Origin of the sequence: Micrococcus sp. H39-S4 (genome assembly GCF_027158145.1) — a bacterium.
In the GTDB taxonomy this organism is placed as follows: Bacteria; Actinomycetota; Actinomycetes; order Actinomycetales; family Micrococcaceae; genus Micrococcus; species Micrococcus luteus.
In genome coordinates this window covers 1-57,671 of the sequence record NZ_JAPVLT010000007.1, presented here as the reverse complement: position 1 = coordinate 57,671, position 57,671 = coordinate 1, and the positions used below count along the sequence as shown (strand labels likewise).

Sequence of the window (57,671 nt, the reverse complement as noted above, 5' to 3'; positions counted from 1 at the left end):
CGCGCGGATGCCGTCCAGCAGCCGGGCGTTGCCCTGCATCGGGTGGGGGCGGCGGCCGGCCTCGAAGCGTTGCAGGAGGACGTGGTCCTCCGCATCGAGGAACACGGTGCGATACTCCACTCCGCTGTTGGCCAGGTGCTGCAGGGCGGCGTACAGCTCCTCGAAGTAGGAGCGCGAGCGCACGTCCACCACGATCGCCAGGCGCGGGAACGCCTCCGGCGAGCGGGCGATGAGCTCGGCCAGCGTGCCGAACAGGGCCGGCGGCATGTTCTCCACCACGTCCCAGCCGTGGTCCTCGAGCGCGTGCGCGGCGGTGGTCCGTCCGGCGCCGGACATCCCGGCGATCACGAGCACCTCGGATGTCGGCGGCTTCTCCGGCTGGAGGGTCTCCTCGGTCATGACTCCACTGTATCCGCGGGCGTGTCGGCCGTGAGCGCCGTGTGGACGGCCTCGGCCAGCCGCGGCCCGATGCCGGCGACCTCGGTCAGCCGGTCCACGCCGGCGGCCCGGATCTCGGCGACGGAGCCGAAGTGGTTCAGCAGCGCGGTGCGCTTGGCCGGGCCCAGGCCCGGGATCCCGTCCAGGGCGGAGACGGTCATCGCCTTGGACCGCCGGCTGCGGTGGCCCGCGATCGCGAACCGGTGCGACTCGTCACGGATGCGCTGGAGCAGGTACAGGCCCTCCGAGGTGCGCGGCAGGACCACCGGGAACTCGTCGCCCGGCAGCCACACCTCCTCGAGCCGCTTGGCCAGCCCGACCACGGGCAGGTCGTCCAGGCCCAGCTCCTCGAGGACCGCCGCGGCCGCGGCCACCTGGGGCGGGCCGCCGTCGACCACCACGAGCGAGGGCGGGTACGCGAAGCGGCGCCCCGCCTCCTGATCGTCCCCCTCGACCTGACCGGAGAGCGGGGCGCCCTCCGCGCGCTCCTTGGCCAGGCGGGCGAAACGACGCCGCAGGACGTCGCGCAGGGACGCCGTGTCGTCCCGGGCGGCCTCCCCCGTGACGTTGAAGCGGCGGTAGTCCTTCTTCTTCGGCAGCCCGTCCTCCATGACGACCATCGAGCCGACCACGTTGGTGCCCTGGGAGTGGGAGATGTCGTAGCACTCGATGCGCAGCAGGGGCTCGGTGATCTCCAGGGCCTCCTGCAGCTCCCGCAGGGCGGCGGAGCGGGTGGTGAGGTCCCCGGACCGCCGCGACTTGTGCAGCTTGAGGGCCATCTCCGCGTTCTCCCGGACGGTCTCCATGAGGTCCGCCTTCGAGCCCCGCCGGGGCACGCGCACGGCGACCCGGGACCCGCGCAGGCCCGAGAGCCACTCGGTGAGCTGTGCGGCGTCGTCGGGCTCGACCGGGACGAGGATCTCGTGCGGGATGCGCTCCGGCCCCTCGAGGTCGCCGTAGACCTGCTGGAGCAGGTGCGCGACCATCTCCGGCTCGGCGACGTCCTCCACGCGCTCCATGACCCAGCCGCGCTGGCCGCGGATGCGTCCCTGCCGGACGTGGAACACCTGCACCGCGACCTCCAGCTCGTCCGCGTGCAGGGCGAAGATGTCCGCCTCCGTGTTCTCCGGCAGCACCACGGCGTTGCGCTCGAACACGCGGCGCAGCGCGGCGATGTCGTCCCGCAGCCGGGCCGCGTCCTCGTAGCGCAGCTCCTCGACGGCACGGGCCATGGCCTTCTCCAGCTCGCGGATGAACCGGTTCGCGTCCCCGGCCATGAAGTCGCAGAAGTCCTGGGCCAGCGCGCGATGGTCCGCCGGGCTGATCCGGCCCACGCAGGGCGCCGAGCACTTGCCGATGTAGCCGAGCAGGCACGGCCGGTCCTGGGCGCGGGCCCGCTTGAACACGCCGGCCGAGCACGTGCGGACCGGGAAGACGCGCAGCATCAGGTCCACGGTCTCGCGGATCGCCTTGGCCGGGTGGAACGGGCCGAAGTACTTCACGCCGGGCTTCCGGTCGCCGCGCATCACCTGGACGCGCGGGAACTGCTCGTTCATGGTCACGGCCAGGTACGGGTACGACTTGTCGTCCCGGTACATGATGTTGAACCGGGGGCGGTACTCCTTGATCCACGTGTACTCGAGCTGGAGCGCCTCCAGCTCGGAGCCGACGACGGTCCACTCGACCGCGGCCGCCGTGAACACCATGGTCCGGGTCTTGGTGGCCAGCCGGGCGGGGTCCTGGAAATAGGAGCTCAGGCGGGCGCGCAGGTTCTTCGCCTTGCCGACGTAGACGACGCGTCCGTCCGCGTCGCGGAAGCGGTAGACGCCGGGCGACGTGGAGATCTCGCCCGGAGCCGGGCGGTAGGAGGCCGGATCAGCCACGGGCACCCGGGGCGGCGTTGTAGGCGTCCACCCGCTCCTGCCCCGAGAGCGCGCCGATGGCGTCCATGATCGCCGCCGTCGCGTCGCGGCGCTGCGGCAGGGTGTGTCGACGCCCGGGGTGGCCGAAGTCCAGGGGCGCGCCCACGCGCACGGAGAACCGGTGGGGACGGAAGCCGTTCGTGTCCGGCGGCTGGAGGTGCTGCGTGCCGACGAGGCCCACGGGCACCACGGGTGCGCCGGTGGCCAGGGCCAGCCAGGCCGCACCGGTGCGGCCGCGGTAGAGGCGGCCGTCGCGGCTGCGGGTGCCCTCCGGGTAGATGCCGACGCCCTGGCCGGACTCGAGCAGGCCCACGAGGGACTCGAGCGCGGCCACGGAGGCGGCCTGCTCGCCCCGGCGGACGGGGACGGAGCCCACGGACTCGAAGAACCGCCGCCGGACGCGGCCCCGCAGGCCCGTGCCCGTGAAGTACTCCTCCTTGGCGAAGAAGTGGACCGGGCGGGGGGCGAGGGCCTGGAGGATCACCGAGTCGACGAAGGACAGGTGGTTGGAGGCCATGACGAAGGGGCCCCGCGCAGGGACGTGCTCCATGCCGACGACCTCGGGGCGGCAGGTGAGCCGCAGGAGCGCGGCGGCGCTCCTGCGCACGGGCTCCGACGTCGCCATGGCTCTCCTTCGTCCGCGTCCTGCGTGGGCGGGGTCCATGCTACGCGAGCAGTTCCGCGAGGAACCGGCCCGTGTGGCTCTCCGCGACGTGTGCGACCTCCTCCGGCGTGCCCGCGGCCACGATCGTGCCGCCCCCGGAGCCGCCCTCGGGGCCGAGGTCGATCACGTGGTCGGCACTCTTGATCACGTCGAGGTTGTGCTCGATGGTGAGCACCGTGTTGCCCTTGTCCACGAGGGACTGGAGCACGTGCAGGAGCTTGCGGATGTCGTCGAAGTGCAGCCCCGTGGTCGGCTCGTCCAGCACGTAGATGGTGCGGCCGTTGGAGCGCTTCTGGAGCTCGGCCGCCAGCTTCACGCGCTGGGCCTCGCCGCCCGAGAGCGTGGTGGCGGGCTGGCCCAGGCGGACGTAGCCCAGACCGACGTCGACGAGCGTGTCCAGGTACCGCGAGATGCGGGTGTACGCGCTGAAGAAGTCCGCGGCCTCCTCGATCGGCATGTCGAGGACCTCGGCGATGTTCTTGCCCTTGTAGGTGACCTCGAGCGTCTCCCGGTTGTACCGGGCCCCGTGGCACACCTCGCACGGCACGTAGACGTCCGGCAGGAAGTTCATCTCGATCTTCAGCGTGCCGTCCCCCGCGCACGCCTCGCAGCGCCCGCCCTTGATGTTGAAGGAGAACCGGCCCTGCTGGTAGCCCCGGACCTTCGCCTCGGGGGTCTCTGCGAAGAGCTTGCGGATCGCGTCGAACACGCCGGTGTAGGTGGCGGGGTTGGAGCGCGGCGTGCGCCCGATGGGGCTCTGGTCCACGTGGACCACCTTGTCCAGGTGCTCGAGCCCCTCCACGGACCGGTGCCGGCCGGGCACGAGCTTGGCGCCGTTGAGCCGGTTGGCCAGGACCTTGTAGAGGATCTCGTTGATCAGCGTGGACTTGCCCGAGCCGGACACACCCGTCACGGCCGTGAGGACCCCGAGCGGGACCTCCACCGAGACGTCCTTCAGGTTGTTCTCCTGGGCGCCGCGGACCGTCAGCACGCGCCCCTTCTCCGGGACGCGACGCCGCTCCGGCACCGTGATGGAGCGGCGCCCGGAGAGGTAGTCGCCGGTGACGGACCGCGTGTTCGCCTTGAGATCCGCCAGGGAGCCCGAGTGCACGACCTCGCCCCCGTGCTCGCCCGCGCGAGGACCGATGTCCACGATCCAGTCCGCCTCGGCGATCGTGTCCTCGTCGTGCTCGACGACGATGAGGGTGTTGCCGAGGTCCCGCAGGCGCAGGAGGGTCTCGATGAGGCGGCGGTTGTCCCGCTGGTGCAGGCCGATGGACGGCTCGTCGAGCACGTAGAGGACGCCGACCAGCCCGGAGCCGATCTGCGTGGCCAGGCGGATGCGCTGGGCCTCGCCTCCAGAGAGGGTGCCGGCCGGCCGCTCCAGGTTGAGGTACTCCAGGCCGACGTCCAGCAGGAACGCCAGCCGGGCCAGGATCTCCTTGAGCACCTGGTCCGCGATCTGCCGCTCCCGGTCCGTCAGCCGCAGCCCCGAGAAGAACTCCATGGCCTCCCGCATGGGCAGGCGGGTGGCGTCCGCGATGGACAGGCCGCCCACGAGCACGTTCAGGACCGTGGGGTTGAGGCGGGCCCCGTGGCACGCCGGGCACGGGATCTCCCGCATGAACGACTCGTAGCGCTCGCGGGCGCCGTCCGACTCGGTCTCCCCGTGCTTGCGCATCACGTAGGGGATGACGCCCTCGAAGCCCGTGGTGTAGCGGCGCTCGCGGCCGAACCGGTTGCGGAACGTCACCTCCACCTTGAAGTCCTTGCCGTGCAGGACGGCGTCGCGCTCCGCCTCCGTCAGGTCCTTCCACGGGGTGTCCAGGGAGAAGCCCATCTCCTTGCCCAGCCCGCCGAGCACGCGCAGCCAGTAGTCCGAGGTGGACTTGCCGAGCGACCACGGCACGACGGCGCCCTCGCGCAGGGACAGCTCGTCGTTGGCGACGACGAGGTCCGGGTCCACCTGCAGACGGGAGCCGATGCCGGTGCACTCGGGGCACGCGCCGAACGGGTTGTTGAAGGAGAACGAGCGCGGCTCGATCTCGTCCACGGTCTGCTCGTGCCCGTTGGGGCAGGAGAGCTTCTCGGAGAACGAGCGGTACCGGGGGTTGCCCTCGGCGTCCCGCCCGCCGAACTCCGCGGTGTTCTTCCTGCCCTTCTCGGCGACCGGCTCCACGTCCACGAACTCGGCCACGACGAGGCCGTCCGCCAGCTTCAGGGCGGTCTCCACCGAGTCGGTGAGGCGCTGGCGGATGCCCTCCTTCATGGCGAGGCGGTCCACGACGACGGCGATGGTGTGCTTGACCTGCTTCTTCAGCACGGGCGGGTCCGAGAGCTGGACGGTCTCCCCGTCCACGACGGCGCGGGCGAAGCCCTGCGTGGACAGGTCCTTGAACAGGTCCACGAACTCGCCCTTGCGGCCGCGGACCACGGGCGCGAGCACCTGGAAGCGGGTGCGCTCGGGCAGCTCCTCGAGCTGGTCCACGATCTGCTGCGGGGTCTGCCGGCTCACCGGCTCGCCGCACTGCGGGCAGTGCGGCACCCCGACACGCGCCCAGAGCAGGCGCATGTAGTCGTAGATCTCGGTGATGGTCCCCACCGTGGAGCGCGGGTTGCGGTTGGTCGACTTCTGGTCGATGGACACGGCCGGGGACAGGCCCTCGATGAAGTCCACGTCCGGCTTGTCCACCCGGCCCAGGAACATGCGGGCGTAGGAGGAGAGCGACTCGACGTAGCGTCGCTGGCCCTCGGCGAAGATCGTGTCGAAGGCCAGGGAGGACTTGCCCGAGCCGGACAGACCCGTGAACACGACCATGGCGTCCCGCGGGAAGCTGACGTCCACGTCCTTCAGGTTGTGCTCGCGGGCGCCCTGGACGACGATGCGGTCCCGCTCGCCCGAGCGCGCGCCGCCGGGGCCGGAGGCGAGGCCGCCGGGGTGGGCCTCGACGGCGGAGGAGACGGTGGTGGAGGAGTTCTTGGGCACGCGGCCAGCATAGGGGCGGGTACGGACACGACACCGGGGTCTCGCCTGTGGGCGAACCCACCGCGGGCCGGGCCCGCCCTGGCGCCTCACCGCCCCGTCCGTACACTGTTGCGCATGCCCGAGACCGCCCGGAACCGCCTCCTGCACGATCTGCCCGCCGTCACGGTGCGCACCTGCTCCGTGTCGGAGATGGACAACAACGTGTACCTGCTCACCTCCAAGACCACGGGGGCGCAGGTGCTGATCGACGCCGCCGCCGAGGCCGAGGCCATCCGCGACCTCATCGCCTCGGCCGCGGACGACACCCCGTGCGAGCCGCGCCTCGAGATGATCGTCACCACGCATCGACACTGGGACCACGTGCGCGCGTTGCCGGCGCTGGCCTCCCTGACCGGGGCCCGCACGGCGGCCGGCGAGGACGACGCCGACGCGATCGCCGAGGCCACGGGGGTCGCCCCCGACGTGCGCCTGCGCCACGGGGACACCGTGGGGGCGGACGGGCTCCGGCTCGAGGTGGTGGCCCTGCGCGGCCACACGCCCGGGTCCATCGCGCTGGTGTGCCGCCCCGAGGCGGACGAGCCGGCCGTGCTCTTCACCGGCGACTCCCTCTTCCCGGGCGGGGTGGGCAACACCGAGGGCGACGACGGCCGGTTCCGTCAGCTGTTCACGGACGTGAGCGATCGGATCTTCGACGCGTTCGACGACGACGTGGTGGTCCACCCCGGCCACGGCGCCTCCACGACCCTGGGCGCCGAGCGCCCCCACCTGCCGGAGTGGGCCGAGCGCGGCTGGTGACGGTGCGCCCGGGCGGTCCCGGGCCCAGCGTCAGGCCGGCTTCTGCCCCGCCATGAACAGGCGCCGGGCCGGGAAGATCGTGACCGGGCCGCCGTCGTCGGCCGTGACACCGGGCACCGGCGGGTACGCCTCGCGCATGGCGGCGCGGTACCGGTCCACGAACGCCTCGAGCAGCCCGGCGCCCTCGGCGGCGCCCTCCTCGGCGTCCCAGCGGGCCAGGGCCTGCAGGCTCGGTCGCAGGGCCGCGCCGGAGGTCCACCGGAACACCGGGTCCTCGCCCGTCAGCACCTGCTGGTACTCCGTCTCCCAGACGACCGGGGACCACCCCGCCTCGAGGAATAGCCGCGTGTACTCCTCGGGCGGCGCCACGGTGCGGGTCGTCGCCACCCCGTGCAGCGGCTCGGAGAAGGCCGGGTCCTCCGCCAGCGCCACGATCGCCGCGTGGGAGGGCTGCTCGTAGGGCCGCGGGATCTGCGCCGCGAACCACGCCCCCGGCGTGAGGTCCCCGAGCCAGCGCCGGATCAGGCGACGGTGCGTCGGGATCCACTGGAGCATCGCGTTGGACACCACGACGTCCGTCGCCCCCGACGGGCGCCACTGCGAGGCGTCGACCGCCTCGAAGCGCAGGTTGGCGGGGGCGCCCGTGCGGGCCGCCTGCTCCCGGGCCCGCTCCAGCATGGCGGGCGAGTCGTCCAGACCGATCACCTCGGCGTCCGGCCAGCGCTCGGCCAGCGTCCGGGTCAGGGTCCCCGGGCCGCAGCCCAGGTCCACCACGACGCGCGGGGCCTCGGCGCGCACGCGCCCCACCAGGTCGTGGAAGGGGCGGGCGCGGTGTTCGGCGAAGCCCTCGTACTGCGCGGGATCCCAGGTGAACCCCCCGCCCTGTCGGCCGGTCACGTCCCCCACGACGGCGTCGGTGTCCGGGTGCGGGCTCTCGGGCGCGATCTGACTCATGGCGGCACCGTATCGCGCGGAGCGGCCGATACCCTGGGGGCGATGACTTCTGCCGCCACGAACCCGCCCTCGCTGACCGACCGCATCGACGCGCTCCCGCCGGCCCCGGACGCCGACGACGTCTTCGGGGCCTTCGCGGCCTGGACCGAGGACCGCGGGATCTCGCTCTACCCCGCCCAGGAGGAGGCCGCCCTCGAGCTGGTCCAGGGCCGGCACATGATCCTGGCGACGCCCACCGGCTCCGGCAAGTCCCTGGTGGCGCTGGCCGCGCACGCCGACGCGCTCGCCCACGACGCCGTCTCCTATTACACGGCGCCGATCAAGGCGCTCGTCTCGGAGAAGTTCTTCGCGCTGGTGGACGTGTTCGGCGCGGAGAACGTCGGCATGGTCACGGGCGACTCCACCGTCAACGGTGACGCGCCCATCATCTGCTGCACCGCCGAGATCCTCGCCAACCGCGCGCTGCGCGAGGGCTCGGGCATGGAGATCGGCACCGTGGTGATGGACGAGTTCCACTACTACGCAGACCCCTCCCGCGGCTGGGCCTGGCAGGTGCCCCTCCTCGAGCTGCCGCAGGCCCGGTTCCTGCTGATGTCGGCCACCCTCGGCGACACCGCCCGCCTCGAGGCGGACCTGACCGAGCGCACCGGGCGCGAGGTCGCCGTCGTCGCCCACGCGCAGCGCCCCATCCCGCTGACGTTCGAGTGGTCCGAGGTGCCGCTGCAGGAGAAGGTCGAGGAGCTCGTGAGCACCCACCAGGCACCGGTGTACATCGTGCACTTCTCGCAGCTGGACGCCGTGGAGACGGCCCAGGGTCTGTCCTCGATCTCGGTGACGTCCAGGGAGGAGAAGGAGGCGATCGCCGCGCGGATCGCCGGCTTCCGCTTCTCCGCGGGCTTCGGGCACACCCTGAACCGCCTTGTCCGGGCGGGCATCGGCGTGCACCACGCGGGCATGCTGCCCAAGTACCGCCGCCTCGTGGAGAAGCTGGCCCAGGACGGGCTGCTCAAGGTCATCTGCGGCACGGACACGCTCGGCGTCGGGATCAACGTGCCGATCCGCACCGTGCTGCTCACCGCGCTGTCCAAGTTCGACGGCGAGAAGACCCGTCTGCTCCAGGCCCGCGAGTTCCACCAGATCGCCGGCCGGGCGGGCCGGGCCGGCTTCGACACCTCCGGCACCGTGGTGGTCCAGGCCCCCGAGCACGTGATCGAGAACAAGGCGGCCGAGCGCAAGGCCGCGGCGAAGTTCGCGAACGTCAAGGACGAGGCCGAGCGGGCCAAGCGCATGAAGCAGTCCGTGAAGTCCGGCAAGCGCAAGACCCCGCCGGCCGGCTTCGTCTCGTGGGGGCCGGCGACGTTCGAGCGCCTCGTCTCCGCCGAGCCGGAGCCGCTGGTCTCCCGCATGCGGATCACGCACTCGATGCTGCTGAACATCCTCGACCGGCCCGGCGACCCGGTCATCGCGGTCCGGCGCCTGCTGCGCGGCACCCACGAGACCCCGGCCCGCCAGGCGGTGCTCATGCGCCGCGCGCTCGGGATCTTCCGGGAGCTGCTGGCCACGGGCGTCGTCGAGCGTCTGCCCGAGCCGGACGCCGAGGGCCGGACCGTGGACCTCACGGTGGACCTGCAGCCGGACTTCGCGCTCAACCAGCCGCTCTCCCCCTTCGCCCTCGCCGCGCTCGACCTGCTGGACCCGGCCGATCCCGACCACGCGCTCGACGTCGTCTCCGTGATCGAGGCGACCCTCGACCCGCCGCGCCAGGTGCTCTCCGCCCAGGTCAAGCACGCCAAGGGCGAGGCCGTGGCCGCCATGAAGGCCGAGGGCATGGACTACAACGACCGCATGCGGGCCCTCGACGAGGTCACCCACCCGCGGCCGCTGGCCGAGCTCCTCGAGCAGCAGTTCGAGCTCTACCGGCAGGACGCCCCGTGGCTCGCGGAGTTCGAGCTGACCCCCAAGTCCGTGGTGCGCGACATGTTCGAGCGGGCCATGGGCTTCGGCGACTACGTGCGGTTCTACGGGATCGCCCGGTCCGAGGGCGTGCTGCTGCGCTACCTCACGGACGCGGTCAAGGCGCTGCGCCACACGGTGCCCGAAGCGGCCCGCACCGAGGAGTTCCAGGTGCTGCTGGACTGGCTGGACGAGATGGTGAAGCAGACCGACTCGTCCCTCCTGGAGGAGTGGGAGGACCTGGTGGCCGGGGACATCGACGAGCTGCGCCGGGACATGGAGGCGCTCGAGCCGCCGGTGCCGCCTCGCCTGACGGACAACGAGCCCGTGTTCCGGGTGATGGTCCGCAACGCGATGTTCCAGCGGGTGCGCCTGTTCGGCGACGAGCGGGACGAGGCGCTCGCGCGCCTGTCCGGCGAGCTGTCCGCCGACGACTGGGCCGACGCCCTCGACGCCTACTTCGACGACCACGAGGACATCGACGACGGCCCCGCCGCGCGCGGCCCCGAGCTGTTCCGCGTGGCCGCGGCCCCCGACGTCGCCGCCCCGCTGGAGCTGGCCGGCCCGCGCTGGTGGGCGGTGCGGCAGGTCCTGAAGGACCCGGACGGGGACCTGGACCACGGGATCAACGCCGTGGTCGACCTGGACGCCTCCGACGAGGCGGGCCATCCCGTGATCCGGGTGGTCTCCGTGGGCGCGCCCGAGTCCGGGTGGGGCCTGTGAGCGCCGGGGACGCTCGGGCGGCAGGACGGCCCGTGGCGGGCGACCCGCGCGGCTTCGCTCCCCTCGAGCCGGCCCGCCACCGCGTGGGCGAGCGCACCGAGCTCTACGACGGCACCGTCACGGTGGACCACTGGTTCTCGGTGCCGATCGACCACGCGCTGGGCCTCGCCGAGGCCGAGGCGCAGGACGCGGCGGGCACCGGCGTCGGGCCGCACGGGCGCGGCACGCTGACCGTCTTCGCCCGCGAGATCCGGGCGAAGGACGACCCCGAGGGCGAGCGCCCCTGGGCCCTGTACCTCCAGGGTGGCCCCGGCAGTGCCGGGCCCCGCCCGGCGCGCCTGAGCGGCTGGCTCGGCGCGCTGGCCGAGAGCCACCGCGTGCTGCTGCTGGACCAGCGCGGCACGGGGCGTTCGACCCCGGCCACTGTGGCGACCCTGACCGCCCCGGGCGCCTTCGCCACGGACGAGGCGCGCGCCGAGCACCTGGTGCACCTGCGGGCGCCCTCGATCGTGCGGGACGCCGAGATGCTGCGCCTCGCCCTCGGCGCCGGGCCGTGGACCACACTGGGCCAGAGCTTCGGCGGGTTCTGCACGCTGAGCTATCTCTCCTTCCACCCGGAGGGCCTGCAGCGCAGCCTGGTGACCGGCGGCCTCGCCCCGCTCACCGGCCACGCCGACCGGGTCTACCGGGCCACCTACGCCCGGATGCGCGCCCGCACCGAGGAGTTCTTCGACCGGCACCCGGCCGACCGCGACGCGTGGTCGGAGGCCGTGGGGCTGATCCGCGCCGCCGAGGCCGCGGGCGCCCCGATCCCCCTGCCCGGCGGCGGGCCGCTCACCGTGGGACGGGCCCAGGGTCTGGGCATGCTGCTGGGCGGCAACACCCGCGTGGACCGCCTGCACTGGGTCCTCGCCGAGGCCGTGGACCGCACCGGACCCGCGCCGCGCCTGTCCGAGACGTTCCTGGCCGCCGTCGCCGACCAGGACGACCGCCTCGTCAACCCGCTCTACACCGTGCTGCACGAGGCGATCTACGCGCAGCCGGCGGACCTGGCCGGCGGCCGGGCGGACACCGGCTGGTCGGCGTCCCGGATGCTCGCCGAGCACCCGGACTTCGACCCGGAGGCGACCACGGTCCCGCTGCCCACGGGCGAACACGTCATGCCCTGGTCCGTCGAGGTCGACCCCCGGCTGCGGCCCCTGGCCGGCACGGCGCGGCTGCTCGCCGAGCGCACGCAGTGGGGCCCGCTCTACGACGTGGCTGCCCTGGCGCAGAACACCGTCCCCGTGGCCGCCGCGGTCTACGCCGACGACGTGTACGTGGACCGGGACCTCTCGCTCGAGACGGCGCGGCGCGTCCGCGGCCTGCAGGTGTGGGAGACCGACGCCTTCCACCACGACGGCATCGCCGACGACGGACCGGCGATCCTCGAGCGGCTCCTGGCGATGACCGCGCCGGACGGCGCCGGGACGACGACGGCCCCCGACCCGGTCGACTGACCGGCCCGGGGGCCCGGGCGCCGGCGGAGGGCTCCCCGGCGCCGTGATCGGCTCAGACGGTGGGCCCGTCCTGCCGCACGATCTGCTCGGAGACCCCGCGCGCGTCGTCGTCACGGGGATCGGCGAGCCGGGTCTCGTGGGCCGTGCGGATGATGGCCGACCACGCGTCCTTGTGCTCGAGCAGCTGGTCGCGCCAGCGCTGGTCCACGGCCTCGGCCCGGGCCGTCCAGCGATCCATCAGGGCGGCGGCGCGCTCGCGCTCGGCCGGGTCGGCGTCCTCGGGCAGCTTCGAGTACCGGTACGAGTACTTCTCGGCGTTCTGCAGCGCCCGCAGGGCCTGGCCCTTCGGCGAGGCCAGGGAGATCGCCACGGTGATCGCCAGGATCACGACGACGACCACGAGGGACAGCGTCGTGGGGATCTCGACGACGGGCACGTTCTCGCCGCCGTTGATGAACGGCAGGTTGTTCTCGTGCAGGGCGTGCAGGATCAGCTTCACGCCGATGAACGCCAGCAGCGCGGAGAGCCCGTAGGCCAGGTAGACGAGGCGGTCGAGCAGGCCGTCGATCAGGAAGTACAGCTGGCGCAGGCCCATGAGCGAGAACGCCGTGGCGGTGAAGACGATGTACGCCTCCTGGGTCACGCCGAAGATCGCGGGGATGGAGTCGAAGGCGAAGAGGATGTCCGTGGCGCCGATCGCGATCATCACGAGGAGCATCGGCGTCATGAGGCGCTTGCCGTCCACCGTCGTGAAGAGGCGGTCGCCGTCGAACTGCTCGGAGGCGGGCAGGAACCGCTTGACGAGGCGGACCATCACGTTGTCCGCCTCGTCCTGGGCGCCCTCGGCGTCGCCGGACATCTCGCCCTTGAGCTGGCCGCCGGCGATGATCAGCAGGAACAGGCCGAAGAGGTAGAACACGTCCGACCACGCGGCGATGACGGCGGCGCCCAGCAGGATGAACAGGGTGCGCGAGATCAGCGCGAACGTGATGCCGAACAGCAGCACCTTCTGCTGGTACTCGCGCGGCACCCGAAAGCTGGCCATGATGACCAGGAAGACGAACAGGTTGTCGACGCTGAGCGCCTTCTCCAGCAGGTAGCCGGTGTAGTACTCGACCGCGTGCTGGGTGTCGCCGAAGGCGAAGAACACGAGGCCGAAGACGAGCGCGAGGCCGACGTAGACGCCGGACCAGATCGCGGCCTCCCGGATCGACGGCGTGTGCGCCTTGCGGACATGGGCGAAGTAGTCGAACGCGAGGAGCCCGACGATCAGCGCGATCGTCAGGCCCCAGGTCAGGCCGTTGATTTCCACGGGTCACCTCTCGGCGTCAGGGGTCAGGACGGTGCCGCAAGTCTCTCCGCCCGCCGCGGCCGCGGCCCGGGCCCCTGTGTCCGGCCGGCGGCGCGCTCTCGGCGGCCGCGGCGTGCTGACGTCCACAGTGTTCGGGATACTCCCCTACGTCGCCGGTCAGTCTACCCGGTCGCACGACGACGCCCCGACCCGCGGCGGGCGGAGCGGGGCGTCGTCGGGCCCGCTGGCGCAGGCCCATGAGGGCGAAGATATTGGCGGTCAGGACGATGAACCAGTTCTGGGTGAGGCCGAAGATCGCCGGGATGGAGTCCACCGCGAACATCACGTCCGTCAGGCCGATCGTGATGAACACGACCACCATGGGGGTGAACATGCGCCGGCCGTCCACGGTGGTGCGCAGTCGGTTGCCGTCGTAGTCCGGCGCCACGTTGAGGCGGCGGGTCAGGCGGGCCACGACGCCCGGCTCGGACTCCTCGTCCCCGCCGTCGTCCTTGAGCTGCTGCCAGGCGGTCCAGAGCAGGAAGGCGCCGAAGATGTAGAACTCCCACGTCAGGTGCTCGATGGCGACGGCGCCGACCGCGATGAACACCGCGCGGGCGATCAGCGCGATGATGATGCCCACCATCAGCACCTCCTGCTGGTAGCGGCGGGGCACCTGGAACGTGGCCATGATGATGAGGAACACGAACAGGTCGTCCACGCTGAGGCTGTACTCGGTGACCCAGCCGGCGAGGAACTCGGTGCCGTGCTGCGCATCGCCCAGGGCGAAGAGCAGCCCCGCGAAGAGCAGCCCCGCGAAGACCAGCGCCAGCGCCACGTAGAACCCGATCCACAGGCCGGCCTCCTTCATGGAGGGCTCGTGGGGGCGGCGCGCGACGTACAGCAGGTCGAGCAGGAGGATGACGCCGAGGACCACAAGGGTCGTGGTCTCGAAGGCGGGACTGAGCACGTCCTTGGAGGGGTTCCTTTCGTGGGGGCCGCGCCAGTCTAGACGGGTGCGGTCCCGCGCGCGGACGCGGGGGGCCGGTCTCAGACTGCGCCGGGAGCGGTCAGGCCCAGGGCGAGCCAGACGACGACGGCACCGGCGGCGGCCAGGCCCCAACTGGCGAGGGAGCCGATGAGGAACTCCTCCGCGCGCGAGCCGGCGCCGCGGTCCGCCGAGATCTCCGGGAAGCGCACGATGCCCTTGGCCGCCATCAGGGCCGCGATCACCGGATAGGCCTGCGCGAGCCCCAGGACGACCATGAGCAGTCGCTCCATGGGCCCGATGTAGCGACCGCCGCGCAGGCCGTCGGCCGCGGGGTCCGTGGGCGCGGCGGACGGCACGGTCGTGGGCTCCGCCGCGGGGTCCTCCGCCTCCTCGTCGCCTCCGTCGGCGGGCCGGCCCGCCAGGGCGAGGACCGCGCGGGTGACCCGGTTGCCGGTCTCGGTCAGGGCCAGCGCCACCGCCAACAGCGTGAGGGCCGGGGGCGCGGAGCGCAGGCCCGCGGGCGCCAGGGTCGACTCGAGCACGGCCACCAGGCCGACCACGGCCACCACCGCGACCACCCCGAGCGGCCGGTCCGGGTGCAGCCACGTCCAGCCCATCAGCAGGCCGAGGGACACCAGGCCGCCGCCCACCGCGACGGCCACGCCGGTCGGCGCCAGCACGGCCACCAGCACCGCGGCGAGGACGGCGGCCACGGCCGCGCCGGCCCGGGCGAGCCACCGCCGCCGTGGGGCGGGCCAGGCGCCGGGCAGGACGGCGTCGAGCAGGTCGTGCAGCCCCAGGGCGAGCAGTGCGAGGGCGGTCACGGCGCGACCTCCGTCGCCGCGGCGGCGAGCTCGGCGTCCAGCTCGAGCAGCCGGCCGATCCCGGACCGCACGACGGTCTGCGACACCGCGGACTGCGTGATCCGCTCCGCCCGTGCGGCCTCCGCCTGGGTCGCCCCGCCCAGCAGGGCTGCGGCGATCCGGCGTTCGCGGGCCTTGAGCCGGCCGAGGACGTGGTCGCGCAGCAGGGCGAGCCCGTCCACGGCGGCGGTGAGGGACGGGTCCGCGGCACGGAAGGCGGTCGCGGCGCCGGCGGCCCGCTCGTGCGCGTGCTCGACGGCCTCGCGGGCCCGATACCAGGCCGTGCCGTCCTCGATGCCGTCTCCGCCGGCGTCCAGGGCCCGCCGCTGCCCCAGGCCGATCCCGAAGCGCAGGTCGAGGCCCGGGGGCAGGGCGAGCGTGACGCGGACGGTCAGCCGGAGCGCGTCCGGCCAGGTGCGGTGCAGCGCCTGGAACTCGTCGCCGACGCTGGCCCAGGCGGGGCGCAGCGGCGGGACGTCCTGTTCCGCGGCCGCGAAGGCGGCCAGGATCTGCTCCTGCGCGCGCTCCCGGTCCGGGAGGGCGCGGGAGCCGACGATGTCCGCGATCACGGCCGCGACCGGGGGTGCTGCGCTCATGGCGTCACACTATCACTGATATGACGACATTCATCAGTGTTTTCATAACACCCTGGGTCGGCATCATGCCGGGTGGTCACTGCTCCCGCTTCATCTGCCGCAGCTCCTTCTTGAGCTCGCCGACCTCGTCGCGCAGGCGGGCGGCGAGCTCGAACTGCAGGTCCGCCGCCGCCTGGTGCATCTGCTTCGACATCTGCTCGATCAGATCGGCCAGGTCCTTGGCGGGCAGCGACGCCGGGTCCACCGCCGGAGCCTCGGTGCCCTCCCCTGTGGTCGCGTCCCGGTCCAGCGAGCTGAGGCCTCGGTGGCCCATGCCGAAGTCGAACCCGGACTTCACGCCGCCCATGCCCTTGAGGAAGTCGGCGGTGTCCGCGTCCTCCCGGGCCAGCTGGTCCGTGATGTCCGCGATGCGCTTGCGCAGCGGCTGGGGGTCGATCCCGTGCTCCTCGTTGTACGCGATCTGCACGGCCCGGCGCCGCTCGGTCTCGTCGATCGCCCGCCGCATGGAGTCCGTGACGTTGTCGGCGTACATGTGGACCTCGCCGGAGACGTTGCGGGCGGCGCGGCCGATGGTCTGGATGAGGGAGGTGGTGGAGCGCAGGAACCCCTCCTTGTCCGCGTCCAGGATCGCCACGAGCGAGACCTCGGGCAGGTCCAGGCCCTCGCGCAGCAGGTTGATGCCCACCAGCACGTCGAAGGTGCCCTTGCGCAGCTCCCGCAGCAGCTCCACGCGGCGCAGCGTGTCCACATCCGAGTGGAGGTACTCGACCTTCACCCCCGCCTCGAGCAGGTAGTCCGTGAGGTCCTCGGCCATGCGCTTGGTCAGCGTGGTCACCAGGACGCGCTCGTCCTTGGCCGTGCGCACGCGGATCTGCTCGAGCAGGTCGTCGATCTGCCCCTCGGTCGGCTTGACCACCACCTGCGGGTCCACCAGCCCGGTGGGCCGGATGATCTGCTCGACGTAGCCGTCCGCCTGGCCGAGCTCGTAGGCGCCCGGCGTCGCGGAGAGGTACACGGTCTGCCCGATCCGCTCGAGGAACTCGTCCCACTTCAGCGGGCGGTTGTCCATGGCCGAGGGCAGGCGGAAGCCGTGCTCCACGAGGGTGCGCTTGCGGGACATGTCCCCCTCGTACATCGCGCCGATCTGCGGGATGGTCACGTGGGACTCGTCCACCACGAGCAGGAAGTCGTCCGGGAAGTAGTCCAGCAGGCAGTGCGGGGCGGAGCCGGCGGGACGGCCGTCGATGTGGCGCGAGTAGTTCTCGATGCCGTTGCAGTAGCCCATCTGCTGCATCATCTCGAGGTCGTACGTGGTGCGCATGCGCAGCCGCTGCGCCTCGAGCAGCTTGTCCTGGGACTCCAGCTCCTGCAGCCGCTCCCGCAGCTCGTCCTCGATGGTGGTGATCGCCCGGCCCATGCGCTCGTCGCCGGCCACGTAGTGCGAGGCCGGGAAGATGTACATCTCCTCCTCCTCGCGCACCACCTGGCCGGTGAGCGGGTGCAGGGTCTGGATGGACTCGATCTCGTCCCCGAAGAACTCGATGCGCACCGCGAGCTCCTCGTACATGGGGATGATCTCCACGGTGTCCCCCCGCACCCGGAAGGTGCCGCGGTGGAAGTCGACGTCGTTGCGCACGTACTGCATCTGCACGAACCGCCGCAGGAGCACGTCCCGGTCCATCTCCGCACCGCGGCGCAGGGTGACCATCTGCTCGATGTACTCCTCGGGCGTGCCGAGGCCGTAGATGCAGGAGACGGTGGCCACCACGATCACGTCCCGCCGGGTCAGCAGCGCGTTCGTGGCCGAGTGGCGCAGCCGCTCGACCTCCTCGTTGATGGAGGAGTCCTTCTCGATGAAGGTGTCCGTCTGCGGGACGTACGCCTCGGGCTGGTAGTAGTCGTAGTAGGAGACGAAGTACTCGACCGCGTTGTTGGGCAGCAGCTCCCGGAACTCGTTGGCCAGCTGCGCCGCGAGCGTCTTGTTCTGCACCATCACCAGCGTGGGCCGCTGGAGGCGCTCGACGAGCCACGCCGTCGTCGCCGACTTGCCCGTGCCGGTGGCGCCCATCAGGACGACGTCCTTCTCCCCCGCCTCCACGCGCTCGGCGAGCTCGGCGATGGCCTTCGGCTGGTCACCGGAGGGCTGGTAGGGGGAGATGACCTCGAACGGGGCGACGACGCGGTTGATCTTCTGGGCCAGGCTCATGGCAGAACCCTACGTCGCGCCCCGGACACCCCGGCGGTCAGTCCGCCGAGGGCTCAGCCGCGCCGGGGGCGAGGAACCGGTCCCACACCTGGTTCGCCACGGACGCGAGCCGCTCGAGGTCGGCGTCGTTGACGATGACCACGTCCGCGACGGCGCGCCGCTGCTCGTCCGTGGCCTGGGCCGCGATCCGCGCCTCGGCGTCCGCGCGGCTCATGCCGCGGTCCTCCACCATCCGGCGCAGGCGCTCCTCGAGCGGGGCCTCCACCACGATCACGAGGTCGAACGCGTCCGCCTGCCCGGTCTCCACCAGCAGCGGCACGTCCTGGACCACGACGGCGTCCGGCCCGGCCTCGGCGACGATGCGCCGGGCCGCAGCCCGGATCCGGGGGTGCACGATGCGGTTCAGGCGCTGTCGGGCGCCCTCGTCCCCGAAGACGATGCGGGCCATCTCGACGCGGTCGAGCTCACCGTCCGCGGTGATGACGCGGTCCCCGAACTCGTCCTGGACGGCGGCCAGCCCGTCGGTGCCCTTCTCGAGGACCAGCCGGGCGAGGGCGTCCGAGTCCACCAGGAGCGCGCCACGCTCCTGCAGGACACGGGCCACCGCGGACTTGCCGGCGGCGATCCCGCCGGTCAGGCCCACATGGACGCGCGGCCGTTCGGCCACCGGGTCGGTCTCGGTCATACGCGCTCTCCTCGGGCGGCCTCGAGCTGAGGCTGGATCTTGGCCTCCCAGTATGCCCGGACGGCCTCCTGCAGGTCCTCGAGCGAGCCGTCGTTCTCGATCACGGTGTCCGCGATCTCGGCCCGCTCCTCGTCCGCCGCCTCCTCGTCGATGAAGGCCCAGGCCCGCTCGCGGGTCATGTCGTGGGACTCCATGAGCCGGGCGACGCGCACCTCGGCGGGAGCGGAGACGGCCAGCACCTGGTCGAAGTCCTGTCCGGAGCCGGTCTCGGCCAGCAGGGCCAGGTCGACCACCAGCACGGAGTCCTCGCCGATCTCGCGGGCCCGGCGGTTCGCCTCGTCGCGCACCGCCGGGGAGACGATCTCGTACATGCGCGTCCGGGCGGTCGAGCTCTCGGTGGTGAGCCGGTTGAGGGTGCGCGCGTCCAGGGTGCCGTCCGCGCGGACGATGTCCTCGCCGAAGACCGAGCGGAGCTCCTCGAGCACGGGGTTGCCGGGCACGAGGATCTCCCCCATCAGGTCGTCGAACTCCACGACGACGGCGCCCAGCCGCTCGAGCTCCGCGCCGACCTCGGTGCGGCCCGCGGCGATGCCGCCGGTCAGGCCGACGGTGACGAGGGCCTTGGCCGCGTCGATGCGCTGCTGGTGCCACGTCTTCGGGGTGTGCGTGTCGTTCTCCGGCTCGGTGCCGACCTCGAACTCGGGGCGGATCACGAAGTCCGAGACGTCCACGCCGTCCTCGGTGGCGCGGCGGCGGTACTCCTCGACCGGCAGCACCTGCTTCCACTGGCGGGTCCGCATGGGCCGCGCGGCACCCGCGTCCTCGCGCAGGGCCTGCAGCAGCAGTGCGGCCTGCGTGACGGTGATGAGCAGGATGGGCAGGCCGATCACGATGATGACCTCCTGCAGCGCCGCCAGGCCGTTCTCGCCCGCGGTGAGGATGATGGCCGCGCAGACCGCGCCGATGGACACGGCCCAGAACACGGACTGGCGGCGGGGCGCGGCATCCTCGTGGCCATTGGCCATCGCGTCCATCACGAGCGCGCCCGAGTCGATCGAGGTGATGAAGAACAGCGTGATGACCACGAGCGCCACGACCGCGGCCACCGTGTAGAGCGGCGTGCCCTGCAGGTGCTGGAACAGGGCGGCCTGGACGTTGCCGTCGGTGACGATCGTCTGCGTGAGGTCACCGCCCTGGCCCGGCGCCGGCGCGGTGGCGCGGTCCGACTGGAACGCGGAGTAGCCGTAGATGCCCATCCAGATGATGACGAACGCCGTGGGCAGGCCGAGGCCGGCCATGATGAAGGAGCGGATGGTGCGGCCGCGTGAGATGCGGGCGAAGAACATCCCCACGAAGGGCGCCCACGTCACGGTCCAGGCCCAGTAGAAAACGGTCCAGTCACCGGACCACTGGCCCGAGTTGTACGTGTCGTTGTAGGTGGAGAGCACGGGCAGCATGGAGGCGTACTCGCCGATCGCCTGCACGGTGCCGCGGATGACGTCCATGCTGGAGACGGCCCACATCAGGACGTACACGAGCAGGGCGATCGCCAGCAGGATGTTGGCGTAGGACAGCCGCTTGACGCCCTTGTCCATGCCGACCAGCACGGAGGCCGTGCCCACGGCGGTGACGACGGCCAGGATGAGCGCCTGGACCCAGCCGGCCACGGGGGTGCCCAGCACGTAGTTCATGCCCGCGTTGATCTGCAGGGCGCCCAGGCCCACGGACACGCCGAGGCCGAACACGGTGGAGACCACGGCGATGATGTCGATCGTCTTGCCGATGGGGCCGTGGATGCGATCGCCGAGGAGGGGCTGGAAGGCGGAGGACACGCGCGGGGGCAGCTTGCGCTTGTACGTGAAGTAGCCGAAGCACAGGCCCGGGACGAGCAGGATCGCCCACATGTGGATGCCGAAGTGGAAGTTCGCGATCGCCATGGCCTCCGAGGCCGCGCGGTCGGAGAACGGCTCCGTCCCCGCCATGGGCGGGTTGGCGTAGTGGTTCATCGGCTCCGCGATGCCCCAGAACATCAGCACCGCGCCGACGCCGGCGGCGAACATCATGCCGAACCAGGTCAGGCCGGAGTACTCCGGCACCGCGTCGTCGTCGCCGAGCTTGACCCGGCCGTACCGGGTCACGGCGAGGATGAACAGGAACGCCACCAGCAGGGTCAGGCTGAGGGTGTAGATCCAGCCGACGTCGTAGCGCAGCCAGCTCGAGACCACGCCGAAGGCCGCCTGGACCGGGCCAGGGAACAGGCCCATCGCGGCGGTGAAGAGCACGACCGCGGCGGCCGAGCCGAAGAAGATCGCCGGACTCGTGCGGAGCCCCAACGTGTCGTGCAGGCGAGTGAGCGGGGAAGTCATGAGTCTCCCGGGACAGGGTCATGGGAGGCCCGCGGCGGCACGCGTGCTCGCTCACCGGTGGGCCGGTGCCGGGTGGCACGGTCTTCCACTGTACCGAAGCTCACGTCGGGGCTCGACGGCGTGCCCGTCCTCGGCCAGCCCCTAGGGTGGGGTCATGCCCGATCCCGCCCCCGCCCCGACCGCGCGCTGCACGGTCCTGCCGGCGTCCGCCCGCGACCCCGACGGCTGGCTGGAACGGGAGGTGGAGATCCGCCGCAGCCGCTTCCTCACCTACCTCGGGCGCGTCGAGGACGAGGCGCAGGCGCGCGAGATGGTCGCCGTCCTGCGGCGCCGGCACCACGACGCGCGGCACGTGTGCAGCGCGTTCGTCCTCGGCCCCGCCCGGGACCGGATGCGCTCCAGCGACGACGGCGAGCCCGCCGGCACGGCCGGCGTCCCCATGCTCGAGGCCGTCCTCCAGCGCGAGACCGCGCCGGGCCGGACCGACCTGACGGACGTGTGCGCCGTCGTCGTGCGCTGGTTCGGGGGGATCAAGCTGGGCGCCGGGGGCCTGGTGCGCGCCTACTCGGACTCGGTGTCCGGGGCACTCGACGCCGCCCCGCTGCGCACCCGCTCCCGGCTGGCCCTGCTCGCGGTGGAGGCGCCCCACACCGACGCCGGCCGGTGGGAGAACGAGCTGCGCGCGGCGGGCGTGTCCGTGCTGGAGGCGAGCTACGGCGCCGCGGGGGTCCGCCTGACGGTCGGCGTGCCGGACACCGAGGAGGCCCGCGCGGCGTTCGCGGCGCGGCTCGCGGACGTCACGGCCGGCGCGGGGCATGCGGAGCGGATCGGAGAGGACTGGGTGGACCATGAGTGAACCGCTGCCCCGGGGGGTCACCCCCGATGTCGCCCGTGGCGGGCTGCCGGACGACCTCACCGCGGGCGTGGACTTCGCGGCGCTGGATCGGTGGCCGCTGCCGACCGAGCCCGACCGCCAGGCCCACGACGCGGCGGACCTGCTCCTGCTCGACACCCTGGCCGGGTGGATCGCGAGCGGGCACGTCCCCGGCCCGGTGGCCGTCCTGGAGGACCGGCACGGCGCGCTGACCCTGCCCCTGCTCACGGCCGGCCACGACGTGCGGATCCACCAGGACGACGCCTCCGCCGAGCGCTCGCTGGACGCGAACCTCGCCGCGTGGCGCGCCGCCGGTCGCCTCGGCGGGGAGACGGGCGAGCTCGAGCGAACGGCCACGCCTGAGGAGGCGGCCCGGGGCGCCCGGACGGTCCTGCTGCCGCTGCCCCGCTCGCTCGACGAACTCGACCGGCTGTCCCGGATCGTGTCGGCCGCCGCCGACCCCGGCGTGGTCCTGCTGGCCGGCGGCCGCGACAAGCACATGAGTCCGCGCATGAACGCGGTGCTGGGCGCGGCGTTCGAGGACGTCGTCGCCGGACGGGGACGCCGCAAGGCGCGCGTGCTCACGGCCCGGGGCCCACGTCCCGGCGTGACCGCCCGGCCGCCGGAGGAGGCCGACCGCGACGTCCCCGGCGTGGGGCGCCTGCACCTGGTGGCCCACGCCGGCACCTTCGGCGGAGCCGCCGCCGACCCGGGCTCCCGTCTGCTGCTCGCCTCGCTCGCCGACGACCCGCGCCCGCCGGGGCGCGTCGTGGACCTGGGCTGCGGCAACGGGCTGCTCTCGGTCGGGGCAGCGCGGCTGTGGCCGCACGTCACCGTGGTGGCCACCGACCAGTCCGCCGTGGCGGTGGCCTCGACGCTGGCCACGGCCCGTGCGAACCGCGTGGCGGACCGCGTCCGGGCCGTGCGCGACGACGCGCTGGCCACGTGGCCGGACGGGGAGGAGGAGTGCGTGCTCCTGAATCCCCCGTTCCACGACGGCAACGCCGTGGACCCCTCCGTGGCGCACCGGCTGGTGGCGGCCGCGGCGCGGGTGCTGGAGCCGGGCGGCCGGCTGTGGTGCGTCTGGAACTCGCACCTGCGGTACCGGTCGGTGCTGGAGGACCTCGTCGGGCCGACTCGGCAGACGGCGCGCGACCGCACGTTCACCGTGACGGTCTCCGAGCGCCGCTGAGCGCGGCCGCCGGGTCCCGTCCGCTCCCCCGCGGCCAGTCCCCCGGGACACGACGACGCCCCGCCCCTCCGGAGGGAGGGACGGGGCGTCGGGTGCTCGGCGCGGGCCGTCAGGGACGGCCACGCACGGCGGCGATCAGTTGCCGGTGAGCTTCTCGCGCAGGGCGGCGAGGGCCTCGTCGGAGGCCAGGGTGCCTCCGTCCGAGGACGGGGCCTCGGAGGAGTAGGACGAGCCGCCCAGGCCCGCACCGGCGTCGGCGCCGGCGGTGGCCTCCTCCTGGAGGGAGCGGCGCACCTGCTCCTTGTGGGCCTCCCAGCGGGCCTGAGCGTCGGCGTACTGCTGCTCCCAGGCGGCGCGCTCGGTCTCGAAGCCCTCCATCCACTCGTTGGTCTCGACGTCGAAGCCCTCGGGGTACTTGTAGTTGCCCTCCTCGTCGTACTCCGCGGCCATGCCGTAGAGCGCCGGGTCGAACTCGGTGCCCTCGGGGTCCACGCCCTCGTTGGCCTGCTTGAGGGACAGGGAGATGCGGCGACGCTCGAGGTCGATGTCGATGACCTTGACGAACAGCTCGTCGTTGACCGACACGACCTGCTCGGCGGTGTCGATGTGGCGCGAGGCCAGCTCCGAGATGTGCACGAGGCCCTCGATGCCGTCCTCCACGCGGACGAACGCACCGAACGGCACGAGCTTGGTGACCTTGCCCGGCACGACCTGGCCGAGGGCGTGGGTGCGGGCGAAGAGCTGCCACGGGTCCTCCTGGGTCGCCTTCAGCGACAGGGAGACACGCTCGCGGTCCATGTCCACCTCGAGGACCTCGACGGTGACCTCCTGGCCCACCTCGACGACCTCGGACGGGTGGTCGATGTGCTTCCAGGACAGCTCGGAGACGTGCACGAGGCCGTCCACGCCGCCCAGGTCCACGAAGGCGCCGAAGTTGACGATGGAGGACACGGTGCCGTTGCGGACCTGGCCCTTCTCCAGCTTGTGGAGGAAGTTGGAGCGGACCTCGGACTGGGTCTGCTCGAGCCAGGCGCGGCGGGACAGGACCACGTTGTTGCGGTTCTTGTCCAGCTCGATGATCTTCGCCTCGAGCTTCTGGCCGATGTAGGGGGCCAGGTCGCGCACGCGGCGCATCTCCACGAGGGAGGCCGGGAGGAAGCCGCGCAGGCCGATGTCGAGGATGAGGCCGCCCTTGACCACCTCGATGACGGTGCCCTCGACGACGCCGTCCTCCTCCTTGATCTTCTCGATGTCGCCCCAGGCGCGCTCGTACTGGGCGCGCTTCTTCGAGAGGATCAGGCGACCCTCCTTGTCCTCCTTGGTGAGGACCAGGGCCTCGACGGTGTCGCCCACGGCCACGACCTCGTCCGGGTCCACGTCGTGCTTGATGGACAGCTCGCGGGACGGGATGACGCCCTCGGTCTTGTAGCCGATGTCGAGCAGGACCTCGTCGCGGTCCACCTTGACGACGGTGCCCTCGACGAGGTCGCCATCGTTGAAGTACTTGATGGTCGCGTCGATGGCGGCGAGCAGGTCCTCGGCAGAGCCGATGTCGTTGATGGCGACCTGCGGGGCGTTGGAAGTGGTGGTCATGTAGGAGGGACTCCGTTGGGATCGGGGGTCACGTCGGGATCGATGCCGCCGGTGGGCGGCATCCGGGCACCAGAGGGGCCCCACCCGGCGTGGGTCGTGATGGACATGTATCAAACGCGCACGAATGTGCTCGTCCAGCGTATCAGAAGCCGACGAGGGTGTGCAGGGGTCGGCTGGGTCGCACAAGCCCGTCGAACGCCTCCGCCGCGCCGGCCCGCAGCTCCGCCACGACACCGGCCTCCGCCAGCACCGCGGCGCCGGCCCCGCGGGAGTGCCCGCCGAGCCAGAGCGCGGAGAACCGGGCCGCGTCGAGCCGGAGCCCCGCGCCCATGCGGACGGCGTCGGCCGCGGGGCCCAACCGCTCGGCGGCGCCGCGCCCCTGGCGGACGGTGAGCCGCCACGTCCCGTCGATCGCGCCGAGCGCGTCCTCGACGGCGACGACGACCTCCCCGTCGCCCGCCCAGCCACGGGCCGCCATGGCGGCGGGCAGGTTCAGGACCCGCAGGTACAGGTCGTCGGAGCCGCGGTGCCGACTCACCCGCCGCTCGTCGACGAAGAGCGCCTCGAGCCAACCGGGCTCGGGCGCGCGGCCCCACTCGATCCGCTCGACCAGGTCCAGTCGGGCCAGGTGGTGGACGAGCCCGCGCCGCGCGTCGGCGGTCGCCGCGAGGAACGCGGTGACGGTGATCGTGGGCGGCTCCTTCTCCCAGCCCTCGAACCGATACAGCGCGACGCCCTGGACCCGCCCGTCGTCGTCGCGGTGGACCGCCGCGTACAGCCCCGAGCCGCGCCCCTCGTTCCGACTCGCCTCGCGGTCCTCCCAGCGATGCACGCTGAACGAGGTCCGCTGGACCGAGCCCGGGGTGGCCGGCAGCACCCGCCCGTACAGCTCGTCCACGAGGCCGGGGATCTCGCGCGGCTCCTCGACCGTGACCCGCCCGCCGGCCGGGGCGCCCGTGAACGCGGGGGCGCCCGAGACGTCGATCCGCACGGCGTGCCACCGGGTGGCGGCCCCGAAGCCGAAGCGGCCGTAGATGGCGGCCTCGGTCGCGGTCAGGGCGGCCGCGCACAGGCCGGCGTCGCGGGCGTCCGCGAGGGACCTGAGCATCATGGCCCGCAGCACGCCGCGCCGGCGGGCGTCCGGCGAGACGGTCACGTCGGTGATCAGCCACGCGTCGACGGTGCGGCCGGGCCACGTGGTCAGCGGCTGCACGAAGTCCTCGAAGGTGGCGGCGGGGCGGCGGGCCGCCGGGTCGTCCCCCGGCGCGTAGACGCCGAGCCGGCGCCGTCCGTCGGCCGCGTGGGCCTCGAGCTGCTGGCGGAGCGCGGCGCCCGTGGGCACCGTCTCGTAGAAGCCCCGTTCGACCGCGGCCACGAAGTGCGATGCGGCGGGGTCCTCGGGCCCGAGGACCCCGAGGTCGCGCAGCGCGAGGCCGTGCTCGCCGAGCCGGGCCTCGGCGGCGTCGGCCAGCCGCCGCAGCGACGGACCCTCCGGCGCGTCAGTGCGCGGCGTCATGCCAGCTCCTTCCCCGGCCCACGTGCACGTCGAGCGGCACGGAGAGCTCGGCGGCCCGGCCCATCCGCTCCTTCAGGAGCGCCGTGGCCTTCTCGAGCTCGGCGGCCGGGACCTCGAGGATGAGCTCGTCGTGGACCTGCAGCAGCAGGCGCGAGGCCAGCCCGTGCTCCTCGAGGCCGGCCTGCACGTCGAGCATCGCGCGCTTGATGATGTCCGCGGCCGAGCCCTGGATGGGGGCGTTCAGCGCGGCGCGCTCGGCCATGTCCCGCAGCTGACGGTTGTCCGAGCTGAGGTCCGGCAGGTAGCGACGGCGCCCCTCGATCGTCGAGGTGTACCCGTCCTGCCGGGCCTGTGCGACGACGTCGCGCAGGTAGTCGCGCACGCCGCCGAAGCGGTCGAAGTAGCCCTTCATGAGGCCGCGCGCCTCGTCCACCGAGATCTTCAGCTGCTTGGACAGCCCGAAGGAGGACAGCCCGTAGGCCAGGCCGTAGCTCATCGCCTTCACCTTGGCGCGCTGCTCGGCGGTGACGTCGTCCGGGTCCACCCCGAACACCTGCGAGCCGACGAACGAGTGCAGGTCCTCGCCCTCGCGGAAGGCCTGGATCAGCCCCTCGTCCTCGGACAGGTGCGCCATGATGCGCATCTCGATCTGGGAGTAGTCGGCCGAGAGCAGCACGGCCTGCTCCCCGGCCACCTCGTCCGCCACGAACACCTCACGGATGCGGCGGCCCGCCTCGGTGCGCACCGGGATGTTCTGGAGGTTCGGGTGCAGCGAGGACAGTCGGCCCGTGGCGGCGGCGGTCTGCGAGTAGGTGGTGTGGATGCGGTCGTCCGGGGCGACGGTCTCGAGCAGCCCCTCCACGGTCTGCCGGAGCTTCGTGGCGTCACGGTGGGCCATGAGGTTCTCGAGGAACGGGTGCCGGGTCTGCTCGAGCAGGTCCTGCAGCGAGTCCACGTCCGTGGAGTAGCCGGTCTTCGTCTTGCGCGTGCGCGGCATGTTGAGCCGCTCGAACAGCACCTCCTGCAGCTGCTTGGGCGAGCCGAGGTTGACCTGCATCCCGCCGGTCTCCTCCGCGACGGACGCCCACGCGGACTCCTTGGCGGCGTCGGCGGCGGCGGTGAAGTCCTCGCGCAGGCCGGTCAGGGCGTCGACGTCGACGGCGATGCCGGTCAGCTCCATCCGGGCGAGCAGCCGCGAGAGCGGGATCTCGAGCTCCTGCAGCAGCCGCTGGGCCCCGCGGTCGAGCACCTGGGGCGTGAACTGGGTGGAGAGACGGCGCACCACCCAGGCGGCCCGCACGGCGTCCGCGGCGCGGTCCGCGCGTTCGGCGGCGGCCTGACCCCCGTCGAGGTCGAACGTCCCCTGCGCCCGCTGCTGCGCGGGCTCGCGCGGGGCGGTGAGGGGGGTGTGCAGATGCGCCTCCGCCAGCGCCTCGAGCGAGGTGTCCCGCCGGTCCGGCTGGATCAGGTAGGCCGAAAGCAGCACGTCGTCCACCACGCCGTCCAGGGCCGCGTCCCGGCCGAGCCCGTCCCCCTCGGTGGGCGCGGCCAGCGCCTTGAGCGTGCGCTTGAGGTCGTGCACGGCCTTGGCCAGTCCGCCCTCGCCCAGGGCCTCGCGCACGGCGGCCACCAGCGCCGGGTCCGGGGCGTCGCCGTCGAGGGTGACGTGCAGGCCCGCGTGCTCGCCCACCAGCGCGACGCCGACGGGCGTGCCGAACGTGCCGGGCACGGGCACCTTGCGGCGGGGCAGCAGGGCCGGGCCCTCGACGTCCACGTGGACGCCGAGCAGGTTGCCGGCCTCGGCGGCGAGGAAGGATCGCACGTCCTCGGCCGTCGTCGCCTCGGTGAACTCCGGGGCGGCCTCGGCCTCGGGGGGCGGCGCGTCCTCGCCCACCCGCTCACCGAACACCTCGAACACGCGCTCCCGGATGCGGTTGAACTGCAACGCGTCGAACAGCTCCTCCACGGGCTCGCGCTCCGGCATCTCGAGCCGCATCGCCTCGAGCCCGATCGGCAGGTCGAGGTCGCGCACGAGGGCGTTGAGGCGGCGGTTGCGGCGCACGTCCTCGAGATGCTCGCGCAGCGCCTCCCCCTTCTTGCCCGTGATCTCGTGCGCGTGCGCGAGCACGCCGTCGAGGTCCCCGTACTGCTTCAGCCACTTCGCGGCGAACCCGGGGCCGACGCCGGGCACTCCGGGCAGGTTGTCCGCGGCCTCGCCGACGAGGGCCGCGAGCTCGGGGTACTGGGCGGGGGCGACCCCGTACTTGGCCATGACGGCGTCCGCATCCATCGGCGGGATGTCGGAGACGCCCTTCTTGGGGTAGAGCACGGTGGTGCGCTCGGAGATGAGCTGGAACGCGTCCCGGTCACCGGAGACGACGACGGCCTCCCACCCCGCCTCCTCGGCGCGCGCGGACAGTGTGGCCACGATGTCGTCGGCCTCGTAGCCCTCCAGCGTGAGCGTGGGGATGCCCAGGGCCTCCATGACCTTCACGGTCAGCTCGATCTGGCCCGCGAACTCCGCGGGCGTCTCGGAGCGGCCGGCCTTGTACTCCCCGTACTCCTCGGAGCGGAACGTGGGCCCGGAGAGGTCGAACGCCACGGCCACGTGCGTGGGCCGCTGCTGCCGGATCATGGTCAGGAGCATGGCGGTGAAGCCGTACACGGCGTTCGTGTGCTGGCCCGTGTCCGTGGCGAAGTTCTCGGCGGGCAGCGCGTAGAACGCGCGGAACGCCATCGAGTGCCCGTCCAGGACCAGCAGCCGCTGTGGGGCCTCTGGGGTCGGATCTGCCGCCATGGGTGCTCACGTCTCCTCTCGGCGCGCGGCGCGGGGCGCACCGGTCGCGTGTGCCAGCCTAGTGCTCATGAGTGAGCACACTGCGACCACCCCCGCCGCCTCCGACCGCGTGTACCGCCCCGGCGTCACCCCCGAGCTGAGCCCCGCCGAGCTGGCGGCGGCCTGCGCCGAGGCCGGTCTGACGCCCGAGCTCGTCGCCGCGCTCGGCGGCGCGGCGATCAGCCCCCTCGCCCAGAAGATGGGTCTGCGCTTCCTCGAGCTCACGGCCGAGCGAGCCGTCGCCACCCTGCCCGTGGCGGGCAACGAGCAGCCCGTCGGGCTGCTGCACGGCGGCGCCCACCTCGTGCTCGCCGAGTCCCTGGGCTCGATGGCCGCGAAGATCCACGCCGGGCCGGACCGCAACGTCGTCGGGGTCGAGATCAGCGCCACGCACCACCGGGCCGTCCGCTCGGGCCTCGTGACCGGCACCGCGACCGCCGTCCACCTGGGCGGCACCCTCGTCACCCATGAGGTGGTGATGACGGACGAGCAGGGCCGGCGGCTCTCGACCGCCCGCATCACTAACCTGGTCCTGGCGCCGCGCCCCTGAGGCGGCACGGCCCGCCCCGGGAGACGGGACGGGCCGGTCCGACGCCGCGTGCGAGCGGTCTCAGACCTCGTCCGGCGCGCGGGGAGCGGGCTCGCCGTGCTCGCGCCCCGGGGTGTCCTCGGCGAGCTCGTCGTAGTGCCCGGGGTTCATGGGCACCCCGGTGAGGTAGGCCGAGCGGCCCAGGGCCATGGTGGCCACCGAGGCCGAGCCCAGCTGCAGCACCACGATCAGGGCCACCTTCACGAACGCGGCCACCCCCGGGGCCAGTAGCAGGGCGCCCACCACGATCAGGATCATCCCGACGCCGCCGGCGGTGCCCACGGCGGAGACGCGGGTGTAGGGGTCGGGGAACCGGATCAGACCGAGTCCCGCGGTGACGAACGCAAGGGCTCCGATCACCACGAGCACGGAGCCGGCGGCGGTCAGGACGACGTCCACGGGTGCGACCTCCTCAACGCTTGCCGCGCGTGAGCGCGCGGGCCAGGGACATGCCGGACAGGAAGGCCACGACCGCGGCGATCAGGACCAAGTCGAACGTCCACGGGTTGTCCGCCCGGACGCCGAACAGCACGAGCATCCCGAGCACGCTGAACGTGAGCAGGTCGCCCGAGACCGCGCGGTCCGCGTCGAGCGGGCCCACCACGATCCGGTACGCGGACACGAGCGCCGACACGGTCAGCAGCGCGATGGCCAGGTCGATCCCCACCAGGGACCAGTCGTAGGCGAAGGGCATCATGCCACCCCCGTCTTCCGCATCGCGTGGAGCATGCGCGCCTCCATGTCGTGGATCTCCGCGCGCAGGGCGTCGGCGTCGTCAGCGTACAGGCCGTGCACGTAGAGCAGGCGCCGCGCGTCCGGGTCACCGTCCTCGTCACCGACGGCGCCGGCACGCCGGGTGCCCAGCGTCAACGTGCCGGGCGTCAGGGTGATCAGCGCCGAGAGCAGGGTGACCTCGGCGTCCGTGCGGCAGTTGCTGCGCACGCGGGCGATGCCCGAGCGCGCCTGGACGCCGGGGGTGACGAGGTCCTTGATGACCGCCTTCGAAGAGGTCACCAGGGCCCACGCGTACCAGCACCAGAACACGAGCCACCGCCAAGGCCAGGACACGGCGGAGGCCGTGCCGGGCGCCAGGTCGACGGTCCCGTCGGCGGGGGCGACGGTGTGCATGGGGGCGTCTCCTTCCGGAGGCTGCGGGAGTGCGGTGCTCATGGGTTGAGCACCGCCTCGATGTACCTGCTGGGGTCCATCAGGCCCTGAGCCGCGAGGTCGGTGACGGTCCACAGGGCCTGACCGCCGAGCCCGAGGGCGAGGGTGGCCATAGCTAGGACGACGGCGGGGGCGGCCAGCCGGCCTGGGATGCGGGAGCGCGTGACGTCCTCGTCCGGATCCACGGTCACCGGCAGCACGCCCGTGGGCGGATCGAGGGTTTCCTGCGAGGCCCACGACTCGGTGCGCTCGTGGTCGGTGCTCGAGCCGCGGCCGGAGGGCGACGGCACGGAGCCCGCCCGGCCCACGATGGGCATGGCCGCGGTGGCCAGGCGCTCGCGGTGCCCGTGTGGGGCAGTCGGAGCGCCCCAGAACCAGGCGTCCCACACCCGCAGCAGAGCCCACAGGCTCACCAGGGAGGCGCCCAGCACCAGCGCAGCGGTGACACCGCGGCCGGCGTCCAGGCCGGCGCTGACGAGCATGAGCTTGCCCACGAACCCGGAGAAGGGCGGGATGCCGACCAGGGAGAGCAGGCCCACGAAGAAGGCGACGGCGATCAGCGGCTCGCGCCGGGCCAGGCCCTGCAGGTCCGCGAGACGGCCGGTGCCGTAGCGCACCTCGATCGCGCCGGCCGCCATCAGGAGGCAGCCCATCGCCACCATGTGATGCACGAGGTAGAACAGGCCCGCCGCGAGACCCAGGCGCGTGGAGAGCCCGAGTCCGACGAGGATGCCGCCGATGCCGCTCACCATCTGCCACGACAACACGGCGCGCACACCGTGCTCACCGACCGAGGCGAGCGCACCCACCACGAGGGTGGCGAGGGACAGGACCAGGATGAGCGGCAGCAGACGCGCATCGCCGTCGTACATGACGGAGTAGATCCGGTAGAGCCCGTACACGGCGACCTTGGTGTGCAGGGCGGCGAAGAGGGCCGTCACCGCCGGGGAGGTCGAGGAGTACGCCCAGGCCAGCCAGCCGTGCAGCGGGGCCACCGAGGCCTTGATGGACAGTGCGAACAGCACCATGCCCGCGGCGATCGCGATGCGTGGGTCCGCCGCGGCGGACCCGGCGAGCATCGCGAGGTTCACCGAGCCGGTCAGCCCGTAGACGAAGCCGACGCCGACCAGGAGGATCGTGGAGGTTAGCAGGTTGAGGGTGACGTACAGCCGCGCCCCGTCCACTCGGCGCAGGGGCTCACGGCGGTTGGCGGAGAGGACGTAGAGGCCGTAGCTGGGCACCAACATGACCTCGATGAACACGAACAGGTTGAACAGGTCCGCCGTCAGCAGGGCGCCGTTGACTCCGCCGATGAGGATCAGGAGCAGCGGGGCGAAGAACTGGGAGTTAGCGACGCGGGAGCCGTAGGCGAACGCCGCGCCCACGATCGTGAGGGCGCTCGTGAGCACGAGCATCAGGGCGGACAGCATGTCCGCTGCGAAGCCGATCCCGATGCCCCCGGGCCAGCCGCCCAGCGAGGTGGCGAGCACGGACCCGTCGAGGGCGTGGACGCCCAGGGCCAGCCCGCCGGTGGTGACGAGTCCGAGCACCGCGAACAGGACTGCCCGGTGGAGGCGGGGACGCTCCCCCGCCAGCACGAGCAGACCGGCGGACAGCAGCGGGACGGCGGCGAAGAGGGGCAGCAGCTGGCCCAGCGGGACGGCGCTCATCGACGCACCTCCGGGCCCTGGCCGGCGTAGTGCTGCGCGATCCGGCCGGCCGCGGCGTGCCGCTCCTCGCGCGGGAAGCGTGCGTCGGCGGCGGCCTGCTCCAGGGAGTCGCGGGTCTCCCCCGGCGAGGCCACCGCGTCGTCCGCGCGCCCGGTGACGGCCAGCGCGAGCAGCAGCACGGTGATCGCGAAGGCGATCACGATAGCGGTCAGGACGAAGGCCTGCGGCAGGGCATCGGCCTGCACCTCGACGTCTGAGGTCCCCGCGAAGGGCAGCCCGCGGCGGTCGGTGCCGCCCGCGGCGATGATGGCCAGGTTGGCGGCGTGGCCCAGCAGGACCATGCCGAGGATCACGCGCAGCAGCTCGCGCTTGGAGAACAGGTAGAACGCGCCGAAGGTCAGAAGTCCCACGGTAAGGGCGACGGTCATCGGGTGACCTCCTCTCGTGCAGTCGTGGTGGTCGGGGCCGAGGGATCGGAGGACGGGGCCGCCGGCGCGACGCCGGGGTCACGGCTCGAGGCGCGGAGCGGGTCCTCACCCGGCCGCTCGGGGCCGAGCAGGGAGAACGCGGCCACGATCAGGCCGATCACGGCCAGGTACACGCCCATGTCGAACGCGAGCGTGGTGGAGAGCCCGTAGTCCAGGACCTTCACTCCCGCGGCTCCGAGGAAGCCCTTGCCGGTGAGGTAACCGACGATCCCCGTCGCGGTGCCGACGGCGATGCCCGAGCCGATGAAGGCCAGGTACGGCCACCGCAACTCCGGGGCCGTGTCCGAGTCGGCGGCCAGGTAGAGCAGGGCGTAGCCGGCACCGGCGACCAGTGCGGCGATGAAGCCGCCGCCGGGCTCGTAGTGCCCGCGCAGCAGCAGGAACGCGGACAGCAGGATGATCAGCACGCCGAAGACACGGCCGAACACCCGGATGTGGACGAGGTTCTCGCGCACGTGGGCGAGTGGGGAGCGCATGTCCACGGCGGAGGGCTGTGGAGGCGTCGGCCGACGGTTGAGCAACAGGGCCGCGATGGTCAGCGCCGTCGCCCCGAGCACGGTCATCTCGCCCCACGTGTCCACGGCGCGGAAGTCCACGAGGATCACGTTCACCACGTTGGTCCCCCCAGCCTGGGCATAGCTCTGGGTCAGGTAGAAGTGGGCGATCTCCGACATGCTGGAGCGGCCGGTGAACGCGAGCACGCCCAGGGTCGCGGCGACGCCGGCGACGGAGGCGGCGAGGACCGCCTGCATCCTGCGCGGGGTCGGCTCGTCGCTGAAGCGGGCGGGCAGGCGGCGCAGCAGCAGCACCATGACGCACACCGTGAGCACCTCGACCATCAGCTGGGTCAGGGCCACGTCCACGGCGCCGAGGGTGAGGAACCACAGGGTCATGCCGAACCCTACGACGCCGACCACCACCATGGCGGCGATGCGCGTCTTGGCGCGGATGGTGGCGATCACGCCGGCACCCACCAGGACGACCAGCACCCAGTCGTGCCAGCGCGAGGGCTGGCCGACGACGGCGGGCAAATCCTCGATCGTGGCGACACCGGCCACGGCGAGGAGCCCCAGGACCAGGGCGGGGATGAGGAGGTGGGGGCGGGGAGCCAGGGTGCCGGAGGCGCGCGAGACGACCGCGCCGACGCCGATCAGCCGGTGCCGAACCTCGTCCACCGCATCCAGGGCGGAGAACGGCAGGGCGGCGTGGGAGGCCACGCGCTCCACCGGGCGGCGCAAGGCCACCAGCAGCAGACCGAGCACGATGATGGCGGCGGAGACGAGCAGGGCCGTGTTCACGCCGTGCCACAGCGCCAGGTGCGCGTGCACCTCCGCGCCGGAGGCGGCCTCGGCCGCGTAGGAGACGGGGGTGTCCAGCACACCGGGCAGCAGGCCCAGGGCCACGCCCGCGGCCGCGGCCAGCACGGGCACGCCCCAGAAGGTGGCAGGAGCCTCGTGGACCTCGTCCTCCCGGCCGGTCGGCCACGAATGGGCGGCCCCGTCCGGGCTTGGACCCCAGAGGCCCAGGGCGCCGAGCACGAGACGGCCGGAGTAGGCCACGGTGAAAACGGAGGTCAGGGCGATGCCGGCGGTGACGAGGACGGGGAGCCATGCGGGACCGGGGGTCCCGAGAGCGGCCTCGACCAGGCCCTCCTTGGAGATGAAGCCGAACAGCGGCGGGATGCCCGCCATCGACAGGGCGGCGACGGCGATCGCCGTGCCGGTGACCGGCATGCGCACGTGGCGGGCCGCGAGCTCTCGCAGGTCGCGGGTGCCGGCCTCGTGGTCGACCACGCCGATCAGCATGAACAGCGCCGACTTGAACAGCGCGTGCGCCACGGTGTGCACGATCGCCGCGGTAAGCGCGACGGGGGTGCCGATGCCGATGGCGGTCACCAGCAGGCCCAACTGGCTCATCGTGGAGTAGGCCAGCAGACCCTTGAGGTCGTGGCGACGGATCGCGGAGACGGCGCCCAGCAGGGCCGTGATGAGGCCCGAGCCGATCAACAGCGCGGACCACACCGGGTTCCCGGCCAGGACCGGGCTGAACACCAGCAGCAGGAAGATGCCGGCCTTGACCATCGCCGCGGCGTGCAGGTAGGCGGAGACCGGGGAGATGGCCACCATGGAGTCCGGCAGCCACGCCTGGAACGGGAACTGGGCGGACTTGGTGAACGCGGCCACCGCCAGCAGGACGGCGACCGTGGTGGTGAAGCCCGCCTCGGACCACACGTCCGAGGCCAACACCCCGGACAGCGAGGCAGTGCCGGTCCGCACGGCCATGAGGGCGACGGCGGCCAGCAGCGCGAGGCCGCCGCCCACGGTCACGAGCAGGGTCCGGATCGCGGGGTCGCGGGCATGGTCCCCCGAGCGCCCGATGAGGAAGAAGGAGGTGAAGGAGGTGAACTCCCACGCAACGAAGAGGACCACGATGTTGTCGGCGAGCACCAGCAGCAGCATCGACGCCGCGAACGCGGTCATCAGCAGGTAGAAGGAGCCGGGTCGGCTCTCCGTGCGGTCCCGACTGAGGTACCGGCTGGAGTAGGCGAGGATCGCGGCGCCGATGACGAGGACGATCATGGCGAACACCAGGGCCAGGCCGTTCAGCCGGAGGTCGAGGTCCACCCCGACCGCGGGGATCCACGGATGGTGCTCCGTCCGGACGTCGCCCGTCCACGCCGCGATCAGCACGCCGGCCGCGGCGAGCAGGGGTGCGGCCAGGACCCAGCCCGCATCCCTGCCCAGCACGCGGGAGGCCGGAACGGCCGCCACCACCGAGAGGAGGGTCAGCAGGAGACTGGTCAGGAGCACAGGACACCACTCAGCTCGGGTCGATCGGTCACGGACACGGCGCACACGACGGGTGGCCGCGCGCCGACGGTGCCCGAAGTGGGACTCGAACCCACACGCCTCTCGGCACCGCATTTTGAGTGCGGCGTGTCTACCGATTCCACCATTCGGGCAGTGCCGCCCGGAGGCGGGACTGGATCACCCTATCAGCGCCCCGACCCGGCGTCCCCGGCCTTCCGGCGGGCGGTCCCCGCCGCCGCGCCCGCGCCGCGCCCATGGCGCACGGTAGCCTGGTGGACCACCAGCGGCGCCACACCGACGCCGTCCCGGCCCGCACGAAGGAGCTGCCGTGTCCACGCTGACGCCTCCCGAGGAGACCGGCCTGCGGGCCGTCGTCGCCGAGGACGAGACCCTGATCCGCCTCGACCTGGTGGAGGTGCTCACCGGGGCGGGATACCGGGTGGTCGCCGAGGCCGGCGACGGCCGCGCCGCCGTCGAGGCCGTGCGCGAGCACCGCCCGGACATCGTGGTGATGGACGTGAAGATGCCCGTGATGGACGGCATCGCGGCCGCGGGCGAGATCGCCGGGGAACGGCTCGCCCCCGTGGTCATGCTGACCGCCTTCAGTCAGCGCGAGCTGGTGGAGCGCGCCCGGACCGCCGGGGCCATGGCCTACGTGGTCAAGCCCTTCACCGAGGCCGACCTGGTCCCCGCGATCGAACTGGCCGTGGCCCGCTTCGACGAGCTGCGCAGCCTCGAGGCCGAGGTGCGGGACCTGGGCGACCGCCTGGAGACCCGCAAGATCGTGGACCGGGCCAAGGCGCTGCTCCAGGAGCGGATGCGCCTGACCGAGGCCGAGTCCTTCCGCTGGATCCAGAAGACCTCCATGGACCGGCGCCTGACCATGCGGGAGGTCGCGCAGGCCGTCATCGACCAGGTCGGCTGAGCGGCGCCCGCGCGCTCGTCAGAGCGGGGAGCGGGCCGGCCAGAAGCCGACGGGCTCGCGCGTCTGCGGCGACGCCGCGGACGAGCCGCCCGCGGCGTCGCCGCCCACGCGGTGCACGCGCAGCGTGTTCGTGGAGCCCACGGCCCCGGGAGGGGACCCGGCGGCGATGACCACGAGGTCGCCGTGCTGGGCGATGCCCTCCGATGTGAGCGACTGCTCCACCTGGAGGGTCATCTTGTCGGTGGAGTCCTGGAACGGGACCATCTTCGGATAGACGCCCCACGTCAGGCACAGGATGTTGTGCGTGTGCTCGTGGTGGGTGAACGCGTAGATCGGCTGACGCGGCCGCAGGCGGCTGAGCCGACGGGCCGAGTCGCCGGACTCGGTGAACGTGGCGAGGAACGGGATCTCGAGCTGGTTCGCGACCTCGACGGCGGCCCGGGTGATCGCGCCGCCGCGCGTGCGCGGACGCGAGCCGAGCGGGTGGATGAGCTCGAGGCCGTGGGTCTCGGTGGACTCGATGATCCGGGCCATCGTCTGGACCGTCTCGACCGGATACGCGCCCACTGAGGTCTCGCCCGAGAGCATGACGGCGTCCGCGCCGTCGAGCACGGCGTTGGCGCAGTCCGAGGCCTCGGCGCGCGTCGGGCGCGGGCTGTCGATCATCGACTCGAGCACCTGCGTGGCCACGATGACCGGCTTCGCCCAGCGGCGGGCGAGGTCCACTGCGCGCTTCTGCACCACGGGCACGTCCTCGAGCGGCAGCTCCACGCCGAGGTCGCCGCGGGCCACCATGATGGCGTCGAACGCGTCCACGATGGCCTCGAGGTTCTCCACCGCCTGGGGCTTCTCGATCTTGGCGATGACCGGGACCCGGCGCTCCTCCTCGTCCATGATCTCGTGCACCCGGTCCACGTCCGCGGCGTCCCGCACGAAGGACAGCGCCACCATGTCCACGCCGGTGCGCAGCGCCCAGCGCAGGTCCCGCTCGTCCTTCTCGGACAGGGCCGGCACGTTCACCGCCACGCCGGGCAGGTTGATCCCCTTGTTGTCCGAGACCATGCCCGGCACCTCGACCTCGGCCAGCACGTCCGTGTCCGTGACCTCGACGGCGCGCAGGCGCACCTTGCCGTCGTCCACCAGGAGCACGTCACCGGGGGCGACGTCCCCGGGCAGCCCCTTGTGGGTGGTGCCGACCAGCTCGCGGGTCCCGGGCACGTCCCGGGTGGTGATGGTGATCCGATCGCCCCTCTCGAGCAGATGCGGGCCGTCGGTGAAGCGGCCGAGGCGGATCTTGGGGCCCTGGAGGTCCGCGAAGATCGCGACCGGGCGCCGCTCCTCCACGCTCAGCCGACGCACCCGCTCGTAGGACGTCTCATGCACCGCGTGGTCGCCGTGGCTCATGTTGAGGCGGACGACGTCCGCCCCCGCGCGGATGATGGCGCGGGTGGTCTCGTCGGAGTCGGTGGCGGGCCCAAAGGTGGCGATGATCTTCGCGTGTCGCATGCGACCCACGATAGGGGGCGGGCCCGCCCTCGGTGGAGGGCGGGCCCGCGTGGCGTCGGAAGATGAGACGGAGGACTCAGCCGAGGACGAGGCCGCGGTCGTCCGGGTCCACGGGGTGCGGCAGTCGGGACCAGCGCTCGAGCGACTCGTCGACCTCCTGCGCGCACGCACGCCCCTCGGCGATGGCCCAGACCACCAGGGAGGCGCCGCGCCCGGCGTCGCCGCACGCGAACACGCCCGGCTCGTCGGTCTCGTACCCGTCCTTCCGGGCCACGAGCCCGCGTGTCACGTGCACGCCGAGCTGCTGCGTGAGCAGCCCCTCCTCGATGCCGGTGAAGCCCAGCGCCAGCAGCACCAGGTCTGCCTGGACCTCGCGCTCGGTGCCCGCCTTGGGCCCGCGCGTGCCGTCCTCGCGGTACTCGGTCTCCGCCACGCGCAGGGCGCGCACGCGGCCGTGCTCGTCGCCGAGGAACTCGACCGTGGAGGCAAGGTGCGCGCGGGCGCCGCCCTCGGCGTCGGCCGTGGTCTGCTGGTGGACCTTGGGGATCGTGGGCCACGGCTGGTGGACGGGGCGCTCGACCGGCAGCTGCTGGCCGATCGCCAGCGTCGTCACGGACGCCGCCCCCTGGCGGTGCGCGGTGCCGATGCAGTCCGCGCCCGTGTCGCCGCCGCCGAGGATCACCACGTGGCGCCCCTCGGCGGAGATCTGGTCCGGGACCTCGTCGCCGGCGACCGCGCGGTTGGACTGCACGAGGTAGTCCATGGCGAGGTGGATCCCGTCGAGGCCGCGGCCGGGGACGGGCAGCTCGCGGGCCACGGGGGCGCCGGTCGCCACGATCACGGCGTCGAAGCGGGCCTTGAGCTGGTCCCAGGGCAGGTCGACGCCGATCTCCACGCCGGTGCGGAACCGGGTGCCCTCGGCCTCCATCTGCGCCAGGCGCCGGTCCAGGACGTCCTTCTCCAGCTTGAAGTCCGGGATGCCCAGCCGCAGCAGGCCGCCGAGGCGCTCGTCGCGCTCGTAGACCACCACGGTGAAGCCGGCGCGGGTGAGCTGCTGCGCCGCGGCCAGTCCCGCCGGGCCCGAGCCGACGACGGCCACGGTGTGGCCGTTCAGGCGGGCCGGCACGACCGGCTCGAGCCAGTCGTTGTCGAAGATCTGCTCCGCGATCGCCACCTCGGTCTGCTTGATGGTGACCGCGGGCTGGTTGATGCCCAGGGTGCAGGAGTCCTCGCACGGGGCGGGGCAGATCCGCCCGGTGACCTCGGGGAAGTTGTTGGTCGAGTGCAGTCGCGCGGCGGCCTCGTCCCAGCGTCTCCGCCGGACCAGGTCGTTCCACTCCGGGATGAGGTTGCCCAGCGGGCACCCGGAGTGGCAGAACGGGATGCCGCAGTCCATGCACCGGCCGGCCTGGGTGCGCACGATCGCCTCGTCCTGGCGGACGTACACGTCCTTGAAGTCCATGATGCGCACCGGCACCGGACGCGTGGGGCGCTCGACGCGCTCCCGGTTCTTCAGGAATCCGCGCGGATCAGCCACGGGTCACCTCCAGCAGTCGGTCCCAGACGGCCTCCCCGTCCGGGTCGAGTCCCTCGGCCGTCGCGGCCTGACGGGTGCGCAGCACGAGGTCGTACTGCCGGGGCAGGACGGTCGTGAAGCGGTCCCACGCGGCGTCGGCGGCGTCCCCGCCGGCCCGCAGGTCGGCGAGCAGCGCGGCGGCGACGGCGGAGCCCGTCTCCGCGCGGTGCAGCTCCAGCAGCTCGGCGATCCGCAGCCGGTCCTGCGCGGACGGCGCCTCGAGGATCAGGGCGTCCTCGCGGACGGCGAGTGGGTTCAGGTCCTCCCGGTCCAGGTCCAGCACCCAGGCCCGCCCGCCGGACATGCCGGCGGCGAGGTTGCGGCCGGTCTCGCCGAGGATCAGCGCCTCACCGCCGGTCATGTACTCCAGGCCGTGGTCGCCGATGCCCTCGGCCACCGCGGTGGCGCCGGAGTTGCGCACGAGGAACCGCTCCCCCACGCGGCCGCGCAGGAACAGCTGGCCCGAGGTGGCGCCGTAGCCGATCACGTTGCCGGCCACGGTGTTCTCCTCGGCCACGAACGGGGCCTCGGCGTCGGGGCGGACGATCACGCGTCCCCCCGACAGGCCCTTGCCGACGTAGTCGTTGGCGTCGCCCGAGAGCCGCAGGGTGACGCCGGCGGGCAGGAAGGCGCCGAGGGACTGGCCGGCCTCGCCCGTCAGGCGCACGGTGATCGTGTCGTCGTCCAGCTCGTCGGCGAGCCGCGTGCTCGTGACGTGGTAGCCCAGCAGCGTGCCCACGGACCGGTCCGTGTTCACGACGGCCTCGTCCATCACGACGGGCGTGCCCGTCGTGAGCGTGTCCCCCAGCCGGGCGATGAACCGGTGGTCGATGTGGGAGGCGAGGTCGTGGTCCTGCTCGGTGGTGCGGCGCATGGGCGCGTCCTCGTGGCCCGGACGCCGGCCGACGGAGGGGTCCGCGAGGATGCCCGAGAGGTCCAGGCCCTCGGACTTCCAGTGGTGCAGGGCCGCGTCCACGTCGAGCAGCTCGCGGTGGCCGATCGCCTCGTCGAGCGTGCGGAAGCCCAGCTGCGAGAGCAGCTCGCGGACCTCCTGCGCGATGAACTCGAAGAAGTTGACGACGAACTCGGGCTTGCCCGTGAAGCGCGCGCGCAGCTCGGGGTTCTGGGTGGCCACGCCCACGGGGCACGTGTCCAGGTGGCACACGCGCATCATGATGCAGCCGGAGACCACGAGCGGGGCGGTCGCGAAGCCGAACTCCTCGGCCCCGAGCAGTGCGGCGATCACGACGTCCCGGCCGGTCTTGAGCTGCCCGTCCACCTGGACGGTGACGCGCTCGCGCAGGCCGTTGAGCATGAGCGTCTGCTGCGCCTCGGCCAGGCCGATCTCCCACGGGGTGCCCGCGTGCTTGAGGGAGTTCAGCGGGGAGGCGCCCGTTCCGCCGTCGTGGCCGGAGATGAGCACGACGTCGGCGCGCGCCTTGGCGACGCCCGCGGCCACCGTGCCCACGCCGGACTCGGAGACGAGCTTGACGTGGACCCGCGCGGTCGGGTTGGCCCGCTTGAGGTCGTGGATCAGCTGCGCCAGGTCCTCGATCGAGTAGATGTCGTGGTGCGGCGGCGGCGACACCAGGGAGACGCCCGGGGTCGAGTGCCGCGTGCGGGCGACCCACGGGTACACCTTGGTCCCCATCAGCTGGCCGCCCTCGCCGGGTTTGGCGCCCTGGGCCATCTTGATCTGCAGGTCGGTCGCGGTGGCCAGGTACAGGCTGGTGACGCCGAACCGGCCCGAGGCGATCTGCTTGATCTTCGAGCGGCGCTCCGGGTCCAGCAGGCGCTCGGGGTCCTCGCCGCCCTCGCCCGAGTTCGAGCGGGCGCCGAGGCGGTTCATGGCGATCGCGAGGGTCTCGTGCGCCTCCTGCGAGATGGAGCCGTAGGACATCGCGCCGGTGGAGAAGCGGCGCACGATCGACTCGACGGGCTCCACCTCGGAGACGGGCACCGGCGGCCGCTCGCCCGTGCGCAGGCGCATGAGCCCGCGCAGGGTCATGAGCTCCTCCGCCTGGTCGTCCACGCGACGCGTGTAGTCCTTGAAGACGTCGTAGCGCCGCTCCCGCGTGGAGTGCTGGAGGCGGAACACGGTCTCGGGGTTGAACAGGTGCGGCGCGCCCTCGCGCCGCCACTGGTACTCGCCGCCCACCTCGAGCTCGCGGTACGGGTTGATGTCGTTGCCGTCCGGCGGATACGCGAACTCGTGGCGCGCCTGGATCTCGGCGGCGACGACGTCGATGCCCACGCCGTCGAGCGGGCTCGTGGTGCCCACGAAGTAGCGGTCCACGAAGCGCCGGGACAGGCCGAGCGCCTCGAACGTCTGGGCGCCGGTGTAGGAGGCGACCGTGGAGATGCCCATTTTGGACATGATCTTCTGGACGCCCTTGCCGAGCGCCTTGATCAGGTTCGCCACGGCCTGCTCGGCGGTGACGCCCGAGACCTCTCCCGTGCGCACGAGCTCCTCGGCGGACTCCATGGCCAGGTACGGGTTGACCGCGGAGGCCCCGTAGCCGAGCAGGACGGCCACATGGTGGACCTCGCGCACGTCGCCCGCCTCGACGATCAGCGAGCTCTTGGTGCGGTTGGCCGAGGCCAGCAGGTGGTGGTGCACGGCGGAGGTCAGCAGCAGGGACGGGATCGGCGCCCACTGGGCGGTGGCGCCGCGGTCGGACAGCACCACGTACTCCACGCCGCGGTTGACGGCGGCCGAGACCTGCTCGCAGATCGCCTTCAGCTGGGCGCGGAGCTCCTCGACGCCTCCGGCCACCCGGTACACGCCGTTCACCTTGAGGGTCAGGCGGGTGCCGTCGGCGTCGCGCAGGTGCTGGATGCGGGCCAGCTGGTCGTTGTCGATCACGGGGAACGGGACGTCGACCTGGCGGGTGCGCACCTGCTCGAGGGAGAGCACGTTGCCCTGCGGGCCGATCGCGGTGCGCATCGAGGTCACCTGCTCCTCGCGGATCGCGTCGAGCGGCGGGTTCGTCACCTGGGCGAAGGACTGCACGAAGTAGTCGAAGAGCAGCCGGGGCCGCTTGGCGAGGACGGCGATGGGCGTGTCCGTGCCCATCGCACCGAGCGGCTCGGCGCCCGTCTGGGCCATCGGCCCGACGAGGATGCGCAGCTCCTCCGAGGTGTACCCGAAGATGCGCTGACGCTGCAGGATCGACTCGGAGGTGTGGCGGACGTGCTCGCGCTCGGGGAGCGACTCCAGGTCCAGGAGGTTCTGGCGCACCCAGTCCTCCCACGGCTGGGCGGAGGCGACCTCGGCCTTGATCTCGTCGTCGCCGATGATCCGGCCCTGCTCGGTGTCCACGAGGAACATGCGCCCCGGGGCCACGCGCCCCTTGCGCACCACCGCCGAGGGCTCGATCGGCACGACGCCGACCTCGGAGGCCAGGACGACGAGGCCGTCGTCGGTGACCCACCAGCGGGCGGGGCGCAGGCCGTTGCGGTCCAGCACGGCGCCCACCTGGGTGCCGTCGGAGAAGGCGACGGCGGCCGGTCCGTCCCAGGGCTCCATGAGCATGGAGTGGTACTGGTAGAAGGCGCGGCGGGCCGGGTCCATGGTCGCGTGGTTCTCCCACGCCTCCGGGATCATCATCATGATCGCCTGGGTGAGCGGGCGCCCGGAGAGCATGAGCAGCTCCGCGACCTCGTCGAAGGAGGCCGAGTCCGAGCCGATGGGGCTGATCAGCGGGAACAGGTCCTCGGGGACCTCGCCGAGCATCGGGTGCTTGAGCTGGCCCTGACGGGCGCGCATCCAGTTGCGGTTGCCCTTGACCGTGTTGATCTCGCCGTTGTGCGCGATGGTGCGGAACGGCTGGGCCAGCGGCCACGAGGGGAAGGTGTTGGTGGAGAACCGCGAGTGGACCACGCCCAGCCGGGTGGTGAACCGCTCGTCGGAGAGGTCCGGGTAGAACGGCTCCAGCTGGGCCGTCGTCAGCATGCCCTTGTAGACGATCGTCTGGGACGAGAGCGAGGGGAAATAGACGCCGGCGCGGGACTGGGCGCGGCGGCGCACCCGCCACGCCCGCACGTCCAGCGACTGCCCCGGCTCGGTGCCGTCCTGACCGTCCGCCAGGGACAGGAACAGCTGCTCGAACGCGGGCATGGCCGCCCGGGAGCCGACGCCCAGGGCCGAGGGGTCGGTGGGCACCTCGCGCCACGCCAGGACCTGCAGCCCCTCCTCCTCGGCCAGCCGCTCGACGGCCTCCTTCGCCTCGGCGCGCTCGCCGTCGACGGGCGGCAGGAAGGCGGTGCCGGCGACGTACTCGCCCACGGGGGGCAGCTCGGCGTCGACGACGGCACGGAACAGCTCGTCGGGGATCTGGGTCAGCAGGCCGGCGCCGTCGCCGGTGCCCTCGTCGGCGCCCACCGCCCCGCGGTGCTCGAGCGCGCGCAGGGCGGTCAGCGCGTGCTGGACGATGTCGTGGCCCGGGGTGCCCCGCAGGGTGGCGATGACGGCGAGGCCGCAGTTCTCGGTCTCCCGGGACGGGTCGTAGAGGCCCTGGGCGGCGGGGACGTCCGCATAGCGGACGAAGGGATCCACCGGTCCCCCCGCGCGGGGGGCCGAGGCGGGCGAGGATGCCACGGGCATGGTGCCGTCCTTTCCGGAGAGCAGGGGCTCGGACGGGGACGGCGCTGGCCCCGACGCTCGGGGCCGACGGCCCCGAGGTGGAAGAGACGCTACCGGGCGCGACGTCCCACTGTGCGGAACCGGACGTTCTGTGACACGCCGAATGTCCACCATGTGGGACACCGGGGCCCCGGGCGCCCCTCGCGGGCGCGCCGGGGAGCGGGTCAGCGCCGGACGGCGTCGTCCTCCGCCGCGCCCACGGCGTGGGACCCGGAGCGGCCCGCGGCGACGGCGGCGCCGTCGTCGCCCTCGGGGGCGTGTCCGGCGCGCCACACGCTCTGGTGGGCGTGGGGGCCGGCGGCCGCGCCGCGATGGCGCAGCAGGATCCCGACGATGAACGCGAGGGCGATGACGAACACCAGCAGGGACGTCCACACGTTGAGCCGCTGGGTGACGCCGAAGAGCGTGACCATCTCGGCGTCGTCGATGCGCAGCATCTCGATCCACGTGCGGCCCGCGGTGTACCAGGCGACGTAGGACCACAGCATGAGGCCGTGGCGCAGGTGCAGCGCGCGGTCCACGAGGAGCAGCAGCGCGACCCCGGCCAGGTTCCACAGGCACTCGTAGAGGAACGTGGGGTGGAACAGCGTGTCCGGGGCGTAGCCGGCCGGGAAGTTCGGGCTGGCCGGGTCGACCTCGAGCCCCCAGGGCAGGGTCGTCGGGCCGCCGAAGAGCTCCTGGTTGAACCAGTTGCCCCACCGGCCGATGGCCTGGGCCAGCAGGATGCCCGGCGCGACGACGTCGCCGAAGGCCGTCAGCCGCAGCCCGTAGCGGCGGCACGCGATCCACGCGCCCACGGCGCCGAGGGCGATCGCGCCCCAGATGCCCAGTCCACCGTTCCACACGTACAGGATCTGGATCGGGTCGCCCGTGCCGTCGAAGCCGGGCCCGAAGTACCGGTCCGGTGAGGAGAACACGTGGTAGAGCCGACCGCCCACGAAGCCGAACGGGATGGCCCACAGGGCGATGTCGAGCACACGGTCCTCGGGGCCGCCGCGGGCGCGCCACCGACGCTCGGCGAGCCACAGCGCCAGGACGATGCCCAGGATGATGCACAGCGCGTACGCGTGGATCTTCACCGGGCCCAGCTGGAACCCGTCCCACCCGGGGGCGGGGAAGGCGGCGAGCGGGGCCAGGGCGGCGGTCACCCTCAGCCCTCTCGGACCGTGCCGGCGGCGAGCTCGCGGGTCAGCGTGCCCACGGCCTGCGGCCCGCCGTCCGTCAGCGCGCGCACCAGGGCCGTGCCGACGATCGCGCCGTCGGCGTAGGCGCCGATCTCGCGGACGTGCGCCGCCTGGGAGACGCCGAGGCCGACGCACACGTGCTCCGCCCCGGCATCCTGAGCCCGGCGGACCACGGTCTCGGCGACGGTGGACACCGCGTCGCGGGTGCCGGTGACGCCCATGACCGACACGGCGTACACGAAGCCGCGGGAGGAGTCGACGGTGAGGCGCACCCGCTCGTCCGTGGACGAGGGCGCGGTGAGGAACACGCGGTCCAGGCCGTGACGGTCCGAGGCCTCCATCCAGGCGCCGGCCTCCTCGGGCACGAGGTCAGGGGTGACGAGACCGGCGCCCCCGGCCTCCGCGAGGCGGCGCGCGAACTCGTCGACGCCCATGCGGTCCACGAGGTTCCAGTAGGTCATCACCAGCACCGCGGCGTCGGTGCGCTGGGTCACCCGTCGGATGATGTCGAAGACGTCGGCCACGCGGAAACCCGCCTGCAGCGCCGTCTGGGTCGCGGCCTGGATCACGGGGCCGTCCATCACGGGGTCCGTGTAGGGCAGGCCCAGCTCGATGACGTCGGCGCCGTTCTCCGCGGCGGCGACGACGGCCTCGACGCACTCGTCCACGGACGGGTAGCCGGCCGGCAGGAAGGCGACGAGGCCGGTGCGGCCGGCCGCCTTCGCGGCGTCCAGGGCCGCGGCGGTCTTGGAGTGCACGGTCATGCCGGTCACTGCTCCTCTCCGGGGGTCATCTCCTCGAGCGGGTCCTTCTCCTCCGCGGCCGTGCCGAGGCCGAACCAGGCCGCCGCCGTGGCGACGTCCTTGTCCCCGCGGCCGGAGAGGTTCACGATGATGATCCGCTCCTCCCCCTCCGGGGCGTCCGGCCCCACGAGGCCCTCGTCCGCCCAGCGGCGGGCCAGGCGCAGCGCACCGGCCAGGGCGTGGGCCGACTCGATGGCGGGCGTGATGCCCTCGGTGCGCGTGAGCCGGAGGAAGGCGTCCATGCACTCGGTGTCCGAGACCGGCTCGTAGACGGCGCGGCCCGTGTCGTGCAGGAAGGCGTGCTCCGGGCCGACGGCCGGGTAGTCCAGGCCGGCGGAGATCGAGTGGGAGTCGATCGTCTGCCCGTCCTCGTCCTGCATCAGGTACGTGCGGGCGCCGTGCAGCACGCCGGTGCGTCCGAGCGTGATGGACGCGGCGTGGCGACCGGTCTCGAGGCCCTCGCCCCCGGCCTCGAAGCCGTAGAGCTCCACCTCAGGGTCGTCGAGGAAGCCGTGGAACAGGCCCATCGCGTTGGACCCGCCGCCCACGCACGCCGCGACGGCGTCCGGCAGGCGGCCGGCCTGCGCCAGGATCTGCTCGCGGGCCTCTTCGCCGATCACGGAGTGGAAGTAGCGCACCATGGCGGGGAACGGGTGCGGGCCCGTGACCGTGCCCATCAGGTAATGCGTGTTGTCCACGGAGGCGACCCAGTCCCGCAGGGCCTCGTTGATCGCGTCCTTCAGGGTGCGGGCGCCGATCGCCACGGGCACCACCTCGGCGCCGAGCATCTGCATGCGCGCCACGTTCAGGGCCTGGCGGCGGGTGTCCTCCTCCCCCATGTACACGGTGCACTCCATGCCGAACAGCGCGGCCGCCGTCGCCGTGGCCACGCCGTGCTGGCCGGCGCCGGTCTCCGCGATCAGACGCGTCTTGCCCATGCGACGGGCGAGCAGCGCCTGGCCGATCACGTTGTTGATCTTGTGCGAGCCGGTGTGGTTGAGGTCCTCGCGCTTGAGGAAGATGCGCACCCCGGGGGTGTCCGCGGCGAACCGCGGCACCTCGCTCAGCAGGGAGGGCCGGTTCACGTAGTCCCGGAACAGGGTCCGCAGCTCGGCCTCGAAGGCGGGGTCCTGCCGCGCCTGCTCGTAGGTGCGGGTGAGCTCCTGCAGCGCGGCCATGAGGGACTCGGGCATCCACTGCCCGCCGTAGTCGCCGAAGTAGGGTCCGGCCTGACCCTGATAGGGCCCCTCGAACTCGATCGCGGGCTCGGTGCTCGGACGGTCGGCGCTCATGGCGACCACGCTCCTCGGGTCTGGTTCGGTCAGCGGACGGTGAGGGACGCGGCGCGGAACGCGCGCAGCGCCTCCTCGGGGGCGCCGTGGCGCACGAGGGCCTCGCCCACGAGCACGACGTCGGCGCCCGCGGCGGCGTAGGCCTTGATCTGCTCCTCGGACTCGACGCCCGACTCGGCGACCCGGACGACGTCCTCGGGCAGCCCGTCGGCCAGCGCTGCGTAGCGGGCCGGGTCGACGTCCAGGGTCTTGAGGTTGCGCACGTTGACGCCGAGGATGCGGGCGCCGGCGGCGACGCCGCGCTCGATCTCCTCGGGCGTGTGGGCCTCCACGAGGGCGTGCATGCCCAGGGACTCGGTGAGCTGCAGGAAGCCGGCCAGCTCGGCGTCGTCGAGGGCGGCCACGATCAGCAGGACCAGGTCGGCCCCGTGGGCGCGGGCCTCGTGGATCTGGTACTCGGTGACGGTGAAGTCCTTGCGCAGGACCGGCAGATCGACGGCGGCGCGCACGGCGTCCAGGTCGGCCAGGCTGCCGCCGAAGCGGCGGGCCTCGGTGAGCACGGAGACGGCGCTGGCGCCGCCGCGCTCGTACGCGCGGGCCAGGGTGGCCGGCTCGGGGATCTCGGCGAGCGCGCCCTTGGAGGGGCTCGCCCGCTTCACCTCGGAGATCACCCGGATCCCCGCGGGGTCGGTGCGTCCGCCGTGCAGGGCCGCGTGGGCGTCACGCGGCGCGGGGGCGGCGGCCACCAGCTCGGCCAGGCGCGCCTCGGGCAGGGCACGGCGACGTGGCTCGAGGTCCTCGCGGACGCCGTCGATGATCTCCTGGAGGACGGACACGCGGATCAGTGACCGTGCTGGCCGCGACCCGCGCCGGCCTTGCCGGCGACGATGCCCACGACGACGCCCACGGCCATCAGGGCGAGCCCGATCCACACGACGACGCTCCAGTCGGCGAGCAGGCCGACGCAGCCGGCCACGAGGCCGACGAGCACGAGCGCCACCATGGCCCACGCGCCGGGCGAGTTGCCGTGGCCCGGCAGCTCGAGGTGGGTCGGGTCGTTGAGCACCAGGCCGTCCTCGGTGACGACGACGTCCTCGACGGCGCCGCGGCGGGCGGCGCGACGGGTGGTGGGCTCGGTGTGCGCGGTGTTCGCGGTGTGGCTCATGGCTGTCCCTCACTGGTGCGTGGTGTACATGACGACTGTCCCTCATTGTGCCATGCGGGCACGGGACCGGGCCCGCGTGACCCGGGACGACCCGGGCGGTGCGGGGCGGTCCGAGAGACGGGCGCTCACGTGGGGTCGTTGCCGCGGGACAGCTCGTCCCACGCGTCCATCTGGTCCACGCGCCGGCGCTGGGCCGCCTCGCGGGCGGACTGCGCGGGCTGCTCCCCGGCGGCGGCCGGGCCGGGCTCGGAGGCCGCAGGCGCCTTCTCGTAGCGCCGGGACGAACGCCAGCCACGGCCCGCCAGTGCCGCCACGACGCCGCACAGCGCCGCGAGCACGCCGCCGGCCGCCGCGACCCACGGCCACGCCGTCACGGCGTAGTCCTGCGCGAGCGCAGTGGTCCCGGTCGCGTCGGCGACCGCGGCGGCCGCCGTCGTCGCCGGATCCAGGGCGGCGGTGACCGAGGTCGAGGCGATCACGACCCCAGCCAGCGCCATGAGCACGCCGACGATCACGGCGCCGAGGCGCCGGGCGGTGGTCAGGGCGAGGGCACCGGCCATCACGACCAGGGCCATGGCGGTGGCGACGGGCGCGGCGGCGCCGCCCGACGTCGTCGCCTCGGAGGCGATCCCGCCGGACAGGCCCGTGGCGGTCACCCACGTGCGGCCCGCGGTGAGCAGGACGAGCGCGCCGGCGGCCAGCGCGGCGAGGACCACGGTGCGGCGGCGCATCACGCCTGCCCCAGCTCGCCCGCGGTCAGCACGGACCGCAACGGCGCCGTCGCCTTGGTGACGGTCTCGGCGGTCTCGGCGTCGGGGTCGGAGTCGGCGACGATGCCGGCGCCGGCCTGCACGTGCGCCTGGCCGCGGTGCAGCGTGGCCGAGCGGATGTTGATCGCCATGTCCATGTTGCCCGCCAGGTCGAAGTAGCCGACGACGCCGCCGTAGGGCCCGCGCTCGGTCGGCTCCCACTCGTCCAGCAGCTGCAGGGCGCGGGGCTTCGGGGCGCCGGACAGCGTGCCGGCGGGGAAGGCGGCGCGGAGGACGTCGAGCGCGTCGACGTCGTCGCGCATGCGGCCCTCCACATGCGAGACCAGGTGGAGGATGTGGCTGAACGCCTCGAGCTCCATGAACTGGGTGACCTCGACGGTGCCGGGGCGGCACACGCGCGAGAGGTCGTTGCGGGAGAGGTCCACGAGCATCAGGTGCTCGGCCCGCTCCTTCTCGTCCTCCACCAGGTCCTTGCCGAGGAGGCGGTCGTCCTCCTCGGTGGCCCCGCGCCGCCGTGAGCCGGCGATCGGATGGGTGACCACGCGGCGGTCCCGCACGGTGACGAGCGCCTCGGGCGAGGAGCCCACGATCTCGTACGGCTCCCCGTCCGGGGTCTCGAAGGAGAAGAGGTACATGTAGGGGCTCGGGTTCACCATGCGCAGGACGCGGTACACGTCCAGACCGGTCGCGTCCGTGGTGACCGAGAGGCGGCGGGAGACGACGGCCTGGAACACCTCGCCGTCGCGGATCGCCCGCTGGGCCTTCGCGACGGCCGCGCGGAAGCCTTCGGCACCCCACCGGTCCTCGGCCTGGGCGGCGACCTCGTCCGCGTCCGCCTCGAGCCAGCGGCGCGGGACGTCGCTGACCGGGTCCGCGGCCGGGGCGGCCAGGCGCTCGGCCATCGCGTCCAGGCGGGCGAGCGCGTCGTCGTAGGCGCGGTCCGCACCGGTGGCCAGGCCGTTGCCGTTCACCGCGTTGGCGATCAGCGTCACGGTGCCGTCGAGGGCATCGTGCACGGCCAGGTCGGTGACGAGGTTCATCGCGAGGTCGGGCAGGCCGAGGTGGTCCTCGGGCGGGTGCGGCAGGCGCTCCCACGCGCGGACCGTGTTCCACCCCAGGAAGCCGGCCATGCCGGAGACGAGGTGCGGCAGAACGCCTCCGACCTCGGCGCGCACGTCCGTGCGCAGCAGGCGCAGGCACGCCGCGAGCACGTCCAGGGCTCGGCCCTGCGTGGGCAGCCCCTCGGGCGGGGTGCCCTGCCAATGCGCCTCGCCGTCCCGCGAGGTCAGGGTGACGGCGGAGCCGGCCCCGATGAAGCTGTACCGGGACCAGGCCGCCCCCGGGGTGGCGGACTCCATCAGGAAGGTGCCGGGGCGGGAGCCAGCCAGGCGCCGATGGATCGCCAGCGGCGTGAGGCCGTCCGCCAGCACCGTGCGGACCACGGGGATCACGCGGGCGGTGTCCGCCAGACGCAGGAACTCCGCACGGGAGGGAGTGGTGGCGGCGGTCATCGGGCGGCCTCCTCGGGGTCGACGGCGGCCGGCGGCATGACGAGCTCGCGGCCGGTGAAGCAGGTGCGGGTGCCCGTGTGGCAGGCGGGGCCGGTCTGGTCCACGGTGAGCAGCAGGGTGTCGCCGTCGCAGTCCGCGTGGACCGCGCGCACCCGCTGCAGGTGGCCCGAGGTCTCCCCCTTGCGCCACAGCTCGCCGCGCGAGCGGGACCAGTAGGTGGCCCAGCCGGTCTCGAGCGTCGCGCGCAGGGACTCCGCGTTCATCCACGCCATCATGAGCACCTCGCCGGTGCCCTCCTGCTGGGCGATGGCGGGCACCAGGCCCCGGTCGTCGAAGGTCACGGAGGCCACGAGGTCGTCGGGCGGGGAGATGCTCATGGAGGTCCAGTCTAGGGAGCCGGAGCGGGGCGTGGCCGCCGGGGTCAGCGGACGGTGTGCCCCGCCTGCCGCAGGGCGTCCTTGACGCGGGCGAGCATGTCGTCCGGGCCGAAGTGGAACAGGGAGGCGGCGAGCACCGCGTCCGCACCGGCCGCGACGGCGGGTGGGAAGTGCTCGGGCTCGCCGGCGCCGCCGGAGGCGATCAGCGGCACGCGCGTCACGGCGCGCACGTCCCGGATCATCTCCAGGTCGAAGCCCTCGCGCGTGCCGTCCGCGTCGATCGAGTTGAGCAGGATCTCCCCCACGCCGCGCTCGGAGGCCTCCCGGCACCAGGCGACGGCGTCGATGCCGGTGCCGCGGCGTCCGCCGTGGGTGGTGACCTCATAGCCGGAGGCGCAGCCCGGGTCCTCCGTGCGCCGGGCGTCGAGGGAGAGCACGAGGACCTGGGACCCGAAGCGGCGGGTGATCTCCGTGATCAGCTCGGGCCGGGCCACGGCGGCGGTGTTGACGGAGACCTTGTCCGCCCCCGTGCGCAGCAGCCGGTCCACGTCCTCGACGGTGCGTACGCCGCCGCCCACGGTCAGCGGGATGAAGACCTCCTCGGCCGTGCGGGTCACGACGTCGTAGGTCGTGGCGCGGTCCGAGGTGGAGGCGGTGACGTCGAGGAACGTGATCTCGTCGGCACCCGCGGCGTTGTAGCGGCGGGCGAGCTCGACCGGGTCGCCCGCGTCCCTCAGGTTCTCGAAGTTCACGCCCTTGACCACGCGCCCGGCGTCCACGTCCAGGCAGGGGATGACACGCACGGCGAGGCTCACGTCGGCTCCTTCGTCTCGGGGGGGCTCGGGCGGGACGGCGCGGGCCGTCAGAGGCGGATCGCGTGGATCGCGGAGATCAGGATGCCGCGGGCGCCCAGGGCGTACAGCTCGTCCATGACGCGGTTGGCGTCCGGCTTGCGGACCATGGAGCGCACGGCGACCATCGTCTCGTCCCGCAGCGGGGAGACCGTCGGTGACTCCAGTCCGGGGGTGACCGCGGTGGCCGCCTCCAGCAGGTCACGACGGATGTCGTAGTCGATCATCACCCAGCGGCGGGCCACGAGCACGCCCTTGAGGCGGCGCAGCAGCACGTCGAGGCCCTCGGGGCGCTCCCCTGCGCGGCCGATCAGCACGGCCTCCGAGTCGAGGATGGACTCGCCGAAGACCTCCATGCCGGCGGCGCGCAGGGTGCTGCCGGTCTCCACGACGTCGGCGATCGCGTCCGCCACGCCGAGCTTGACGGAGGACTCCACGGCGCCGTCGAGGTGGACCACCTCGGCGTCAAGGCCGGTGCGCTCCAGGTAGGCGTGCAGCAGGCCGTCGTAGCTGGTGGCGATGCGCTTGCCGGCGAGCTGCTCGGCGGAGGTGAAGGAGCCGACGGGGGCGGCGAGACGGAACACGGAGCGGCCGAAGCCGAGCGCCATGATCTCCTCGGCGGTGTCCCCCACCTGCGCGTCGCAGAACAGGTCGCGGCCGGTCAGGCCGACGTCGAGGGTGCCCTGGCCGACGTAGACGGCGATGTCCCGGGGACGCAGGTAGAAGAACTCGACGTTGTTCTCGGGGTCCACGAGGACGAGCTCGCGGGAGTCCCGGCGTTGCCGGTAGCCGGCCTCCTGCAGGATCTCACGGGCGGACTCGGACAGGGCGCCCTTGTTGGGCACGGCGATGCGCAGCACGCGTCGGTCTCCTCGGGGTGCGGTGGGGCGGGCGGGGAACGGGGCCGGCGGCCTCAGAGGTGGCGGTAGACGTCCTCGAGGCTGATGCCGCGGGCGATCATCATGGTCTGCACGTGGTAGAGCAGCTGAGAGATCTCCTCGGCGGCGGCCTCATCCGACTCGTACTCGGCGGCCATCCAGACCTCGGCCGCCTCCTCGACGACCTTCTTGCCGATCGCATGGACGCCGGCGTCGATCTGGGCCACGGTGCCGGAGCCCTCGGGGCGCTCCTGCACCTTGCGCGTCAGTTCCGCGTACAGCTCGTCGAAGGTCTTCACGGGACCACCCTAGCGACCCTGCCCCTCCAGCCCAGACCGGAGTCGGTCATTGTGACGTACGGGACGGCGGGGTCTTCGCCACGCGCTGCACCTACGGGCCCACGTGGGACGTGCCGGCCGCTCAGCGTCCTCCCCCTCCCATGTCTGCACGTTCCTTCACTCCCATCGGGGCACGCGCGCGAGGCGGCCGTGGACGTGGGGATGACGGGCTGAACGTGCCCGTCCGGTCCGCACGCATGGCCCGGGCGACCTCCGACAGGTGGGCACGACACGCTCGTTTCTGACCCCAGCGACGACACCGCTCCTTGCACACCTGAGACACCACCAGGTCGATCACTGCCCCGAACCCCGCCCGGGCCCACCGCACCAGATCTCTTCCGCGACGCACACATCCATCTCGTCGACTGTCCACGCGTCCGGGCCTCGGGTCCAGGCCCTGGAGGTCACCGGCGGGCGGCGCGGCCGCGCCCACGTCGCCGACGGGGAACAGGAATGATGCGGCGAGAGGATCTGGGGGTAGCCGTCGTGGCCCTCCTCCCCTTCCCGGACGAGGAGCAGAGCCCCGCGCTCGGACCCGCGAACTGGAGCATGACCCACCACGATGAAGGCGACCCATCCCGTCCCGCACACCGAGTGAGCGCCCGGTTGCAGCGAGCGCAGAAGATCCTCTCCCGCTGGCGGGTGGCCACGGGCAATGCGGTGGAAGGCATGGAATGGGAGCGGGATCCCGGTGATGCGCAGCTCGTGGAGATGGCTCGGCTGCCCAGCAGTGCCGAGCTGCCCAGCGCTGGAGCCTGGCTTCCGGGGCTGGAGATCCTCATGGGCCTTCGTCGCAGACCTGGTGCCGGGCCCCCTCAACCACCGGCTCGCCACGTGCTCGTTCTATCGGGAGAAGGCTTCGGCGCCCGTCCCCTCGGCGCGTCGCCATGCTCGCCCTGACGTGAGCCGACGTTCGTGGGTGCGGGGCGTCGGCCGACTCCCACGGGGGTGGCCTCACACGCACCCGACGGTCTGTCCCACCACGTCTCAGACCCTCCGACACTTCTGTCCAACAGCTCGGTTTGGGACCGTTTCTGACGTGATGCTCTCGTGGGCGGACGGGGCGTGTAAAGGGGTATACCCGGCTGGACATCCTGGCGGGCAGATGCCCGATGTCGGCGGCGAGGCCACACCCCACCTTGCCCTGCGACCGGTTACCGGTGGTAATGTGCCGCCATTATTCATTCGACCCCTTATGGAGCCCCTGAATACATGAGCGACGGCCCAGCCGCCTGCCCTGGTGACAGTCCGAGCGTCACCCCCACCCCACCCCGCAGCTGGCGGGGTCGCCTGCACCTCGTGGGGAGGTGACTCAGGCATGGATCCAGTCCTGACACTGATCCTCGGATCCCTCATCATCCTGGCGATCATCGCCGCCAACGGCTTCTTCGTGGCCCAGGAATTCGCGTACATGTCTGTAGACCGCGTCCGCCTGCAGACCGCCGCCAAGGCCGGCGACCGCGCCGCCGCCCGCGCACTGCAGGTCACTCGCCGCACCTCCTTCATGCTCTCCGGCGCGCAGCTGGGGATCACGGTCACAGGCCTCATGGTGGGCTACGTGGCAGAGCCGATGGTGGGTGCGGCCCTGACCGAGTTGCTCGGCGGCACCGCACTGCCTTCTGAAGTGGTCATCGCCATCTCCACGCTGGGCGTACTGGTGGTGGCCACCCTGGTGCAGATGATCATCGGCGAGCTGTACCCCAAGAATTTGGCCATCGCCAACCCCGAGCCCCTGGCCCGCGCTCTGGCCCGGCCCACACAGATCTACCTCGGCCTGTTCGGCTGGCTCATCTGGGTCTTCGACAAGGCGGCCGAGGTGCTGCTCAAGCTCCTGCGCATCGAGCCAGTGCACGACGTCGACAGCACCGCCTCCGCCGAGGACCTGGACCGCATTGCCCTGGACTCCAGAGCTTCCGGATCCTTGCCCGCGGAGGTCTCCGTCCTGATCGACCGGGTGCTGGACTTCCCAGACCAGGACGTGCAGCACGCGATGGTGCCCCGCTCGCGTGTGGACGAGGTTCAGCCCCAGACCTCCCTGGCTCAGGTGCGCGACCTGATGGCCACCGGCCACACCCGCTACCCGGTGATCTCGAACGAACACGAACCGCTCGGGGTAGTCCACCTCACCGACCTGCTCGGTGAGACCCGGATGGCCCCGGACACCCCCGTGTCCGCCCTGATGCGCCCTGCACTGGTGCTGCCCACGATGATGTCCCTGCCCGACGCAGCCCGGGAGCTCGACGGCTCAGGGCAGCAGATGGCGTGCATCGTGGACGAGTTCGGCGGCTTCGTCGGCGTGCTCACAGTGGAAGACCTCGCGGAGGAGCTCGTGGGCGAGCTCACGGACGAGCACGACCTGCACCCCCAGGAGGAGATCACCGCCACAGGCCTGCACTCCTGGGTCCTGAGCGCAGAGGCCCACCTGGACGAGCTCGAGCGCCTCGTCGGGCACCCCCTGCCCGTGACCGAGGCCGAGTCCGCCGCCGGTCTGACCATCGACGCTCTGGGCCGTCTGCCCCGGGAAGGCGAGGTCATCACGATCGACCTGCCCGAGGACCCACGAGACTTCGGGGCTGAGGAGGTCTACGACCGCCACCTGCAGGTCGAGGTCCTCTCCATCCAACGCAGGGTCCCAGCTCGACTGCGGATCCACCTCATCGAGGTGCCCCGCTCTGACACCGCCGGCAGCCATGCCGCCCACGAGGCCCAGCCCGACGCCACCACGGACGAGGAGCGATGATGCACGGTCCACTGATCGTCATGCTCGTGACCACAGCGCTGATCGTGCTCAGCGCGATCTTCGTCATCATGGAGTTCTCCCTGCTGGGCGCCCGCCGGCACCGACTGGAGGCCGAGGCAGGACGCAGCCGCGCCGCGCGGGCCGCTCTCAAGGGAGTCGACGAGCTGACCCTCATGCTCGCCGCAGCCCAGTTGGGCATCACCTTGTGCACCTTCGCCCTGGGGGCGATCACCAAGCCGGCCGTCGACGCATGGCTCGGCCCCGTCCTGGAGGACTGGGGCATCCCCGCAGCGGCAGCCGGAACCGCCTCCTTCGTCCTGTCCTTGCTGGCCGTGACCTTCCTTCACCTGGTCATCGGGGAGATGGCCCCCAAGTCCTGGGCCATTGCCCACCCCGAGACCGCAGCCAAAGCCGTGGCCGTGCCCGCACGCGCCTTCGTCTGGACCGTTCGCCCCCTGCTGCTGCTGGCCAACCGGCTGGCCAACCGCCTGGTGACCCTCAGCGGCGTCACCCCCGTGGACCAAGCCGCCGTGGGCGGCTACGACGCAGCGGCCATTCGTCAGCTGGTTGAGCACTCCGCCGCCGCCGGCACCCTGGACCGGCAGAACCATGAAGCCTTGGCCGGTGCCCTGGACCTTCAGACCCTCACTCTCGGGGACCTCCTCCCCCAGGGTCAGCACCCGGTCAAGGTCGCCCCCGACGCCGACGTCGAGGCGGTCCAGAATGCCGCTGCGTGCTCAGGGCACTTGCGTATCCTGGTCCAGCCGGACCATACCCCTGAGAGCGTTCCGGGCGTCGTCCACGTGCGGGACACCCTCACGATGGAGCCTTCTGCGCCAATCCAGCCGCTTATCCAGCAGGCTCTGACGCTGCCCTCCACCACACCGTTGCACGAAGCACTTGCCTCCATGCGCCGCAACAGCCGCCAGCTGGCCGCAGTGACCCAGGACAACCGGTTCACTGGGGTCGTCACCCTCACCGACGTCTTGCGCGGAGTGTTGCCCCGCGCGGCTTGAGTCCACACCTCGGCAACACCACCGCGGGGGCCGCTGAAACGGCCCCCGCGGTGGTGTGGACAAAGAATCAGAATCGGCACAGTGGCCTCGCCCCCCATTCCGGCCTCAATGGGCTCAGTCATGCTCCGACTCACGGGCGTGTAACGGCTAAATCGGTCGTTTGTGGCGGCTGCTCGGTGTGCCGCCCGGTGTCATGTGTGGCTTGCGCCGCTATATGGCGGGGTTCTGTCGGAGCTCAGTGGCGGCCTCCAAGCACGCGGGCAAGAGGGCGCTGCGAGTGAGGCTCACGTTCCGCAAGCCGATCCTTCACCGGGACAGCGGCCGACGGCAGGCCGGAGGAATAGGCGTCGCGATAGGGTGCACCCCGCGCAACAGAACCGTTGCGAAAGGTCTAACACCCCAACGCAACAGAGTGGGCCGCCATGCG

At 72.6% G+C, this 57,671-nt stretch carries 44 protein-coding genes and 1 tRNA gene (1 of these 45 running past the window's edge); 9 read left to right on the top strand and 36 right to left on the bottom strand.

What is annotated here, in order from left to right; translation table 11 throughout:
• The 4 genes in view from rapZ to uvrA are tightly spaced (at most 40 nt apart) and all read right to left on the bottom strand, a layout consistent with a single transcriptional unit that may run on beyond the window.
• Nucleotides 1–399, bottom strand: partial view of an RNase adapter RapZ gene (rapZ, locus tag O3T09_RS08340; protein ID WP_036315303.1) — the 5' end (the start) only. 498 nt of this gene lie to the left of the window's left edge; 399 of the gene's 897 nt are visible here — the first part of the coding sequence; the start codon lies at nucleotides 397–399; the stop codon falls past the left edge of the window.
• Entirely contained in the window at nucleotides 396–2,321 is a 1,926-nt protein-coding gene (gene uvrC, locus O3T09_RS08335; protein ID WP_036315391.1) for an excinuclease ABC subunit UvrC, read from the bottom strand. Before uvrC ends, rapZ begins: the two co-directional genes overlap by 4 nt.
• Nucleotides 2,314–2,985: a lysophospholipid acyltransferase family protein gene (locus tag O3T09_RS08330; protein ID WP_036315306.1), complete on the bottom strand. Its 672-nt coding sequence runs from the start codon at nucleotides 2,983–2,985 to the stop codon at nucleotides 2,314–2,316. The genes uvrC and O3T09_RS08330 overlap by 8 nt, the downstream gene beginning before the upstream one ends.
• Nucleotides 2,986–3,025: 40 nt before the next feature.
• Entirely contained in the window at nucleotides 3,026–6,010 is a 2,985-nt protein-coding gene (gene uvrA / locus O3T09_RS08325; protein ID WP_256836234.1) for an excinuclease ABC subunit UvrA, read from the bottom strand.
• A gap of 114 nt (nucleotides 6,011–6,124) precedes the next feature.
• Here uvrA and O3T09_RS08320 point away from each other — a divergent pair, with 114 nt between their 5' ends.
• On the top strand, nucleotides 6,125–6,805 hold the full coding sequence (locus O3T09_RS08320) for an MBL fold metallo-hydrolase (protein WP_036315309.1): 681 nt from the start codon (nucleotides 6,125–6,127) through the stop codon (nucleotides 6,803–6,805).
• Between the two features lie 30 nt (nucleotides 6,806–6,835).
• On the opposite strand, the gene O3T09_RS08315 is transcribed toward O3T09_RS08320, so the two are convergent.
• A complete protein-coding gene (locus tag O3T09_RS08315) occupies nucleotides 6,836–7,759 on the bottom strand; it encodes a methyltransferase domain-containing protein (protein WP_036382741.1) in 924 nt (307 codons plus the stop codon).
• 42 nt (nucleotides 7,760–7,801) lie between these two features.
• Here O3T09_RS08315 and O3T09_RS08310 point away from each other — a divergent pair, with 42 nt between their 5' ends.
• Nucleotides 7,802–10,435, top strand: coding sequence for a DEAD/DEAH box helicase (locus tag O3T09_RS08310; protein ID WP_269295487.1), 2,634 nt, complete (start codon nucleotides 7,802–7,804; stop codon nucleotides 10,433–10,435).
• A gap of 32 nt (nucleotides 10,436–10,467) precedes the next feature.
• The gene (locus O3T09_RS08305; RefSeq protein ID WP_063189259.1) at nucleotides 10,468–11,934 is read left to right on the top strand and encodes an alpha/beta fold hydrolase; all 1,467 of its coding nucleotides are present in this window, start codon (nucleotides 10,468–10,470) and stop codon (nucleotides 11,932–11,934) included.
• Between the two features lie 52 nt (nucleotides 11,935–11,986).
• On the opposite strand, the gene O3T09_RS08300 is transcribed toward O3T09_RS08305, so the two are convergent.
• The 7 genes from O3T09_RS08300 to coaE (O3T09_RS08270) form a co-directional block, all read right to left on the bottom strand.
• Nucleotides 11,987–13,246, bottom strand: coding sequence for a TerC family protein (locus O3T09_RS08300; RefSeq protein ID WP_049147868.1), 1,260 nt, complete (start codon nucleotides 13,244–13,246; stop codon nucleotides 11,987–11,989).
• Nucleotides 13,247–13,262: 16 nt separating this feature from the next.
• Complete coding sequence (locus O3T09_RS08295; RefSeq protein ID WP_100058671.1) at nucleotides 13,263–14,195, bottom strand: TerC/Alx family metal homeostasis membrane protein; 933 nt, start codon at nucleotides 14,193–14,195, stop codon at nucleotides 13,263–13,265.
• Nucleotides 14,196–14,275: 80 nt separating this feature from the next.
• Entirely contained in the window at nucleotides 14,276–15,040 is a 765-nt protein-coding gene (locus O3T09_RS08290) for a hypothetical protein (protein ID WP_129866770.1), read from the bottom strand.
• Nucleotides 15,037–15,675: a SatD family protein gene (locus O3T09_RS08285; RefSeq protein ID WP_269295486.1), complete on the bottom strand. Its 639-nt coding sequence runs from the start codon at nucleotides 15,673–15,675 to the stop codon at nucleotides 15,037–15,039. The genes O3T09_RS08290 and O3T09_RS08285 overlap by 4 nt, the downstream gene beginning before the upstream one ends.
• A 76-nt stretch (nucleotides 15,676–15,751) precedes the next feature.
• Nucleotides 15,752–17,881 (bottom strand): excinuclease ABC subunit UvrB, encoded by a 2,130-nt coding sequence (gene uvrB / locus O3T09_RS08280; RefSeq protein WP_100058001.1) that lies wholly within the window; start codon nucleotides 17,879–17,881, stop codon nucleotides 15,752–15,754.
• A gap of 37 nt (nucleotides 17,882–17,918) precedes the next feature.
• A complete protein-coding gene (gene coaE, locus O3T09_RS08275) occupies nucleotides 17,919–18,566 on the bottom strand; it encodes a dephospho-CoA kinase (RefSeq protein ID WP_036315330.1) in 648 nt (215 codons plus the stop codon).
• Nucleotides 18,563–20,932 (bottom strand): dephospho-CoA kinase, encoded by a 2,370-nt coding sequence (gene coaE, locus O3T09_RS08270; protein WP_041102705.1) that lies wholly within the window; start codon nucleotides 20,930–20,932, stop codon nucleotides 18,563–18,565. Before coaE (O3T09_RS08270) ends, coaE (O3T09_RS08275) begins: the two co-directional genes overlap by 4 nt.
• 154 nt (nucleotides 20,933–21,086) lie before the next feature.
• Here coaE (O3T09_RS08270) and O3T09_RS08265 point away from each other — a divergent pair, with 154 nt between their 5' ends.
• The gene (locus O3T09_RS08265; protein ID WP_036315334.1) at nucleotides 21,087–21,788 is read left to right on the top strand and encodes an IMPACT family protein; all 702 of its coding nucleotides are present in this window, start codon (nucleotides 21,087–21,089) and stop codon (nucleotides 21,786–21,788) included.
• The gene (locus O3T09_RS08260; RefSeq protein ID WP_233437074.1) at nucleotides 21,781–22,998 is read left to right on the top strand and encodes a class I SAM-dependent methyltransferase; all 1,218 of its coding nucleotides are present in this window, start codon (nucleotides 21,781–21,783) and stop codon (nucleotides 22,996–22,998) included. Before O3T09_RS08265 ends, O3T09_RS08260 begins: the two co-directional genes overlap by 8 nt.
• 135 nt (nucleotides 22,999–23,133) lie before the next feature.
• Here the strand turns inward: O3T09_RS08260 and rpsA are convergent, their stop codons facing one another.
• The 3 genes from rpsA to polA all read right to left on the bottom strand — a co-directional run bounded on the left by rpsA (nucleotide 23,134) and on the right by polA (nucleotide 28,904).
• Nucleotides 23,134–24,591 carry a 30S ribosomal protein S1 gene (rpsA, locus tag O3T09_RS08255; RefSeq protein ID WP_036315338.1) on the bottom strand — a complete coding sequence of 486 codons (1,458 nt, stop codon included), beginning with the start codon at nucleotides 24,589–24,591 and terminating at the stop codon, nucleotides 23,134–23,136.
• Nucleotides 24,592–24,733: 142 nt separating this feature from the next.
• Nucleotides 24,734–26,107, bottom strand: coding sequence for a GNAT family N-acetyltransferase (locus tag O3T09_RS08250; protein ID WP_144862174.1), 1,374 nt, complete (start codon nucleotides 26,105–26,107; stop codon nucleotides 24,734–24,736).
• Nucleotides 26,091–28,904 carry a DNA polymerase I gene (polA, locus tag O3T09_RS08245; protein ID WP_269295485.1) on the bottom strand — a complete coding sequence of 938 codons (2,814 nt, stop codon included), beginning with the start codon at nucleotides 28,902–28,904 and terminating at the stop codon, nucleotides 26,091–26,093. The genes O3T09_RS08250 and polA overlap by 17 nt, the downstream gene beginning before the upstream one ends.
• Before the next feature lie 67 nt (nucleotides 28,905–28,971).
• Here polA and O3T09_RS08240 point away from each other — a divergent pair, with 67 nt between their 5' ends.
• Nucleotides 28,972–29,493: a PaaI family thioesterase gene (locus tag O3T09_RS08240; protein WP_070708811.1), complete on the top strand. Its 522-nt coding sequence runs from the start codon at nucleotides 28,972–28,974 to the stop codon at nucleotides 29,491–29,493.
• 60 nt (nucleotides 29,494–29,553) lie between these two features.
• On the opposite strand, the gene O3T09_RS08235 is transcribed toward O3T09_RS08240, so the two are convergent.
• From O3T09_RS08235 to O3T09_RS08205, 7 genes are all read right to left on the bottom strand, one after another.
• The gene (locus O3T09_RS08235) at nucleotides 29,554–29,931 is read right to left on the bottom strand and encodes a cation:proton antiporter (protein ID WP_036315347.1); all 378 of its coding nucleotides are present in this window, start codon (nucleotides 29,929–29,931) and stop codon (nucleotides 29,554–29,556) included.
• A gap of 13 nt (nucleotides 29,932–29,944) precedes the next feature.
• A complete protein-coding gene (locus O3T09_RS08230) occupies nucleotides 29,945–30,229 on the bottom strand; it encodes a monovalent cation/H+ antiporter complex subunit F (RefSeq protein ID WP_010078747.1) in 285 nt (94 codons plus the stop codon).
• Nucleotides 30,226–30,660, bottom strand: coding sequence for a Na+/H+ antiporter subunit E (locus tag O3T09_RS08225; RefSeq protein ID WP_010078748.1), 435 nt, complete (start codon nucleotides 30,658–30,660; stop codon nucleotides 30,226–30,228). Before O3T09_RS08225 ends, O3T09_RS08230 begins: the two co-directional genes overlap by 4 nt.
• Nucleotides 30,661–30,698: 38 nt before the next feature.
• Nucleotides 30,699–32,369: a monovalent cation/H+ antiporter subunit D family protein gene (locus O3T09_RS08220; RefSeq protein WP_010078749.1), complete on the bottom strand. Its 1,671-nt coding sequence runs from the start codon at nucleotides 32,367–32,369 to the stop codon at nucleotides 30,699–30,701.
• On the bottom strand, nucleotides 32,366–32,797 hold the full coding sequence (locus tag O3T09_RS08215; protein WP_010078750.1) for a cation:proton antiporter subunit C: 432 nt from the start codon (nucleotides 32,795–32,797) through the stop codon (nucleotides 32,366–32,368). The genes O3T09_RS08220 and O3T09_RS08215 overlap by 4 nt, the downstream gene beginning before the upstream one ends.
• A complete protein-coding gene (locus O3T09_RS08210) occupies nucleotides 32,794–35,667 on the bottom strand; it encodes a DUF4040 family protein (RefSeq protein WP_041102699.1) in 2,874 nt (957 codons plus the stop codon). The genes O3T09_RS08215 and O3T09_RS08210 overlap by 4 nt, the downstream gene beginning before the upstream one ends.
• Nucleotides 35,668–35,737: 70 nt before the next feature.
• A tRNA-Leu gene (locus tag O3T09_RS08205) sits at nucleotides 35,738–35,819 on the bottom strand.
• A gap of 176 nt (nucleotides 35,820–35,995) precedes the next feature.
• On the opposite strand from O3T09_RS08205, the gene O3T09_RS08200 reads away from it, so the two are divergent.
• Entirely contained in the window at nucleotides 35,996–36,592 is a 597-nt protein-coding gene (locus tag O3T09_RS08200; RefSeq protein ID WP_010078752.1) for an ANTAR domain-containing response regulator, read from the top strand.
• 18 nt (nucleotides 36,593–36,610) lie between these two features.
• Here the strand turns inward: O3T09_RS08200 and pyk are convergent, their stop codons facing one another.
• The 14 genes from pyk to O3T09_RS08130 all read right to left on the bottom strand — a co-directional run bounded on the left by pyk (nucleotide 36,611) and on the right by O3T09_RS08130 (nucleotide 53,449).
• Nucleotides 36,611–38,098 (bottom strand): pyruvate kinase, encoded by a 1,488-nt coding sequence (gene pyk, locus O3T09_RS08195; protein ID WP_122054301.1) that lies wholly within the window; start codon nucleotides 38,096–38,098, stop codon nucleotides 36,611–36,613.
• Nucleotides 38,099–38,174: 76 nt separating this feature from the next.
• Nucleotides 38,175–39,635, bottom strand: coding sequence for a glutamate synthase subunit beta (locus tag O3T09_RS08190; RefSeq protein ID WP_020624213.1), 1,461 nt, complete (start codon nucleotides 39,633–39,635; stop codon nucleotides 38,175–38,177).
• Nucleotides 39,628–44,280, bottom strand: a complete 4,653-nt coding sequence (gltB, locus tag O3T09_RS08185; RefSeq protein ID WP_049147614.1) for a glutamate synthase large subunit — start codon at nucleotides 44,278–44,280, stop codon at nucleotides 39,628–39,630. The genes O3T09_RS08190 and gltB overlap by 8 nt, the downstream gene beginning before the upstream one ends.
• Nucleotides 44,281–44,483: 203 nt before the next feature.
• Entirely contained in the window at nucleotides 44,484–45,467 is a 984-nt protein-coding gene (gene lgt, locus O3T09_RS08180; RefSeq protein WP_010078757.1) for a prolipoprotein diacylglyceryl transferase, read from the bottom strand.
• Nucleotides 45,468–45,469: 2 nt separating this feature from the next.
• Nucleotides 45,470–46,276: a tryptophan synthase subunit alpha gene (trpA, locus tag O3T09_RS08175; protein ID WP_073116851.1), complete on the bottom strand. Its 807-nt coding sequence runs from the start codon at nucleotides 46,274–46,276 to the stop codon at nucleotides 45,470–45,472.
• Complete coding sequence (gene trpB, locus O3T09_RS08170) at nucleotides 46,273–47,598, bottom strand: tryptophan synthase subunit beta (protein ID WP_122054299.1); 1,326 nt, start codon at nucleotides 47,596–47,598, stop codon at nucleotides 46,273–46,275. Before trpB ends, trpA begins: the two co-directional genes overlap by 4 nt.
• A 29-nt stretch (nucleotides 47,599–47,627) precedes the next feature.
• Nucleotides 47,628–48,434 (bottom strand): indole-3-glycerol phosphate synthase TrpC, encoded by an 807-nt coding sequence (gene trpC, locus O3T09_RS08165; protein WP_049146874.1) that lies wholly within the window; start codon nucleotides 48,432–48,434, stop codon nucleotides 47,628–47,630.
• A 5-nt stretch (nucleotides 48,435–48,439) separates the two neighbouring features.
• The gene (locus tag O3T09_RS08160) at nucleotides 48,440–48,763 is read right to left on the bottom strand and encodes an HGxxPAAW family protein (protein WP_269295484.1); all 324 of its coding nucleotides are present in this window, start codon (nucleotides 48,761–48,763) and stop codon (nucleotides 48,440–48,442) included.
• A 125-nt stretch (nucleotides 48,764–48,888) separates the two neighbouring features.
• Nucleotides 48,889–49,494, bottom strand: coding sequence for a Trp biosynthesis-associated membrane protein (locus O3T09_RS08155; RefSeq protein ID WP_036338648.1), 606 nt, complete (start codon nucleotides 49,492–49,494; stop codon nucleotides 48,889–48,891).
• Nucleotides 49,494–51,044: a chorismate-binding protein gene (locus O3T09_RS08150; protein ID WP_269295483.1), complete on the bottom strand. Its 1,551-nt coding sequence runs from the start codon at nucleotides 51,042–51,044 to the stop codon at nucleotides 49,494–49,496. The genes O3T09_RS08155 and O3T09_RS08150 overlap by 1 nt, the downstream gene beginning before the upstream one ends.
• Nucleotides 51,041–51,421, bottom strand: a complete 381-nt coding sequence (gene hisI, locus O3T09_RS08145; RefSeq protein WP_010078764.1) for a phosphoribosyl-AMP cyclohydrolase — start codon at nucleotides 51,419–51,421, stop codon at nucleotides 51,041–51,043. The genes O3T09_RS08150 and hisI overlap by 4 nt, the downstream gene beginning before the upstream one ends.
• Before the next feature lie 44 nt (nucleotides 51,422–51,465).
• Nucleotides 51,466–52,236, bottom strand: a complete 771-nt coding sequence (gene hisF, locus O3T09_RS08140) for an imidazole glycerol phosphate synthase subunit HisF (RefSeq protein WP_010078765.1) — start codon at nucleotides 52,234–52,236, stop codon at nucleotides 51,466–51,468.
• 47 nt (nucleotides 52,237–52,283) lie between these two features.
• A complete protein-coding gene (hisG, locus tag O3T09_RS08135; protein WP_269295482.1) occupies nucleotides 52,284–53,132 on the bottom strand; it encodes an ATP phosphoribosyltransferase in 849 nt (282 codons plus the stop codon).
• A gap of 53 nt (nucleotides 53,133–53,185) precedes the next feature.
• Entirely contained in the window at nucleotides 53,186–53,449 is a 264-nt protein-coding gene (locus O3T09_RS08130) for a phosphoribosyl-ATP diphosphatase (protein ID WP_010078767.1), read from the bottom strand.
• A 1,357-nt stretch (nucleotides 53,450–54,806) separates the two neighbouring features.
• Between O3T09_RS08130 and O3T09_RS08125 the strand changes: the two genes are divergently transcribed.
• A complete protein-coding gene (locus tag O3T09_RS08125; RefSeq protein WP_036337238.1) occupies nucleotides 54,807–56,228 on the top strand; it encodes a hemolysin family protein in 1,422 nt (473 codons plus the stop codon).
• Entirely contained in the window at nucleotides 56,228–57,244 is a 1,017-nt protein-coding gene (locus O3T09_RS08120; protein ID WP_036337237.1) for a CNNM domain-containing protein, read from the top strand. The genes O3T09_RS08125 and O3T09_RS08120 overlap by 1 nt, the downstream gene beginning before the upstream one ends.
• Nucleotides 57,245–57,671 lie beyond the last annotated feature (427 nt).

Bases quoted from the DNA above. Each gene is read 5' to 3' on its own strand.
- O3T09_RS08330 (WP_036315306.1), bottom strand. From the start codon at position 2,985: ATGGCGACGTCGGAGCCCGTGCGCAGGAGCGCCGCCGCGCTCCTGCGG.
- O3T09_RS08320 (WP_036315309.1), top strand. From the start codon at position 6,125: ATGCCCGAGACCGCCCGGAACCGCCTCCTGCACGATCTGCCCGCCGTC.
- O3T09_RS08315 (WP_036382741.1), bottom strand. From the start codon at position 7,759: ATGAGTCAGATCGCGCCCGAGAGCCCGCACCCGGACACCGACGCCGTC.
- O3T09_RS08310 (WP_269295487.1), top strand. From the start codon at position 7,802: ATGACTTCTGCCGCCACGAACCCGCCCTCGCTGACCGACCGCATCGAC.
- O3T09_RS08285 (WP_269295486.1), bottom strand. From the start codon at position 15,675: ATGAGCGCAGCACCCCCGGTCGCGGCCGTGATCGCGGACATCGTCGGC.
- uvrB (WP_100058001.1), bottom strand. From the start codon at position 17,881: ATGAGCCTGGCCCAGAAGATCAACCGCGTCGTCGCCCCGTTCGAGGTC.
- coaE (WP_036315330.1), bottom strand. From the start codon at position 18,566: ATGACCGAGACCGACCCGGTGGCCGAACGGCCGCGCGTCCATGTGGGC.
- coaE (WP_041102705.1), bottom strand. From the start codon at position 20,932: ATGACTTCCCCGCTCACTCGCCTGCACGACACGTTGGGGCTCCGCACG.
- O3T09_RS08265 (WP_036315334.1), top strand. From the start codon at position 21,087: ATGCCCGATCCCGCCCCCGCCCCGACCGCGCGCTGCACGGTCCTGCCG.
- O3T09_RS08260 (WP_233437074.1), top strand. From the start codon at position 21,781: ATGAGTGAACCGCTGCCCCGGGGGGTCACCCCCGATGTCGCCCGTGGC.
- rpsA (WP_036315338.1), bottom strand. From the start codon at position 24,591: ATGACCACCACTTCCAACGCCCCGCAGGTCGCCATCAACGACATCGGC.
- O3T09_RS08250 (WP_144862174.1), bottom strand. From the start codon at position 26,107: ATGACGCCGCGCACTGACGCGCCGGAGGGTCCGTCGCTGCGGCGGCTG.
- polA (WP_269295485.1), bottom strand. From the start codon at position 28,904: ATGGCGGCAGATCCGACCCCAGAGGCCCCACAGCGGCTGCTGGTCCTG.
- O3T09_RS08240 (WP_070708811.1), top strand. From the start codon at position 28,972: ATGAGTGAGCACACTGCGACCACCCCCGCCGCCTCCGACCGCGTGTAC.
- O3T09_RS08230 (WP_010078747.1), bottom strand. From the start codon at position 30,229: ATGATGCCCTTCGCCTACGACTGGTCCCTGGTGGGGATCGACCTGGCC.
- O3T09_RS08225 (WP_010078748.1), bottom strand. From the start codon at position 30,660: ATGCACACCGTCGCCCCCGCCGACGGGACCGTCGACCTGGCGCCCGGC.
- O3T09_RS08220 (WP_010078749.1), bottom strand. From the start codon at position 32,369: ATGAGCGCCGTCCCGCTGGGCCAGCTGCTGCCCCTCTTCGCCGCCGTC.
- O3T09_RS08215 (WP_010078750.1), bottom strand. From the start codon at position 32,797: ATGACCGTCGCCCTTACCGTGGGACTTCTGACCTTCGGCGCGTTCTAC.
- pyk (WP_122054301.1), bottom strand. From the start codon at position 38,098: ATGCGACACGCGAAGATCATCGCCACCTTTGGGCCCGCCACCGACTCC.
- gltB (WP_049147614.1), bottom strand. From the start codon at position 44,280: ATGCCCGTGGCATCCTCGCCCGCCTCGGCCCCCCGCGCGGGGGGACCG.
- trpB (WP_122054299.1), bottom strand. From the start codon at position 47,598: ATGAGCGCCGACCGTCCGAGCACCGAGCCCGCGATCGAGTTCGAGGGG.
- O3T09_RS08160 (WP_269295484.1), bottom strand. From the start codon at position 48,763: ATGAGCCACACCGCGAACACCGCGCACACCGAGCCCACCACCCGTCGC.
- O3T09_RS08155 (WP_036338648.1), bottom strand. From the start codon at position 49,494: ATGCGCCGCCGCACCGTGGTCCTCGCCGCGCTGGCCGCCGGCGCGCTC.
- O3T09_RS08150 (WP_269295483.1), bottom strand. From the start codon at position 51,044: ATGACCGCCGCCACCACTCCCTCCCGTGCGGAGTTCCTGCGTCTGGCG.
- hisI (WP_010078764.1), bottom strand. From the start codon at position 51,421: ATGAGCATCTCCCCGCCCGACGACCTCGTGGCCTCCGTGACCTTCGAC.
- O3T09_RS08125 (WP_036337238.1), top strand. From the start codon at position 54,807: ATGGATCCAGTCCTGACACTGATCCTCGGATCCCTCATCATCCTGGCG.
- O3T09_RS08120 (WP_036337237.1), top strand. From the start codon at position 56,228: ATGCACGGTCCACTGATCGTCATGCTCGTGACCACAGCGCTGATCGTG.